We start from the raw sequence: 57,671 nt of genomic DNA on the forward strand, positions 1-57,671 counted from the left end.
GCAATCGGAGGATTATCATGAAGTTGCCGATTATTTGGAGTTAAATACAAATTACATTGAGTCAATGGATCTTTTTGATCAGCTTTGGGATTATTATATCGAAAATAATCAATAAATTTCTAGGAAAAGTCTGAGAGGGCTTTTCCTTTTTTTTTAGTCATGATATGATGAAAATATGTGAAAGGGTGATGGGTTTTGCAGAAAAAAACAGTTTCATTGTCCTTCTATTTGGTCTCTTTGTTTTGCACCATTGTGCTTACAGCTGTAGTGGTGTTTTTTTTAGAAAAGACGCAGTTTACTCATCAAGAATCAGTGATCAAAGTTACTCGCAGCGAACTGGACGAGGTACAGGATCTATATGACTTGATTAGTACCAACTATGTAGGAGAAGTAGATAAAGATGAGCTTATTAAAGGTGCTCTTTCAGGTATGACGAATGCTCTAGGTGACCCCTATTCAGAGTTTTTGTCTGCTAAGGAAACCAAAGAGCTGGACGATGAGGTAGCAGGAACTTTTGAAGGAATTGGGGCGAATTTGCAATTAAAAGATCGAATGCCGACCATTGATCAAGTACCGATTAAAGATTCGCCGGCAGAAAAGGCTGGACTAAAATCAGGAGATGTTATTTTAGAGATTAACGGGGAAGCGACTCAAGGTCAATCCTTAGATGTAATTGCCAGCTCGATCAGAGGAGAAAAGGGGACCGAGGTCCATCTGATGATTCAGCGAGGAACGGAACAATTCAGTGTCAGTATTAAAAGAGATGTCGTTCCTAATGAAACCGTTAAAGGTCAGATTGATAAGGATCATCCGACAATCGGTGTGATTCAGCTAGCTAATTTCCGTGAAACGACAGCACTAGAATTCCGCAACAAAGTCGAAGAATTGAGAGAAAACGGGGCGGAGTCCTTTATCGTGGATATCAGACAAAATTCTGGAAGCCTTTTAAATGAAGCTGAACGAGTTGCCAGTTATTTTATGGAAGATGGCGACACCATTGTACAGTTTGCGGATGAAAACGATGTAGTAGCAGTTGAAAAAGCGAATAAGGAAATCGATGACGGTTTTAAGGTCAAAGAACCGGTTGTATTTTTGGTAGATCAAGAAACTGCAGCGGGTGCTGAGTTGGTGGCAGCGGCAGTCAAAAGTAAGGACATTCCTGTGATCGGTACAAGGACTTTTGGTAAAGGCACCGTTCAAAATGTTCAACCAATTGGAGAAGAAAGCTATGTACAGCTGACTATTTTGAAATGGCTGACACCAGATGGCGAATGGCTTAACGAAAAAGGCGTGACACCAACGATTGAAGTTGGCGAACCTGGCTATGCGAATTTACCGCCTTTATCTCGCCAATCAAACTGGCGGATTGGCGATCACGGAGAAGCAATCACTAATTTGAATGCCATGTTGAACGCCTTAGACTACGATACTGAGGGTGATCAATTCGACATTAGAACACGTCATGCAGTGACTCAGATTCAAACTGAAAACAATCTGCCTGCTACAGGTGCAGTTGATGTTAAAACCTCTCAGGCTATTCAAGAAAAATTGTTTCAATTAGTTAAATCAAATGATGCGACTTATAAACGAGCAATCGAAGCTTTGTCTTAACAGCAGAGACTTTCTCTGTTGTTTTTTATTGGTAATGTTAGGGTCTGTTCGCCTATAATAGATAATGAAGGGGGGAAGAGCAAAGTGAAAAAATGGCAAGACCGTTTGTGGTTAGCAATAAAATATTTTTTGATTGCGCTCTTTCTTGGCGTAATTATTCGTGGGTTTCTGCTTATTCCGATCCCCGTTACTGGTAATTCAATGAATCAGACTTTAAAGCAGGGTGACATGGTTGTGATGGAAAAATTTACGAAAGTTCAACGCTTTGACGTAATCGTTTTTCGAAAAGAAGATGGGACAACCTACATTAAGCGGGTAATTGGCCTTCCAGGGGATTCACTTCGTTATGATCAGGACAAGCTTTATGTCAATGAGGAAGAAGTACCTGAAAACTTCTTAACAAATAATCAGGATCATGATCACGAAACTACCCCTTACACAACAAACTTCATTCTGCGAGATTTAATCGGTTTGGATCAGCTCCCGCAAAATGAATACTTTGTACTGGGGGACAACCGCCGGATATCAAAAGACAGCCGCTCCTTTGGTACAGTCAACAGCCGAGAAATTATTGGAAAGGCACGTTTTGTTTATTATCCTATTACAGATATGAAAATCATTCGTTAGCTGATTTTTCAGAAAATCTGAAGCAATGTGAATAAAGATTTTTTTCTTAATTAATTTATAGTTGAAAAAAGATTAAGGTTTTCTAATCTAATTTAACCTTCAAAAAAACCAAGATACAAAGTTTTCGATTTTTTTAATGATTTTTTCCCACGCTCTCTGGACTATGGTTGAGCGATATTTTCAATACTATGTTGTTATTTCAAAAGCCTTTTGAAAAAAGGCTTTTTTTTATTTATTAAAATGATGCTGCTTTGGAAAAATTTAATGTTTGAATTAATGGACAAAAAAACATTTTTTTAGTAAAAATATTGATATAGATATATTTATTTGCAAGTTTTGTCAGCAACTAAATTCCATTGTAAGTTTCACACACAATGTCCAAATAATTTCAGTTGGGGAAGGTTCATTGTGTGAGTGCAAAAGTTTTGATACCACAGCTCAGATTAATAATATAGAAAGTAGTGAATTGAATGCAGCAAGTCTTATTGTTAACCAAAAATATTTTATCAGAGGAAAAACTTCAAAAAAGTTTGCAAACATTAAACTATGAAGTTTTTAGTACCGCCAGCTTTTTAGAATTAAGCAAATATACCCAGGTGAATGAACATTTTCTAGAATATTTCCAATTTGTCATTTTAAGTAAAACCATTTGCAATGAAGAAATCTTAGAGGTATTGCCGTTGCTTAAAAGACATAAACTGACAATCCTAAGAAGTTTCGAAGTGGATCCAAGTGAACAAGAACGTACTTTTCTTGAAAATGGGGGAATCAAGCATTGGCTAGTAGACAGCAGTCCATCCGAATTGCTAAGAGAAAAATTACAGCAAGCTTTCTTAGCTGATACTTATCCAACTTCAGAAGGAAGTACGGTTGAAGCTGACACATCTTCTCCATTTCAGCGTCAAAAAGTTGAATATAAATTATCGAATACGATTAAACATTTGTCCAAACAAGAGACAGAATTCTTCAAAATCATTTTCACTTCTCCATCCCAACCGGTAACGAGAGAAGAATTGTGTGAACGGCTATGGGGAGATAAAACAACTAATTCCCATTTAAGTACGCTATCCAGTTTGTCGAAACGGATTGAACAAAAATTCAACAAAAATGGTTTTACAGGTTCGATCATCAAAACCCAATGGGGAGACGGCTATACACTTTCCAATGAATTTGCTGATCAAGTGGCCGGAATTCGCCGCTCACCTGAAGTTGTTGGTCACCTGTTTAATATCGCCTAAGAACTAAAGATGTATCTGATTAGAGAAGGTCCTCCACCAACAGGGCCTTCTTTTTTGTGCAGTTTATCTCTTGGCAATCAGCGACTGTATTTTTACTGAAAATTCGAAAAAAGGTTTTTTTACGAAATATTATCGCTTAAATGTTTTACTGATATGGTAGAATGTCTGAGGAAGAGTCTACTGATTAGCGAATCATTATTCAAAGGAGGAAGAACATCAAATGACCATTCAATGGTTTCCAGGTCATATGGCCAAAGCAAGAAGAGAAGTATCTGAAAAGCTGAAATTCGTTGATATTGTTTTCGAATTAGTGGATGCTCGTTTGCCGCGATCCTCTCGTAATCCGATGTTGGATCAAATCGTTCAGCAGAAACCGCGTCTGATCTTGCTAAACAAGGCGGATCTAGCTGATCCCAACCAAACAGCACTATGGACAAGCTGGTTTAAAGAACAGGGCTACGAAGTACTAGCAATGAATGCAAAAAACGATAAAAGTGTGAAACAAATCGTACCGGCAGCCAAAAAGGTCTTGGCTGAAAAACTAGCGCGTGACAAAGAACGCGGGATCAAACCACGGGCGATTCGGGCCATGGTGCTAGGTATTCCCAATGTCGGAAAGTCAACCTTGTTGAACCACTTAGCAGGAAAAAAAATTGCCAGTACCGGTAACAAGCCTGGGGTAACAAAAGGCCAGCAGTGGCTGCGTTTTGGTTCCCAATTAGAACTATTGGATACACCCGGAATTTTATGGCCGAAATTTGAGGATCCCGAAGTAGGAAAAAGATTAGCACTAACTGGAGCGATCAAAGATGATCTACTGCATTTAGATGATTTAGCCATTGATGAGCTAGGCTTTTTGCGCCGTTTCTACCCTGAACAGCTAAAAGAACGCTACAAGCTTACGGATGAAGAAATATTCCAAGAACTGCCGGAATTATTGATGCTGATTGCCAAAAAACGCGGCTTCAAAGATGATTATGAGCGAGCTAGCGAAATGATGATTATCGAATTACGTCAAGGAAGATTAGGTCGTTACACCTTGGATCGTTTTGAGGAGTATACAGAATAATGGAGAAACTTTCAATTCAAGCAGTCAAGGAATTGCTGTTGGAGATCAATGACGAACAAGATCCGCGACTGGCACCGTTAAAAGCGGACGAACGCAAAGGGGTACAAACTGCTTTGCAGCAGTGGCAAAAGCGTCAGGCGAAAGCAGCAGCTTTAGTCACTAAGTATCGTGAGATGTCTAGTTTCGAAGAAGAAAAGAAAGCATTAGGTTTTCAAGCTATTGCCGGAATTGATGAAGTTGGGCGGGGGCCATTAGCCGGTCCGGTTGTCGCCGCGGCAGTCATTTTAAATGACAATCATCAAATACTTGGCTTAAACGACTCGAAACAGCTGTCAGCAGCTAAACGTGAAGAGCTGGTAGCAGAAATTAAAAAGCATGCCCGAGCAATCGGAATTGGCGAAGCAAGTGCCGCAGAAATTGATGAATTGAATATTTATCAAGCCACTAAAGTTGCGATGCAGCGAGCTCTTGATCAGTTAGACGTTCAGCCTGATTGCTTACTGATTGATGCGATGGTATTGGACAACGGCCTCCCGCAAGAAAAAATTATTAAAGGTGATGCCCGATCCGTATCGATTGCCGCCGCCAGCATTATCGCAAAGGTCTATCGGGATAAAATGATGGCAGATTATGGCCAGAAATATCCAGCCTATGGTTTTGAACAAAATGCCGGCTACGGCACGAAACAGCACCTAACGGCGATTGAAGAATTCGGCGTGTTACCTCTGCATCGAAAAACTTTTGCACCAATTCGAAAAAAATAAAATCAAATCTCTCTTTTTGGACTATCTTATATTAGACAGTCAGAAAAGAGGGATTTTTTTGGAAAAAACACTATTTTTATTACGCATGAGTGTAACACGTGGTATAGGTCCGGTCACAAAGCAAAAGATCTATCAGTATGCTAAGAAATTGGATTGTTGGCAGTTTTCTGCGGCTGAATTATTTCCTTTAACTCGTGGAAAAGGGCTTGGTGACTGGGACAATTGGACAAACGACAGATTGCAAGAAATTTTGGCGAACCAGCAGCTGATTACGATTGAAGATGAGGCCTATCCTGAGCAGCTACGTTTAATTCCCGTTCCACCATTAGTATTGTTTTACAAAGGAAATTTGGAGTTGCTGAAAAGAGAGGGGTTGTCAGTTGTCGGAGCTCGTTTGGCTTCGGATTATGGTTATGGGGTGCTTAAGCGATTTATGCCAGAAATGATCAAGCGGCAATTTGTGATCGTCAGCGGATTAGCCAAGGGCATCGATTCCTATGCCCATCAATTTGCAATATCAAATCAAGGAAAAACTATCGGAGTGATTGGCACCGGATTAGATATCTGCTATCCTAAAGAAAGTGGTAATTTACAAATAGAGATGACTAGAAATCATTTAGTGTTAAGCGAATATCCTGAAGGTACGCCGCCTGCCAAGTTTCATTTTCCGATGCGTAATCGGATTATTGCCGGTTTGGGCCAAGGTGTACTAGTAATCGAAGCCAAGCAGAAGAGCGGTTCTCTGATCACTGCTCAGCAGGCTTTGGACTACGGGAAAGAGGTTTTTGCGGTACCGGGAAATATTTTAGACGGCCGTTCAGCCGGCTGCCATCAGCTGATTCAAGATGGTGCTGTTTGTGCTGAAAAGGTACAAGATATTCTCGATTCTTTGCAATTATTGAAAAAAATTTATTAGTCGTTACTTGACAAATAAAAATCGAATCGCTATGATAGGCTACGATTTGTCAGTAAATTTCCTGTATATAATAGAAGAAAAAAATTAGGGAGGCAAAAGTGATTGGCCTATAAATATTTAGTGATTGTAGAATCACCTGCAAAAGCAAAAACAATTGAAAAGTATCTTGGAAGAAATTACAAAGTAGTAGCGAGTGTTGGACACGTGAGAGACTTGCCAAAAAGTAAAATGGGGATCGACATTGAGAACAACTACGAACCTCATTACATTTCCATTCGTGGTAAAGGCGATGTCATTAAGAGCTTGAAGCAAGCTGCGAAAAAAGCCCAAAAAGTATATCTCGCAAGTGACCCGGATAGAGAAGGGGAAGCTATTGCTTGGCATTTGGCATTCTTACTGGGATTGGATCTTGAGGACAAAAACCGCGTAGTCTTTAACGAAATCACCAAAGATGCGGTCAAGGCAGCGTTCAAAGAACCTCGTTCAATTGATGTTTCATTAGTAGATGCTCAACAAGCGCGTCGTGCCTTAGACCGATTAGTTGGCTACTCTATTTCACCAATTTTATGGCGTAAAGTGAAAAAAGGCTTGAGTGCTGGCCGGGTACAATCGATTGCTTTAAAAATCATTATTGACCGTGAACAAGAAATTCGGGAATTTATTCCAGAAGAGTATTGGAGTATCGACGGCAACTTTAAAAAGCAAACAAAAAAATTCAAAGCCAATTTTTGGGGTGTGGACGGCAAGAAGAAAAAATTGTCGAATGCTGAAGCAGTCAAAGAAATTACCCAACGAATTGACGGCAAAGATTATCAAGTAACCAAAGTTGAGAAAAAGGAACGCAAACGCAATCCGGCTCAACCATTTACTACCAGTAACATGCAACAGGAAGCGGCCCGCAAGCTGAACTTCCGTACCCGCAAAACGATGATGGTGGCACAACAGCTTTATGAAGGGATTTCATTAGGTAAGCAAGGGACTGTCGGTTTAATTACTTACATGCGTACCGATTCCACGCGAATTTCGGATACGGCCAAAGCTGAAGCTGCTGAATTCATCGAAAACAAATACGGCAAAGAATATTCTCAGCATAATGCCCGGAAGACTAAAAATCCTCAAGGGTCACAAGATGCCCATGAAGCGATTCGTCCAACCAGTGTGATGCGGACACCGGATGAAATGAAACAATATTTAGACAAAGATCAATTGAAATTATATACGTTAATCTGGTCTCGGTTTGTGGCTAGTCAAATGACGGCTGCGGTAATGGACACAATGAAAGTGACACTGGAACAAAACGGCGTGATCTTTATCGCCAACGGTTCTAAGATCAAGTTCAAAGGGTTTATGCAAGTGTATGTTGAAGGCCGCGACGATGGCAAAGAAGACAAAGAAAATATCTTGCCGGAGCTTATTGAAGGGGACGTTGTTCAATCAGTGAGCATCGAACCGAAACAACACTTTACTCAGCCGCCAGCTCGCTACAGTGAAGCGACATTGATTAAGACCTTAGAAGAAAACGGCGTAGGCCGTCCTTCTACGTATGCACCAACTTTAGACACGATCCAACGACGGTACTATGTGAAGTTGACCCAGCGGAGATTTGAACCGACAGAACTTGGTGAAATTGTCAATTCACTGATCGTGGAATTCTTCCCGCAAATTGTCGATGTTAACTTTACCGCTGAGATGGAAAATGACTTAGATAAAGTCGAAGAAGGCAAAGAAGAATGGGTTAAAGTAGTTGACCGCTTCTATCGACCTTTTGAAAAAGAATTGGAAAAAGCTGAAGATGGCATTGAAAAGATCCAAATTAAAGATGAACCTGCCGGCTTTGACTGTGACGTCTGCGGACATCCAATGGTGATCAAGCTGGGGCGTTATGGTAAATTTTATGCCTGCAGCAATTTCCCAGAATGCCGCAACACTAAACCAATTATTAAAGAAATCGGTGTAGAATGTCCTGTTTGTCACAAGGGACAAGTTGTTGAAAGAAAATCGAAGAAAAATCGGTTGTTCTACGGCTGTTCTCGCTATCCAGATTGTGATTTCACTTCTTGGGATAAACCAGTTGGTCGTAATTGTCCGAAATGTGACAACTATTTAGTCGAGAAAAAAGTAAAAGGCGGCAAACAAGTAGTCTGCATCAATGGCGATTACGAAGAAGCCGTTCAAAAATAGCGTAAGCGAGGAATAAAATGGTAAAAACGGTGAATGTTATCGGTGCAGGACTTGCTGGGAGCGAAGCTGCTTGGCAGCTGGCTCAGGCAGGTGTACCGGTTGATTTATATGAAATGCGCCCGGTGCTGTCAACGCCGGCTCATAAAACGGAAAAATTTGCTGAATTAGTTTGCAGCAATTCTTTGCGAGGCAACAGTCTAACTAACGCTGTGGGTGTTTTGAAGGAAGAAATGCGTCGACTAAACTCAGTGGTTATCCACTCGGCAGATGAAACTGCTGTACCAGCTGGTGGTGCGCTAGCAGTGGATCGTGAAGGCTTCTCAGCCTTGATTACGGAAAAAGTAAAAGGTCATCCTTTAGTTACAGTGCACAATGAAGAAGTGACGACTTTACCAGAAGGTATCACGATCATCGCGACTGGACCTTTAACTTCTGAAACGTTAGCCGAAGAAATTGCTGAATTTAACGGCTCTCATGGTTTTTACTTTTACGATGCAGCTGCACCAATCATCGATGGTACGACCATCGATCGTGAAAAGGTTTATTTGAAATCTCGCTACGATAAAGGCGAAGCCGCATATTTAAACTGTCCAATGGACAAAGATGAGTTTATGGCGTTTTACGAAGCATTGATTGCGGCAGAAGTTGCCGAATTAAAAACCTTCGAAAAAGAAAAATTCTTTGAAGGGTGCATGCCGATTGAAGTCATGGCTAAACGTGGAGTGAAAACGATGCTCTTTGGTCCGATGAAACCCGTTGGATTGGAAGATCCTAAAACAGATAAACGACCTTATGCGGTGATTCAGCTGCGCCAGGATAATGCAGCAGCTTCCATGTACAACATGGTTGGCTTCCAAACCCATTTGAAATGGGGCGAACAAAAACGCGTATTCCGCATGATTCCAGGCTTGAAAAATGCTGAATTCCTGCGTTATGGTGTGATGCACCGCAACAGCTTTATGAATTCACCGGAACTTTTGCGTCCAACCTATCAAAGTCGCAATCGGGATGATTTATTCTTTGCTGGTCAAATGACGGGTGTTGAAGGCTATGTTGAGAGTGCAGGAAGTGGTTTGGTTGCTGGAATGAATGCAGCTAGATTAGCAAAGGGCGAACCGTTACTGGAATTTCCGCAAGAAACAGCTTTAGGGGCAATGGCTTATTACATTACCCATGCTGAAGGGAAACATTTCCAGCCAATGAATGCTAATTTTGGTTTGTTCCCTAGTTTACCAGAGCGAATTAGAGATAAAAAACTGCGTTACGAGACATTAGCGCAGCGAGCTTTAGATGCTTTAGCTCAAATGGATATTTAAAATAAACGAGACCTGTTGCAGAAAATGCAGCAGGTTTTTCTTGCGGTTTCTAAGGAATTGTAAACAAATTCGTGAAAACTCAATAAATTCTGACAATTTAATTGTATTTAAAATCTGGTTGTGCTAAATTTGGAATATGTTTGTGAGGTGAGGTTTTGACAAACGAAGAACGAATTCAAGAATTTATGCGTTATTTGATCACAGAGCGAGGTTATTCGGTTAAAACAAAAGAAGCGTATTTGCGAGATTTGCAGGATTTTTGTGATTTCCTAAAGGACTCCGGAAATGAAGAACTGCTGACAATTGATCATTTAGATGTACGCGTTTACTTAGCTTATTTGAATGATCAGGAATATAGCCGGAATACGATTAGCCGCAAAATTGCCAGTCTGCGTTCCTTTTATCAGTACTTGCTGAGACGGGAGCAAATCGCGGAAAATCCTTTTTCCTACGTTCACTTGAAGAAAAAGAAAAATCGCCTGCCGCGCTTTTTTTACGAAAAGGAATTGGACGTCCTATTTCAAAGTGCGGAAGGGGACAAGCCGCTGGATCAGCGAAATCGGGCATTACTAGAGGTGTTATACGGTGCAGGGCTGCGGGTCAGCGAATGTGCCAATTTGACGTTCTCTGTTATTGACTTTGATAACAGTGTTATGCTGATTCACGGAAAAGGCAACAAAGACCGCTATGTACCGCTAGGCTCCTATGCAGCGGATGCGTTGCAGGAATATCGGCTAGACGGTCGTAAAAAGATCATGGAGCATTTTGGTAAAGATCACGATTCGGTCTTTATCAACCATCGTGGAGAACAGATTACACCAACTGGAATTGAATACGTATTGAATCAGCTGATTAAAAAAAGCAGCCTGAATTCAACCATTCATCCCCATATGCTGCGGCATACCTTTGCGACTCATTTATTGAATAATGGGGCGGATTTAAGGACAGTCCAGGAATTGCTGGGGCATGCGAATTTATCCACGACTCAAATTTATACCCATGTGACAAAAGAAAGCTTACAAAAAAGTTATCGCTCGTTTCATCCACGAGCTTGAAATTAGGAGGAATACCAATGTCAGAATCACAATTTCATTCAACCACTATCTGTGCTGTAGAAAAAGATGGTAAATTAGCAATGGCTGGCGACGGTCAAGTTACTATGGGCCAACAGGTAGTTATGAAAGGCACTGCGCGCAAAGTACGCCGTATTTACAACGATCAAGTAGTTGTTGGCTTTGCTGGAAGCGTAGCAGATGCATTTACCCTGGAAGAAAAATTTGAAGGAAAACTAAACGAATACAATGGCAACCTGCAGCGAGCGGCAGTTGAACTGGCGCAAGAATGGCGCACACAGCAAGCTATGAAAAATTTAGAAGCACTGCTGATTGTTATGAACAAAGATGAAATGCTGCTGGTTTCAGGCAACGGGGAAGTCATCGCTCCTGATGACGGCATTTTAGCGATCGGATCAGGTGGCAATTACGCACTGGCTGCTGCTCGTGCTTTAAAACGACACAATCCCGAAATGTCAGCTAAAGAAATTGCCGAAAGTGCTTTGAACATTGCGGCAGATATTTGTGTCTTTACAAACCATAATATTATTGTTGAAGAGATGTAAAGGAGAATGTTGAATGTCAGAAATAAATAAAACGCCAAGAGAGATTGTCAGCGAGTTGGACCAATATATCATCGGTCAGAACGATGCAAAGCGTTCGGTTGCAGTCGCACTACGCAATCGTTATCGCCGGATGCAGCTGGAAGAAAGTATGCAGCAGGAAGTTACACCCAAAAATATTTTGATGATTGGGGCTACTGGTGTCGGCAAGACTGAGATTGCTCGTCGTTTGGCTCGCATCGTTAAGGCACCTTTTGTAAAAGTAGAAGCGACTAAATTCACCGAAGTAGGTTATGTAGGCCGAGACGTTGAATCAATGGTCAGAGACCTAGTGGAAAATGCGATTACGATTGTGGAAAAACAACAGTACTCACAGGTTTACAGCAAAGCGCTAAAACGGGCTAACAAACGGCTGGTTAAAGCGTTAGTTCCGGGTATAAAACGGGAACAAAAGAAATCCAACAACCCGTACGAGCAAATGATGAACATCTTTAATCAAAGCCAACAGGCTGAACCGCAAGAAGAATTGACGGAAGAAATCAAAGTTAATCGCAAGACGATTTTAGAACAGTTGGAAAAAGGGCAGCTGGATAGTCGTGAAGTGACCATTGAGGTCGATGAACCGAAAAAAACTATGCCGATGAACAATGGCTTAGAGCAGATGGGGATCGATTTGAATGATACCCTGGGGGCCTTAACACCCACTAAGAAGATCCAACGCACAGTGACGGTTAAAGATGCACAAGAATTACTAGTTAAGGAAGAGCAAGCTAAATTAGTCAATGAAGCGGATATCCACACTGCGGCTATTAAACTAGCTGAAAGCTCAGGCATCATCTTTATCGACGAAATCGATAAAATTACGTCAAAATCTCAGCAAAATTCCGGCGAAGTTTCTCGTGAAGGGGTTCAACGAGATATCTTGCCAATCGTAGAGGGATCACAAGTAAACACAAAATATGGCGCTATTCAAACGGATCATGTGCTGTTTATTGCTAGTGGAGCCTTCAGCTTCTCGAAACCGAGCGATTTGATTCCAGAATTGCAGGGGCGCTTCCCAATTCGTGTTGAGTTGGATGATTTAACAGCTGAAGATTTTGTTCGCATTTTAACCGAACCGAACAATGCATTGATTCAACAATACATTGATTTGATTGGAACAGAAAATGTTAAAGTAATCTTTACGCAAGAAGCGATTGAAAAATTAGCTAAAATTGCCTTTGATGTGAACCGCGAAACAGACAACATTGGTGCTAGACGTCTGCATACGATTCTAGAAAAACTTCTGGAAGATTTGCTGTTTGAAGCACCGGATATGCAAATGGGTGAAATTACAATTACTGAAGCTTATGTCGATGAGAAGTTGGCTTCAATTGCTCAAAACAAAGACTTAAGTCGTTATATTCTATAATTTGGAGGGGAAATGATGGTAACCTTATTAGAAAAGACACGCCAGATTAACAAGCTGATGCAGCAAAAAAATGCTTTTGAACCAGCAGCTGAACTGCCGTATAACAATATGGCTCGTATCCTGGGGGATGTGCTGGATTCATTGTCGTATATTATTGATTCGAAAGGGAAACTCTTAGGCTACAATGAAAAAATTGATATCAATAATGATCGAGTAAAATCGTTTCTTGTTGATCGGCAGTTTCCCGATAGTTATGTGGGTGAGTTGACGCAGGTTGTTAAAACTGAATCGAATATCCCAAGTGGCAGTTCTGGAACAGCCTTTCCAACCGAGCGTGCTCAGTATTATCCTAATGGGGTAACCACCATTGTCCCAATCTTTGGTTCTGGCGAACGCTTAGGAACAATTATAATTGCTCGAACAGATGAATCGTTTACTGAAGATGATTTGGTGTTAGCAGAGTATGGTGCTACAGTTATTGGTATGGAAATTTTGTATCAGCAATTCTTGCACGTAGAAGAGAATGTGCGTAGCCAAACCGCAGTTCAGATGGCAATAAGCACGCTTTCTTACAGTGAATTGAAAGCTGTCAAAGCAATTTTTGAAGCCTTGGAGGGTGATGAAGGACGCTTAACTGCCTCTAACATCGCAGATAAAATCGGTATTACCCGGTCAGTCATCGTGAATGCTTTGCGCAAATTAGAGTCAGCAGGTATTATTGAGTCACGCTCGCTAGGTATGAAGGGAACTTATTTGAAAGTATTGAATCCTTTGTTTAAAAAGGAATTGGTTCGACATCACTAAGAGAGGCGGAAGAGCTTATGACAGTAATAATTAAAAATGACTATTTACAGGCAGCAATCAATGAAAAAGGGGCCGAGTTAACTAGCTTGAAGGCAAATGAGATCGAGTATATGTGGCAGGCAGACCCAGCATTTTGGGGCCGCCACGCACCGATTCTATTCCCCTTTGTCGGCCGTTTGAAAGATGATCAGTATAGTTATAAAGGAAAAACTTATCCGATGTCGCAACATGGCTTTGCTCGTGACGAGATGTTCCAAGTAAAAGAACAAACGGAAGAAAAAGTCGTTTTAGTCTTGGAAAGCAGCGAGAAGACTAAGGAAGTCTATCCTTTTGATTTTCTATTAACTGTCAGTTATGAAGTTTGGGGTGAAGGCCTGCGTGTACGTTTTGAAGTAGACAATACGGGAGACGACGAAATGCTGTTTGCTTTAGGCGGACATCCGGCTTTTAATGTTCCGATGGATAAAGGGCTGGACTTTGAAGATTACTTCTTTTCTTTTTCACCGCAAAAATCACGGGTGAAAATTCCTTTAGAAGGACCTTATGCCAATTTGGATCAAAAAACGCTTGGTCAAACCAATACGAATATTCGAATTAGCCATGATCTGTTCCAAAATGATGCGCTGATTTACGAAACAAAAGGTCTGAATACCTTTACTATTAGTGCAGAGGACTCGCCGCATAGTGTTACACTGGCGTATAACCATATTCCTTATGTAGGTTTGTGGTCGCCTTATCCCAAAGAAGCACCCTTTATTTGTATCGAACCATGGTGGGGCTTCGCGGATACCGTGGACAGTACCGGCAAACTAGAAGAAAAACCAGGAATGAATCGCTTGGCAGCTGCTGAGAAATTCAAAACCCAGTTTTCAATTACCGTAAGATAAAAAATAGGATCACAAAAAAACGCCGAGAAATCGGCGTTTTTTATATAAACTATAGTTTTAATCAAAAAGCACTTGCCAATTGGGATCATTTTTAGCAGCAAAGCAAAGAGCGATTTGCTCAGTCGTTGTTTTTTCCTCTGCTAATTCTGGTAGATCGCCTAAATCAAACCAGCCAATCTGCAACGTTTCAATATTTTTTTCAAACTGACCGCCGGTTCTTTCGCACAGGACAAAAATTTTGCAAATACCATAGGCATAACGAGGCAGGTTGTGACGATTGCGATCTTGCAAAGCAATGATTTTTAAAGCTTGCGCATCAAAGCCAGTCTCTTCTTTGACTTCTTTTAGCGTATTGTCCTTAATCGACTGATTGATATCTACCCAACCACCTGGCAAAGACCACTTGTAGTTGCTTTCTTGGACCAGCAATATTTTGTCTTCTTCAAAGATCGCCGCCCGAGTATCTAGCTTAGGGGTCGGATAGCCACTCTCTTCAGCAAATAATTTTTTGATTTCTAACTCTGGTAATGGCGATTGAACCGCCAGCATTTCGACTGCCATTGTCCGAATACGTTCGAAGCGCTCTTTATCGAAGGAATCTTTGGTGTAAGTGAGTCCAGCTTGGGCCAAGGCTTGAAGTTCAACTGCCCAATCAGTTAATTGCTCATTAATATTCATCTTACGACTCCTTTTTATTTAATCCAAAGGGCACACGACTTTCTGTGCCGTTCTTAATTCGTTGAAGGTTTTCCCGATGACGATAGATAATGTAGGTTGTCAGCACAAGACAGATGAGGGTTAACAACCAATTGTGTTCTGGCAGGATGGCAGGCCAGATAATCGGTAAAACGACGGTGGAAGCCGTCACGAAAATAGCAGAAAGCATGCTGGTTGCACTTACCATACTGGTAATATATAAAACAATTAAAAAGAATACCAAAGAGTAAAGGAAAAATAATGGACTGTAGCCTAACAGCATTCCGGCGCTGGTTGCGACAGCTTTCCCGCCTTTGAAGCCGGCAAAAATCGGGAGTGTATGTCCGACAACGGCGACTAAACCAAACCATAAAGGATTAACATTTAAATGGAAAAGTATTGGCAGGCTGGTGGCAAGAGTACCCTTCAAAAGATCAATCGCAAATACCACAAATCCGGCTGGTTTGCCTAATATCCGGAAGGTATTAGTGGTTCCCGTTCCTCCACTGCCGTAGTCGCGAATATCTTTTTTAAAGAAAATTTTTCCGATCCAAACACCCGAAGGAATCGAACCTAAAAAATAAGCTAGCAATAAAAGCATAGCTGTTTTCATTGGACTTCCCCATTTCATAGTTGTTACAGTTATTTTAACAGATTTGAAATAGGTGAACAATCACTAAAGCAATGATATACTAAGTATTAAGAAAGGTGGTCATTTTATGCATTTTGAAAATCCAAGTCAAGAAACCATTTTTGAATATTTAGATACCGCTAAAGTAATCGCGGTAGTCGGTTATAGCGAGAATCCTGACAAAACCAGTCATCAAATCGCACAATTGTTGAAAACGAAGGGATATACTGTGTATGGTGTAAATCCTAAATTAGGCGGTCAGACAGTCGCCGGAATTCAAGTATTTGCTGCTTTAGCAGATGTTCCCGAAAAGATAGACATTGTGGATATTTTCCGCCGTAGTGAATTTTTGCCGCAGGTTGCTAAAGAATTCTTAGCAACTGATGCAAAAGTTTTTTGGGCACAATTAGGATTAAGCAATGAGGAAGCTGCACAAATGCTGCAGGATCAAGGCCGAAACGACATTGTGATGGACCGCTGTATTAAGATTGAATTAGCGAAAAGAGCTTAAGAGCTAGTTGCTTTTCTGCCGAAAAATTGATAAAATGCCTTCTCGGGTCATCGGAAGGCTTTTTTTTTAGGCTTTTTTAGCGTATCATAGCAATGATGTATTTTTAGATAAGGAGCTGTTAGCTTGGCTACAAAAAACAACAATGAATACAATGACGCTTCGATTCAGGTCTTAGAAGGCTTAGAAGCAGTAAGAAAAAGACCTGGTATGTATATTGGATCCACAGATGGGCGCGGTCTACACCATTTGGTTTATGAAATCGTTGACAACGCAGTGGACGAAGCACTGTCTGGATTCGGTAGTGAAATCAACGTAACTTTACATCCTGACAACAGCATTACAGTAAGTGATAAAGGACGGGGAATGCCTGTAGGGATGCACGCATCCGGGATTCCGACAGTCGAAGTAATTTTCACTATTTTGCATGCCGGGGGCAAGTTTGGCCAAGGTGGCTACAAAACTTCTGGCGGTCTCCATGGAGTAGGTGCCAGTGTTGTTAACGCTTTGTCAAAATGGTTAACTGTTACCATCGTTCGTGATGGTGTCGAATATGTACAGAAATTTAAAGATGGTGGAAAACCGGAAGGCAGCCTGAAGAAGATTGGCAAAACCCGTCAGCCAAATGGAACAAGTGTCCATTTTTTACCTGATGACAGCATCTTCTCAACTGTGCGCTTTTCTTATGAAACCCTGTCTGAACGTTTGAGAGAATCAGCCTTCCTTTTACGAGGCGTAAAAATTGGGATTACTGATTTGCGGGGAGAAGAAGTTAAAGAAGAAATCTTCCTTTTTGAAGAAGGTATTAAAGAATTTGTTGAATACTTGAATGAAGATAAGGACACCTTGACACCAGTCACCTATTTTTCTGGTGAAAAGGATGGCATTGAAGTGGAGTTCTCTTACCAATACAACGACGGTTATTCGGAAAATGTTCTGTCCTTTGTTAACAATGTACGTACAAAAGACGGCGGAACTCACGAAGCGGGTATGAAAACGTCAATGACTAAGGCCTTTAATGAGTATGCTCGGAAAACCGGTTTGTTGAAAGAAAAAGACAAAAACTTAGAAGGCACTGACTTTCGAGAAGGTTTATCAGCTGTCTTATCCATTCGCGTTCCAGAGAACTTGCTGCAATTTGAAGGGCAAACAAAAGAAAAACTGGGAACACCAGCAGCACGTGGTGTCGTAGATAACGTGATCGGCGAACAGATGGGCTTCTATTTGCAGGAAAACAGCGAAACCAGCCAGATGTTGGTTCGTAAGGCTATTAAGGCCAGAGAAGCACGTGAAGCTGCTCGTAAAGCACGTGAAGAAAGCCGTAATGGCAAAAAGCGTAAAAAGGGTGAATCACTGCTTTCGGGTAAGTTAACCCCTGCGCAGTCTCGCAATGCTAAACGTAACGAATTATTCCTAGTCGAAGGAGATTCTGCCGGCGGTTCAGCCAAACAAGGGCGAGACCGGAAGTTCCAGGCGATTCTACCGTTGCGGGGAAAAGTTATCAATACAGAAAAAGCAAAACTGCAGGACATCTTGAAAAACGAAGAAATTAACACCATGATCTATACGATTGGTGCGGGTGTTGGTGCGGAATTTTCAATTGATGATTGCAACTACGACAAAGTCATCATCATGACCGATGCGGATACCGATGGTGCTCATATTCAAGTTCTGCTGCTGACTTTCTTCTATCGTTACATGAAACCGCTGATTGAGGCTGGTAAGATTTACATCGCTTTGCCGCCTTTGTATAAAGTATCGAAGGGCAGCGGAAAAAAACAAGTGATGGAATATGCCTGGACAGATGATGAGCTTGAAGGTGTCATTAAAAGAATCGGCAAAGGTTACATGCTGCAACGCTACAAAGGTTTAGGTGAAATGAACGCAGAACAGCTTTGGGAAACAACAATGGACCCTGAGCAGCGGACACTGGTTCGTGTACGAATTGACGACGCAGCGAAGGCTGAACGTCGAGTAACCACATTGATGGGGGACAAGGTTGAGCCTCGTCGTAAGTGGATTGAAAGTCATGTACAGTTCACCCTGGAAGAAGATGGCAGCTTATTAGACAACAAGGATGAAATTCAACCATCGGTATCTAATGAATTGCTGGATGAAGAAAATTACGAAGCTGTACAATTGTTTGAAGAGTAGGTGGTGGTCAACAGATGGAAAATAAACATTCAATTCAGGAGTTAACGTTAGAAGAAGTCATGGGTGACCGCTTCGGTCGTTACTCGAAATATATTATTCAAGAACGGGCGTTGCCGGATGTACGGGATGGTTTGAAGCCGGTACAGCGTCGTATTTTGTATGCGATGAACAAAGACGGCAACACCTATGATAAAGGTTTCCGCAAATCTGCTAAATCTGTCGGAAATATCATGGGGAATTACCATCCTCATGGTGACAGCTCGATTTATGAAGCAATGGTACGGATGAGTCAGGACTGGAAACTAAGAGAAGTTCTGATTGAAATGCACGGAAATAATGGATCGATGGATGGCGATCCGCCAGCAGCGATGCGTTATACCGAGGCACGTTTGTCTCAGCTGAGCGGCGAAATGTTAAAAGATATAGAAAAAGACACTGTCGATTTAGTTTGGAACTTTGACGATACAGAAAAAGAACCAACCGTGTTGCCTGCGGCTTATCCTAACCTGCTAATCAACGGTTCAACCGGGATTTCAGCTGGATATGCTACAGAGATTCCGACTCATAACTTGTCTGAGGTGATTGATGGTACGATTTATTTACTGGATCATCCGAATGCCAGCCTAGACAAAATTATGGAATTTATTCCCGGACCTGATTTCCCTACAGGCGGCATTTTACAAGGAAAAGATGAAATCAAGAAAGCTTATGAAACTGGTAAAGGCAAAGTTAATTTGCGTTCGAAGACGTCTATCGAACCATTAAAGGGCGGTAAGCAGCAAATTGTCATTAACGAAGTTCCTTACGAAGTGAACAAAGCGGTCTTGGTTAAGAAAATGGATGAAATTCGTCTGAACAAAAAAATTGACGGAATTGCTGAAGTCCGTGACGAAACCGACCGTACTGGTTTGCAGATCGTAGTTGAATTGAAAAAGGATGCCAATGCAGAAGGTATTTTAAACTATCTGTTTAAAAATACGGACCTGCAAATCAATTACAATTTCAATATGGTGGCTATCGACAATATGACACCAAAACAAGTCGGTTTGAAGCACATTCTGACCAGCTATATTGCCCATCGTCAATCGGTCATTACTAAACGTAGTCAGTACGAACTAATAAAGGCACAAAAGCGTCAGCATATTGTTGAAGGCTTAATGAAGGCCTTGTCTATTCTAGATGAAGTGATTGCGGCAATTCGTGAAAGTAAAGACAAAAAAGATGCTAAAGGTAATTTGGTGAAGAAATTCGACTTCACCGAGGAACAAGCCGAAGCGATTGTAAATCTGCAATTGTATCGCTTGACCAACACTGATATCACACAGTTGAAAAAAGAAGCAGCTGAGCTAGCGGCTGAAATCAAGGAATTACAATTGATTTTATCCAGCGAACGCGAATTAAACAAAGTGATGAAGCAAGAGCTGCGTCAAATCAAAAAGCAATACGGCAACGGAAGGTTAACTAAGATTGAAGATCAAATCTCTGAAATCAAGATCGAAACGGAAGTGCTGATTGCTCAAGAAGATGTGATTGTATCAGTTACCCAAGAAGGGTATCTAAAGCGCAGCAGTTTGCGTTCTTACAACGCGTCACGTCCAGAAGAGTTAGGAATGAAGGACGGCGACCGGGTACTATTTGCTCAGAAAATGAATACCCTAGAGCATGTCCTGATTTTAACCAATCGCGGGAATATGATCTATCGTCCAGTGCATGAAATCACTGATCTGAAATGGAAAGATGTCGGCGAGCATATTTCTCAAACAGTTACGACTCTTAAAGTGGACGAGGAGATCATGGCAGTCTTCCCTTACAAAGAAATTGATGCTAATCAATTGTTTGTTTTCATGACTAAAGAGGGTATGATTAAGCAAACTCGGATGACTGAGTTTTCGCCATGGCGTACGTATAAGAGCCGTCCGACGCTTGCCATGAAACTGAAAAGCGACACCGATCGAGTGGTTTCGGTTCAGGTCATTAAAAACGCAAAGAACTTAGATGTCTTTGTGGGAACCAATCGCGGCTTTGGCTTGCGTTATCCATTAGAAGAAGTTCCGGTAGTTGGTGCTAAGGCTGCTGGTGTGAAAGCAGTCAATCTGAAAGACGGCGATTTTGTAGTAGGTGGAGCCCTAATTATTTCTGAAGGTGATTCACCAATTGTTTTAGTCAGCCAACGAGGAGCAGTTAAACGGATGCTGGCTCAAGAGCTGCCGCAATTAGGTCGGGCAAAACGCGGTCTGATGATCTTTAGAGAACTGAAGAAAAATGCCCATCGTCTGGTTTACTTGACTGATACACCAGAAGGCGAGATTGAATTACTTACTCAAAAGGGTACAACAAAAGTGATGGACATCAAGAAAATTCCGATTAGCGACCGGTTAGCCAATGGTTCTTTTGCGACTGAAGAGAAGAAAGATGGCGAAGTATTAGCTGTTTATGAACCCAAGCAATGGGATGAACAACCAGAGTAACTGTACTATATAAAAACGATGAAAACGGCATCCTGTGTTAGTACAGGTGCCGTTTTTTTGATCACATAAGCCTGTTAGATGTATGATATGTAAGAATTTTTAATAATTTGAATACTCGTATGATTGTTGTTACGACGGCATTGTTACCGATGTCAGGGTCCTGAATATTAACTTGTTAAAGTTTTTACATGAAACTATTGCAATAGCTTGAGGATGTGTTATACTGTGTTTGTAAAGCTGTAGCAATCACAAATGGTCATAATTTCTAAGGAGGTCTCTCTTAAATGGGAACTGCAACAAAAGAACTTGAAAAATTAAATGTAACTGAAAAGGCAGCATGGAATGGATTCAAAGGTACAATTTGGAAGACAGAAGTAAACACACGTGACTTTATCCAAGCAAACTACACACCGTATGAAGGCAACGCGGATTTCTTAGCAGAAGCAAGCGACGCTACCAACAAATTGTGGGGCAGACTGCAAGAGCTGCAAAAACAAGAACGTGAAAACGGCGGCGTTTTGGATATGGAAACAGATGTTGTTTCTTCAGCCAATGCATATGGCGCTGGTTACATTGATGAAGAGTTGAAAGAGGCAGAAAAAGTTGTCGGACTTCAAACAGATAAACCATTAAAACGTGCGTTTATGCCTTATGGCGGTATTCGTATGGCAGAAGAAGCTTTAGAAAGCTATGGATACACTCCAAACCCTAAATATACTGAAATTTTCAATCAATACCATAAAACACATAACCAAGGTGTTTTCGAGGTCTACACACCAGAAATTCGTGCAGCACGTCGTAATAAAATCATCACAGGTCTTCCAGATACTTACGGCCGCGGCCGTATCGTAGGTGACTACCGTCGTGTAGCATTGTACGGAATTGACTACTTGATGCAAGAAAAATTAAAAGATCATGCTAACGTTGGCAACGGACAGTTCACTGACGAAGATATCCGCTTGCGTGAAGAAATTAATGACCAACACAAAGCATTAAAACGCATGAAAGAAATGGCTGCAGCTTATGGCTACGATATTTCTCGCCCAGCTGAAAATGCGAAAGAAGCAGTTCAATGGGTATACTTTGGTTACCTAGCGGCTATCAAAGAACAAAATGGTGCAGCAATGTCAATCGGACGTGTATCTACATTCTTAGATATCTACATCCAACGCGACATGAAAAACGGCTTGCTTAACGAAGAAGAAGCTCAAGAATTAATTGACCATTTAGTAATGAAGTTACGTATGGTGAAATTTGCTCGTATCCCTTCATACAACGAATTGTTCTCAGGAGACCCAGTTTGGGCAACTCTTTCAATCGCTGGTATGGGTATGGACGGACGTACATTAGTCACTAAAAATGACTTCCGCTTCTTGCGTACGTTGCAAAACATGGGACCTTCTCCAGAACCAAACTTGACAGTATTGTATTCTTCTCGTTTACCTGAAGGCTTCAAAGATTATGCAGCAAAAATTTCGATTGAAACTTCATCAATCCAATACGAAAACGATGATGTAATGCGTCCAGTATGGTTAGATGACTATGCAATCTGCTGCTGTGTATCGGCTACAGAAACTGGTAAAGAAATGCAATTCTTCGGCGCTCGTGCCAACCTTGCAAAAGCATTGACTTATGCAATCAACGGCGGGATTGACGAAAAATCTAAAACACAAGTAGGTCCTAAATTCCGTCCGATTTCTTCAGATGATGCTTTAGACTTTGAAGAAGTTATGGAAAAATACGACGATATGCTTGAATGGTTAGCAGGCTTGTATGTAAATACTTTGAACTGCATCCACTATATGCATGACAAATATTACTATGAAGCAGCTGAATTAGCATTGATGGATACAAACTTGAAACGTACCTTTGCAACTGGTATTGCCGGCTTCTCACACGTAGTTGACTCATTATCAGCAATCAAATACGCAAAAGTTTATCCAGTCCGCGACGAAGACGGCTTAGTAATTGATTACAAAACAGAAGGCGAATTTCCTAAATACGGAAATGACGATAACCGTGCCGATGACATCGCTGTATGGTTGTTGAAAACTTTCTTAGAAAAATTAGAACACTACAAAACTTACCGTGATTCTGAACCAACAACTTCTATTCTTACAATCACTTCAAACGTGGTTTACGGAAAAGCAACTGGAAGCTTGCCAGATGGACGTCCTGCTGGCGCGCCATTATCACCAGGTGCAAACCCATCTTACGGTGCAGAACAAAACGGCTTGTTAGCTTCATTAAACTCATTGACTAAATTGCCTTACGAATACGCATTAGATGGTATTTCAAATACACAAAGTATCAATCCTGATGCTTTAGGTCATGATGAAGAAGAACAAATTGAAAACTTAACAAATGTATTGAACGGTTACTTTGACCAAGGCGCTCACCATTTGAACGTGAACGTATTCGGCAAAGAAAAATTAGTTGATGCAATGGAACATCCAGAAAAAGAAGAATATGCTAACTTTACTATTCGGGTATCTGGATACGCAGTTAAATTTATCGACTTAAGTCGTGAACAACAGCTAGATGTAATCAGCCGTACATTCCACGACAAAATGTAATAACTTAAAAACAATGTAACGCGAGTAAGGGCGGATGGACGGAGGTCTATTCGCCTTTACCCATGTTTATAAGGAGGAAATGTTTATGTCGACAACGACTGAACAACCCATTATCGGAAATGTCCACTCAATTGAAAGCTTTGGCTCCGTTGATGGACCTGGTGTACGCTTTATCGTCTTCATGCAAGGCTGCCGCATGCGCTGCCAATTTTGTCACAACCCTGATACTTGGCAAATCAAAGATCCTAAGGCTAAAAAACGGACGGCGGATGATCTTTTAGAAGAAGCGATTCACTATAAGAGCTATTGGGGCAAAAAAGGCGGAATTACCGTCAGCGGTGGAGAACCATTGCTGCAAATTGATTTTCTAATTGATTTATTTAAAAAAGCGAAAGCTCAAGGAATACATACAACGCTGGATTCTTGCGGAAAACCATTTACTTTTGAAGAACCCTTCTTCTCTAAGTTTGAAGAATTAATGCAATATACTGACTTGATTTTATTTGATATCAAACAAATTGACGACCAAAAACACAAAGAACTAACTGGACAAGGCAATGGCAACATTTTAGAAATGGCGAAGTATCTATCGGACATTAACAAACCGGTTTGGATTCGCCACGTATTAGTACCATTTAGAAGCGACTATGACGAATTTTTAATTCGATTAGATACATTTATCAAAACCTTGAAGAATGTGCAAAAGGTGGAAATTTTACCTTATCATACAATGGGTAAATACAAGTGGGAAGAAATGGGCTTGAAATATCCCCTGGAAGGCATTGAACCGCCGACGGATGATCGGGTAGAAAATGCCAAGAAGCTTCTCCACACGGAAGATTACAAAGGCTATCTGAAACGATAAACTTTCCAGAAAAGAGCGACTGTTGGTTGCTCTTTTCGTTTTTTTTGATATCATTAAGAAGAACTTATTTAAAGGAGCGAATCGATTATGACAAAAGTTTTAGTTTTTGGTCACCAAAATCCGGATACCGATGCGATTGGCGCGGCGATTGCCTTTGCTAATTTGCAAAAAGAATTAGGGGTAGATGCTGAAGCAGTAGCTTTAGGCGACCCTAGCGAAGAAACGCAATATGCATTAGATCAATTTGGTCTGACTGCTCCTCGCGTGGTTGAGAGCGTAGTGGCAGAAGAAGCAGACGTAATGCTGGTGGATCACAATGAATTCCAGCAATCGATTACTGACATTGAAAAAGCCAATATTTTGGCTGTCGTTGACCATCATCGGGTAGCAAATTTCCAAACAGCTGATCCATTGTATTACCGCGCAGAACCAGTGGGTTGTACTTCAACTATCGTATTGAAGCTGTACAAAGAAAACAACGTGGCTGTACCGAAAGAAATTGCAGGCATGATGTTATCAGCGATTGTTTCTGACACGTTATTATTCAAATCACCTACTTGTACTGAACAAGATGTTGCTGCAGCAAAAGAATTAGCTGAAACTGCAGATGTTGATTTAGACAGTTATGGTTTGGCGATGTTGAAAGCTGGGACTAACTTATCTACTAAGTCTGAAGCTGAGTTATTAGACTTAGATGCGAAAAGCTTCCCAATGGCTGACAAAACAGTGCGAGTTGCTCAAGTGAATACTGTTGACTTAGATGAAGTGTTTGCTCGTCAGGATGCATTAAAAGCTGCAATGATCGCAGAAAATGCTGAAAAAGGCTATGACTTATTCTTGTTGCTAGTAACGAATATCTTGAATTCCGATTCAGAATTATTGGTTGCTGGTGAGCCACGGGAGAAAGTTATCGAAGCTTTTAACGTTCAATTAGAAAACGATCGTGCTTTCTTACCTGGTGTGGTTTCTCGTAAGAAACAGGTTGTTCCTCAATTGACAGCAGCATTCGAAGGCTAGAAGAAAAAAGAGGATTTGTGAAAATCCTCTTTTTTGTGCAATTTTTTATTTAGGATTATACTTGGAAATGGAGCGGTTATGAAGCTATTAACAACCAATAAACAATTAAAGAAGAGTCTATCAGATGCTCAAACAGTTAAATTGCTGGAGTATCTCTATCAATTGGAGCAACCAGTCATTTTACGCGAGATTCGGGCAGCTTTTACGGAAGATCAGCAACTGGATAAACGTTTAGACTTGTTAATTCAAACCGGCGTGGTAGAACGCATGGATCGTCGGTATCGGCTGATTTTGCCGATTTATCAGGAATTCCCAGACGATTTATTAACAGATCAGCTCGAAAAGCTGATTGGTTCAGCGGATTTGCTCAACTTTGTGGAACAGTTCTACCCCGAGGAATTGGCCGGACCAGTCGCCGTTACCTTTGATTTGGCTAGTCGGACAGTCATAGAAAATGAGACTTATGCAATCGTTACTTTAAATAAGAAGAGTTTTTTGCAGCCAAGCTTGCCGAATTACTTTTATTATCAGCAGCAAAAGCGTCCGGAACAGTTTGAGGATTTGGAAAAACTTCTGGGTGATGTAAATCCAGCTTTCTTTTTCAATCAGGTAGAACTGTTGTTGGATTCTTTATTGAAAGGGAAGAAGCCTAAAAGGACATCCATCTTCCTTGAAAGCCTGGTGATGACAAAGTTGGCGATATTGGAGCCGACAGTACAAGTTGATGCACCAATTGTTAGAATTGAAGACTTATCCCCGGATGTTGTGGAACTTTGGCAGCAGGCTGACGAGATGACTCGCTATTTTACTTTTCATCAGTTGGTCCAGCGTTTGATGGGCTCAGAAGATACGCTCTCCTACATTATTTCAAAGAAGGATTAACATGAAGAAATTTGCTAAGATCATGACTTTATTGCTTTCGTTTTTATCTGTGGCCGGACTGATTTATTATACTCAGATTCGGTATTTGAGTCAGGGTACATTGGTTAAACAAAAAGGTGTCCGGTATTCTAATACGCCGACTGTGTTTATTCATGGCTATCAAGGCAGTTCTTTGTCTTTTGGGCCTTTACTGAACAAGCTGGAGGCAGATAATATTGCGAAGCGAGAAATGACGATCATAGTAAAATCAGATGGGAAATTATCCGTTGAGGGAAAGTTGACCAACAATCATGAAAATCCAACAATTATGGTTTTATTTAGTGAAGATGTGACGGATGAGGTAAAGCAGAGCCAGTGGATTGCTGAGGTCATGAAGTATTTATACACACAGCATGTGACGGGAGTAAATTTGGTTGCCCATTCAATGGGTGGTGTTTCTGCCTTGCGTTACTTGTTGGAATATGCAGATAGTCAAGTGCCGGAAGTAGAAAAGCTGGTGACCATTGCATCACCTTTTAACGACTTGGAGATTGCGGAAGATACTGAAGAAATATTTGCCTATGAATTAACGGAGAAGGGTCCTAGTGATACGACACCGATTTATGACTACTTTGATCAAGCAATGAATCGATTACCAAGCAACTTAGCAATTTTGAATATTGCAGGGGATCTTGAAGATGGCTCAGCTAGTGATGGATCTGTTTCCACCCACAACATCTTTTCATTACGTTTCTTATTGCAGCAGCACACCAAAAATTATCAAGAGCTGCTGATAAAAGGACAAAAGGGCGGACATTCAGCGATTACACGCAGCCAGCAGCTGCAGAACAACTTGATGGCCTTCTTATGGCGTTAACTAGATAGCAACAGCCCGCGTGTGATAATGCTCGCGGGCTGTTTGCGTACCATTAGCTTTGGGATGAGTTTTGACGTTTGCGTATTTTTTTGGTCCAAAAACCGCCAGAAATATATTTTGGTTCGTAGGAAATGATAAACGCCCGCTCTTCAATTTCTTTGATCAAGCGGTAAAGGGTCCGCTCAGTCTTTCTCGGAGATAGGATTTCTAAAACCATCCGTTCGCCTTCCAGTCCTTCAGCATAGGATTGGGTTACACCATAGCCATTGTCGCGCAGCACTCGAGGTAAACTTTTTTCTTGATCTGTGTTGGCAGGTAGGATGACTGTGACCATCATATATCCCAATGCCAGCTTGTCCTCAATCTTTATGCCGACGCTAATTCCGATTGCATAACCTAAAGCATAGGCAAACAAATTGATTGGATTGTCTAAACGGTCCAAAACCATCGAAAGTCCCAGAATATAAATAGTTATTTCAATCATACTAAGTAAAGGAGCTAAAATACGGTAACCTTTCATAGTCAGCATAAAGCGAATGGTATTCAGTGCAACATAAGCAAAATTGATACCGAAAGTCATCAAAAGCAGCTTTGGATCAAACATATGAACTCCTCCTTTTCATTATAAGAGTATCGGTTCTATTATAAAAAGGCAAACAGAACTGTTTATTGAAAAGTATCAACAACAGTAAAATAACGGTTGTAATTAATACAAGTGTTATTTATTTAACATGAGTATCAAATGTACAAAAAATGAAATTTTTGTCATAAAATAACCCTTCTGGCCTAGCATTTCAATTCTAAGTATAATATAATGAAATTAGAGTGATGTTAATGCTTGTTTTATTGCGGTTGATCAAGGTTTTTGGCTGTATTAGTCGTAAAAGTATGTTATTATAAAATAGAAGAATCGAATGCAAAATTAGGAAACGTTCATTCTTTAAAGGCAAAATTTCATTCTTTTTGACAAAAAATAGTTAAGGTGATGAGTATGGGAGAAAAGACTAATAAGCTATCAGCAGAGGTAAGTCAAGCGAAAAATAACTTTTTGACTGGTGAAAATTTTTATGTGCAGCATTTACTAGGAGCACACAGGCTTTCTGAGGGGAGTTATTGCTTCCGTGTTTGGGCACCTAATGCAAAAGGTGTTTTTTTAGTTGGCGATTTCAATGAGTGGCAGGACACCTTGCCAATGAATTTCGATGGGGAAACAGGTATTTGGGAAATTATTACCGATCAGCCGAATGAAGGGGACCTTTACAAGTTTAAAGTCCGCCAAGCAGACGGACGTGAAGTAATGAAAATTGATCCTTTTGCTATCCGATTCGAAAAAAGACCTGGGGATGCGGCAGTGCTATATACAATTCCAGCTAAAAAATGGAAAGATGGTTTATGGCGCGGACGCAGCAAACGAGTGAATGCCTTAAAGAGACCAATGAATGTTTACGAAGTACATGCGAGTTCTTGGAAACACCATGAGGACGGAACCCCATACAGCTTTGGAGAGCTGGCTGAAGAGCTAGTTCCTTATTTAGCGAAGATGGGCTATACCCACGTTGAATTTATGCCTTTAATGGAGCATCCATTAGGACGTTCATGGGGCTATCAACTGATTGGCTATTTTGCATTGAGTTCTTACTATGGAACACCAGAGGAATTCCAGCAGTTTGTTGAAGCCTGTCACTTAAACAATATTGGTGTTTTTGTTGATTGGGTACCTGGTCATTTTTGTATTAATGATGACACACTACCTTATTATGACGGAACAGCCCAATTTGAATACAGCGATCCTGACCGGGCCAAAAATATTCGTTGGGGTTCAATCAACTTTGATTTAGGCAAGCCGCAGGTTCAAAGCTTCTTGATTTCCAGTGCGATGTTTTGGATTGAGATGTACCACATCGATGGCATACGAGTGGATGCTGTTTCCAGCATGCTGTATCGCGATTACGATGATGGCCCATGGACACCAAACCATGAGGGTGGTAATCGAAACTTCGAAGGTTATTACTTCCTGCAAAAGCTCAACTCAGTAATTAAACTGGCTCATCCGAATATTTTGATGATTGCCGAAGAAAGCTCATCGGAAACTCAAGTGACCGGACTGACTGAAACAGGTGCTTTAGGCTTCGATTACAAATGGAATATGGGCTGGATGAACGATGTTTTGCGTTTTTACGAGATGGACCCGATTTTGCGTAAGGATCATTTTAACTTGGTAACTTTTTCTTTTATGTACATGATGCAGGAAAATTATATTTTGCCATTGTCTCATGATGAAGTTGTTCACGGTAAGAAAAGCTTAATGCATAAAATGTGGGGTGATCGCTACAAACAATTTGCCCAGCTTCGCAATTTGTACACCTACTTTATGACTCATCCTGGAAAAAAATTACTGTTTATGGGAAGTGAATGGGGCCAGTTCCTAGAATGGAAATTTGATGAAGGATTAGAGTGGGCAGATCTAAACGATTCGTTAAATAGCAAAATGCAGCACTTTACGGCTACACTGAATGAGTTTTACAAAGAGGAAACAGCCTTATGGGAGCTGGAAAACACCTATGACACCATTCAGATTATTGACGCCGACAATGCTTCGGAGTCGGTTCTCTCTTACATTCGTCAAGGTAAACGCAAGAAGGACTTTCTGATTGTTGTCTTGAACATGACGCCAGTTGAACGCAGAGATTTCCACGTAGGTGTTCCGTATCCTGGTACGTATAAGGAAATTTGGAATACTGAAATGGAAGAATTTGGCGGCACCTGGACGAAGCACAATGAGGATTGTGAAAGTGTACCGGTTGCATTTAAAGATTATGAGCAGTTAATCAAAACCACGATTCCTGCTTTTGGCGCAGTGATTTTCAAACCTGAGTCAATTGTTTTAAAGCGAAAAAACAAATAATAATTTGAGAGGAGGTTGATGAAGGACTGCCTTCATCATCCAATAATGAAAACAGAAATTTTAGCTATGATCTTAGCTGGAGGAAAAGGGTCACGTTTAGGTAAACTGACACAAAATATCGCAAAACCAGCGGTGCCTTTCGGCGGAAGATATCGAATCATTGATTTCACATTAAGTAATTGTATCAATTCGGGTATTAACAATGTGGGTGTCGTAACCCAGTACCAACCCTTGGCTCTAAACAGCCATATCGGAAATGGCTCCAGCTGGGGCTTTGACAGTCTTAATGCCGGAGTAACTATTTTGCAGCCTTTCTCAAGCAACGACGGCAGCAAGTGGTTTGAAGGGACGGCTCATGCCATCTACCAAAATATGGACTATATTGACCAAATGGATCCGCAATATGTCTTAATCTTGTCAGGGGATCACATCTACAAGATGGACTATGAAGCAATGCTGGAAAATCATAAAGAAAACAATGCAGCGCTGACTGTTGCGGTTATTGGTGTTCCAATTGAAGAAGCCTCTCGCTTCGGTATTATGAACACAGACGAAAACGATCGCATTATTGAATTTGAAGAAAAACCGGAAGAACCTAAGAGTAATCTGGCTTCAATGGGGATTTACATTTTCAACTGGAGCCGTCTGCGCAGCATGCTGTTAAACAGCTACCAAAAAGATGACCATATGTTGGATTTCGGTAAACATGTGATTCCTGCTTATCTAGAGGCGGGTGACAATGTTTTTGCTTACCACTTTGAAGGCTACTGGAAAGATGTGGGTACGATCGATTCCTTGTGGGAAACAAGTATGGAATTTATTGACCCTAACCACAGTTTGGACATTCGGGATAAAACGTGGCGCATTCTGGCTAAAAATACCGTTTCACCACCGCATTTCTTTACCGATACAGCCAATGTGAAAGACTCACTGGTTGTTGATGGCTGCTATGTGGCTGGAGAGATCACTCATAGTATTTTGTCCAGCGATGTACAGGTTAAAGAAGGTGCCCAGGTTATTGACAGTGTGATTATGCCAGGAGCAACCATTGGGAAAAATGCCCATATTAATAGAGCTATTGTAGGTGAAAATGCGATCATAGGTGATAATGCTGTTGTAAACGGCGAAGAGGAGATCGCTGTTGTAGGTTATTCAGAAGTGATTGGAGTGTCGATTGATGAGAGCTAATAAAATGTGTGCTATTTTGGGTAATGCCCATGAATGTCAAGAATTAATGCCTTTAACGGAGAAACGTCCATTAGCGACGCTGCCGTTTGATTGTAAATATCGTTTGCTTGATTTTTCTTTATCCAACATTGTCAATGCCAATGTAAAATCGGTTTACATGGTGTTTAATCAAGGCTTGACCCGCTCTGTTTTTGACCATATCGGCGGCGGCCGTGAATGGCATTTAGACAGTGTTGACAGTAAGTATTTTATTCACTTTTACCAAGACTATTTGCAAAGACGAGCAGAGGGTCGTCCTTATTACGAGGCAGCAATTGACTACTTGAAGAAATCGAAAAGCAAATACACTGTATTTATGGGAAATAAAATGCTGTGCAATATTGATCTGAGAGCTGTTTTGAAAATTCATCAACAGCATGACAGTGATATAACCGTTGTTTACAAAAAAATGCCGATTAACCAAATCGCTTACCAAGATATCATATTGGATATCGATGAACATGGTATTGTCGAAGGGCATCATTCTTACTTTGATGATCCAGTTGAATCCGAAATTAAAAATCTAAGCATGAATATATTTATTGTTGGAACAGACTGGTTGATTAATGCTATGACAGATGGTCAAAAGAAGGGGACACCTGTTGCTATTCAGGATTTCTTAACTCTTTGCATGGACAAACACAAAACTTCAGCTTATGAATATACTGGCTTTTTAAGTAATATTTTTGATGTGAAGGCTTATTATGATGCGAATATGGCAATGCTGGATTCCAAGAAATTCTCTTCGCTGCTTTATTCAAATCAAAAAATCTATACTAAATTAAAAAATGAAGTAGCTACCTATTATGCACCAACTTCCGATGTTCACAACAGTCAGTTTGCTACAGGCTGTATCGTCAAAGGGAAAGTAAGAAATTCGTTGTTCTCTCGCAGTTCAGTTGTGGAAGAAGGGGCTGAAGTGAGAGATTCAATCATTATGGCCAGTGCGGTAATTAACGAAAATGCTTCTATTTCTTATGCTATTTTGGATAAACATGTCTATGTTGATGCAGGAGTAAAAATTGTTGGAACGCCTGAGAAACCAGTCGTGATTAAAAAGAATGTACATGTTACTTGCGACATCATCGGAGGCGAAGAGTAATGAAGATTCTTTTCGCTGCAGCGGAATGTGCACCTTTCTTTAAAACAGGCGGTTTAGGGGATGTTGCCGGCGCTTTACCTAAAGCCTTGAAGGAAAAAGGGGCGGATATTCGGGTAGTACTGCCTTATTTCTCTAAAATGGCCCAGCAATACAAAGAAAAAGTAGAAGATTTATTTGATTTTGAGGTGCATGTTGGTTGGCGCAAGCAATATTGCGGCGTTAAGCATTTAAGACTTCAGGGAATCGACTATTATTTCATTGATAATATGTATTATTTCAATCGTCCAAATTTGTATGGCGACTATGATGATGGCGAGCGTTTTGCCTTCTTCCAAATGGCGCTGATTGAAATGATGGAAAAGATTGATTTTATCCCGGATGTTATTCATGTGAATGATTATCATACGGCGATGGTTCCCTTTTTATTGAAGGAAAAATATCACTGGATTCAAGACTTCCAAAAAATTCGGACAGTTTTAACTATTCACAACATTGAATTCCAAGGGCAATACGGTGGCGAGGTTCTTTATGATTTGTTTGGCATGGGAACCGAACGTTATGATGACGGCACGATTCGCTTCGAGGATTGTGTGAACTTCATGAAAGCTGGTATATTGTATGCGGATCGCGTGACAACTGTTAGTCCATCCTACGCCGAAGAAATCAAAACACCTGATTTTGGTTCCGGCTTAGACATAATCTTGCGGATGGAAAGCGGGAAACTTAGCGGTATCGTGAATGGGATTGATTACGAGACATTTGATCCTATGACTGATCCAGCTATTTTTACCAATTATAATAGTAAGAAACTAGACAAAAAACTGGAAAACAAAACCAAGCTGCAAAAGCTGCTAGGCCTTCCAGTGCGCAAAGAGGTTCCGGTAATTGGCATTGTCAGCCGGCTGACCTATCAAAAAGGCTTCCATTTGCTGCTGCAGGAGATGGAAAATCTAATGCAGTTTGATGTACAATTAATTCTAATTGGTACCGGAGATCCGGATTTCGAAAGCGGCTTCCGTTACTTTGGTGAAAAATATCCAGAAAAAACCAGCATTCAAATTGCATTTGATGTACAATTGGCTCAAAAGGTTTATGCAGGAGTCGACATGTTCTTAATGCCGTCTGCTTTTGAACCTTGCGGCTTGTCGCAAATGATTTCGATGCGTTACGGCACCTTGCCAGTAGTTCATGAGATTGGCGGCCTGAAGGATACGGTTGAGCCTTACAACCCGTTAACCCATGAGGGAACCGGTTTTGGTTTTGTTGATTATGGATCCTACTTCTTAATGCAGGCCTTGAAACAAGCCATTGAGCTTTATCAAGAAGAGCCGAAAGTTTGGAAAAAATTGATGAGTAACGCCATGGCCAAGGATTTCAGCTGGGATGTATCAAGTCAACGCTACTTGGAGCTGTATCAGCAAATTAGTTAAAAGATCAAAAAACAGCGACTTGCTAGTCTGCGTTTTTTGGTAGAATAAACAAAAGGCAGTACCAAAATGTTGGCCTTGTGAACTTACTTTTCGACAATAAGGAAATTCTTTTCGGAACTAGCTTTTCGAAAACAGTTAAAACTTATTGCTCAATCGTTGAGCGAGTTCACAGGGCCTTTCTTAGTCAAAAAGGAGAAAATTAAGTGGAGAAAACAGAATTTAAAGCAAAGTTTAAGAAAAGGTTGGCTGAAAAGTTTGCAATGGAAGTTAGTGATGCTTCAGCTAATGAGTTGTACCAAACGCTAGGCTCGATTATGACAGCCGCTTATTCACAAGATTGGCAACAAACCTGGCAGGATTATCGGGATCAGGAACAGAAACAAGCCTATTATTTTTCAATTGAATTCTTGCCTGGCAAGATGCTGAAAAGTAATTTGTTAAATATGGGTTGGTTGGAAACTGTTGAAGAAGCCTTGCAGGAAATGGGGATTTCCTTAGAGGATTTGGCAGAAGTGGAACCGGATATGGCGCTAGGTAATGGTGGTTTAGGACGTTTGGCTTCTTGCTTTATGGACTCAATTGCTTCTTGCGGTTTGCCGGGGAACGGAAATGGGATTCGTTACGAATATGGTTTGTTTAAACAACGTTTTGTGGACGGTTATCAAGTTGAGTTGCCTGATGAGTGGCTGCAAAAGGGAAACAGCTGGGAAATTCGTAAAGAAAGCAAAGCAGTAGACGTCCACTTTGGCGGTAATGTTTATTTGCAAAAGGATGGCAAGGATCAATTAAAGCCTGTCTATGAAGGCGGCTATACGGTTCGGGCAGTTCCTTATGATACGGGAATGGTTGGCTACAAAAACAATATCGTTAACACGATGCGTTTATGGAGTGTTGAAATTCCAGCAGAAGAAGAGGATCGTTACCGGAGTATTGAAGATCGACGGGTGATTGAAGATCTGACTTCGGTTTTATATCCAGATGATTCAAATCAAGAAGGTCGAAAGCTGCGTTTATCCCAAGAGTATTTCTTTGTTTCAGCTGGGGTACAGAGTATTTTGCGCTATTATAAACGTTTAGGTTATTCATTTGATCAAATCAATCAATATATTGCGATCCATATTAACGATACCCATCCGGCTATGTGTGTGGCCGAATTTATGCGCATCTTGATTGATGAAGAAGATGTATCTTGGGAAAAGGCTTGGAACTTGACGATCAAAGTAATGAGCTACACCAACCATACGATCATGGCTGAAGCGTTGGAAAAATGGTCAATTCCGATGATGCAGGAGGTATGTCCACGGATTTACCAAATTATTGAGGAAATTGATCGCCGCTTTGTTAAGGATATGACTGGAGTTCAGCCGGCAGATCTGATCGAGCGGACGCGAATTATTCAGAATGGTCAAATTCATATGGCGAACTTGGCAATTATTGGCTCTCATTCAACTAATGGTGTGGCGAAACTGCATTCTGATTTATTGAAGAGTGTGGTACTGAATGATTTTTACGTGATGTATCCAACTCGTTTCAACAACAAGACCAATGGGATTGCTCAACGTCGCTGGTCGCAGCTGGCAAATCGCAGCATGACCAAGGTTCTAAATGAGACCATTGGGACTTCATGGAACAGCCATCCGGAAGATATTCGCTTTTTGATGAATTTTGCCGAGGATGACAAGGTTCTAGATGCGCTTGCTGAAGCAAAGCATGAGAACAAAGTGAAGTTGGCTGCTTACATCAAAAAAGTGAAAGGCATCGATGTTTCACCGGACGCTATTTTTGATGTGCAGATCAAACGGCTGCATGCCTACAAACGTCAGCTTTTGAATTTGCTGCATATTATGAAGCTTTATTTTGACTTGAAGGAAAATCCAAAGCTGGCAATTCATCCAAGAGTCTTTATTTTTGGCGCTAAGGCAGCACCTAGTTATCATTATGCGAAATCAGTGATTAAAGTGATTAATGAAGTAGCTAATTTGATCAATAATGATGCTTCAATTGATAATAAATTGAAGGTTGTATTCTTAGCAAATTACAATGTGACTTTAGCAGAACGGATTATTCCGGCAGCGGATGTTAGTGAACAAATTTCACTGGCTTCAAAAGAGGCCTCTGGGACTTCCAACATGAAACTGATGCTGAATGGCGCGGTGACGATTGCCACTTTAGATGGCGCGAACATTGAAATTCGTGATGCTGTAGGTGACGAAAATATTGCTATTTTTGGTTTGACTGAAACGGAAGTCTATCGTTATTATCAAGAGCATAACTACAATTCTTCTGAGCTTTATCATAACGATCCAGTGTTGCATAAAGTACTGAATGCCTTTGTCGACGGAACCATTCCGAATATTGCCTTTGAAGGACAAGAGATTATGGATTCATTGCTTAAGTACAATGATGAATTCTTTGTATTACGGGATTTTGCGGCGTATTGTGATGCACAAGAAACGATTAATCAAAATTATCAAGATCGTCGTCGCTGGAAACAAATTAGTCTGAAAAACATTGCCAATGCTGGACGCTTCTCTTCTGATAATACGGTTAAGCGGTACGCCGAGGATATTTGGCAAATCGAACCCGTTTTTGCTCATAACAGCGAAAAAGGAGCGAATCAACATGGCACATATCTACTATAATTCATGGCTGGAACGCTATAAGTTTCCTTTTGGTGCAGTGCAGGAAGGAAAGCGAGTTGATTTTTGGATCTCGGTTCCTTCTGAACTGGAAACGAATGTTTATTTTGTTGTTCGTAAAGAAGGCAGCAGCATTGGAAAAATTAGTTTTCCTATGACGGCAGCGGAGGAAGATCGCTACCATTATCAATACAAGTTAGATCAAGGCAGTGGTTTGTATTTCTATTACTTCAAGGTTGTTCAATTTTGTTCTGACGGCAGTAAACGCACCTTGTTTTATGGGTTTGACGGCCAAGGCGGCGAAGGAAAAATTGAGCATCAGGAGTCGGAAGTTGCGTCCTACCAATTAACCTGCTTTGAGAAGGCTGAGATTGCCCCTAGTTGGTACCGTGAAGCAGTCTTTTATCAGATTTTTCCGGATCGCTTTGCTAACGGCAATCCTCATAAAGAAGTGAATCAGCCGAAAAAGAATTCTTTTATCTATGCAACTGAAGAAGACGAACCGATGTATATCCGCAACAAACAGGATGAAGTCGTTCGTTGGGACTTTTACGGCGGGAATTTAAAGGGCATTACCAAGAACATTCCGTATTTGTTGGAGTTGGGAATCACTGCCCTTTACTTGAATCCGATTTTTGAAGCTACCAGCAACCATCGGTACGATACCAACGACTATTTCAAAATTGATCCGGTATTGGGAACCGAAGAGGATTTTGTCGAGATGTTGGCGGCTTTGCATGAAGCTGGGATCTCGGTCGTTCTGGACGGTGTCTTTTCACACGTTGGAAAAAACAGTCGTTATTTCAATCAGGCTGGTTTTTATGGCCAGGATTCGGGAGCTGCTCGTACTATTGACAGTCCGTATTATCCGTGGTTTAAATTTGACAAGTATCCTACTAATTATCAAGCCTGGTGGGGAGTAGCGGATCTTCCAGAAGTGGACAAAGATAATAAAGACTTCCAAGAGTTTATTTATGGCGATTACGATAGTGTACTGGCTAAATGGACCAGCTTAGGCGTGGACGGTTGGCGGTTGGATGTGGCCGATGAGCTGACTGATGAATTTATCGGCGGTATTCGCAAGCATCTGTTAGGTTACCAAGATAAAATTTTAATTGGTGAAGTCTGGGAGGATGCCTCCAATAAGATTGCTTATGATCAACGAAGACGTTATGTCTTTGGGGATCATCTGCAGGGAGTAATGAATTATCCGCTGCGCCAACAGATTCTGGATATTTTGAATCAGACCCGCTCCTTTGATAAAATTTCAAAAGAAATGGTCAGCTACCAGGAAAACTATCCAGAAGACTTTTATTATAATCAGTTGAATAATATTGGCACTCACGATACAGAGCGGATTTTGTCTATGCTGGGAGATTCAGTTGAGAAATTGGCTCACTCCTGGGGATTATTGTTCATGATGCCGGGGATTCCATGTGTGTATTATGGGGATGAAGCGGGCTTGACGGGTGGTAAAGATCCTGAAAACCGTAAGTTCTTCCCTTGGAAAAACCAGAATGAGGCGATTTATACGCCATGTCACACCTGGATTCAGCGGCGGAAAAAACACAGCTCTATGAAATTTGGTGAATTCTTTCCTTTTTACTCTTCCGAAAATGAAATTTTTGGGATTGTTCGTTATGATGAGGAGGAGTACACGGTTTATTTGCTGAATGTCTCGAATAAGCCTCACAAGATTCGCATTGAAGAGCTGGTTAGCCCGCGGCAATACCGGGGAGATTATCAAATCCTGGAGTCTTTAATTGAAGAAATTGAGGTAGGACCGCAGCAGGATTATTTTGCTTTTGAATCACTAATTGATTAAAAAAATGCTCAAGTTCCAGACCGCTTTGGTCAATTGCTAAGCTTTTTTTGACCATTTATGCTAAACTAATAAGAAATCAGAAAACGAGGATGGTTTTAATGGAGAATCGGCCATTTGGTGGAAGACGTGCGCGTTTTCCCGCTTACGATGATGAGACTGGGGTAAAATTGAATAAGAGCAGTCAACGGGTGTTGTTTGATGGTAATGATGATTTTCTCACTGATTACAAATTAGACGCCAAAGATGTTCTGGAACGAGCAACTCGTCACAATAAACGCTCTCGCAGAGTACACCTGGATGAAAAGCCTCGTGAAGAGCTGGTGCGGCATCGCGGGAATCTGCCTACTTATGAAACGATGGCCAGTGAGCAAAAGCGGGCACCCCGTAGATTATTTGCTGAATCGAAGACGGTTGCTGAGGATAAACGGGTGAGCTTCCATGAAAAACATAGGAATGGTACGCCATTTAAACCTAAGCATGTTCCGGAGTCTCTGATCCCGGATGAACCTAAGGATGCGATTCCGTTGCAGGAGCTGTATACCACGTTGCGGGAATCAAAGAAATCGTACCTTTTATTTGATACTGGCAATAAAGGCTACCAGCCGTCAATTCAGACCAATAAGGCTAAACAAGCGCAGTCTTCCCGTTTGGATCGATCGTTGCAAGGCATTATGACCGACAATAATCAAGAATTAGAAACAAGTAAATATTTTAACGAATAAGGAGGATACTGAGTATCTTCCTATTCTTTTGAGGTGAATAGAGTGAATAATCCGTTTGAAGAAAAAATGGCTCAATTGCGCAACGGCGAGATTGAGAAAATTGAGGTAACAAGAGAGGACTTCTTTTTATTTCGTGAGGTGTGGTTAAAGCAGGAAGATCGTAAATATTTCCGCGGCATCGCAGGACTAAATGGCAGTGTGATTTATGTCTACGATACCACTACCGTTTAGCAATTGACTTTTCCTACAAATATCGCTATGATGAAAAAGTTCTCGCGGAAGTGATGGAACGGCAGACATGCAAGATTGAGGGTCTTGTGAGCGTAAGGCTCGTGTGGGTTCAAATCCCATCTTCCGCATGAAAATAAGAGGTTATGGACGTTGATTTTCCAGCGTTTATAGCCTCTTTTTGTGCTTTTATAAATTAGGTAAGTGACAAAACTGTTAGTCGAAAATACAACCTGAGACTGAATTGAAGCTTTCTTTCTTCCGCTATGCTAGTTTAGGAAAGGGAGATGACAAATGAGTATTGTAAAAAAATTGATTTCTACTATTATACTAGTGGTCTTGGTATTATTTGGCAGCACATTTTACACCAAAAATTCTAATAGTGAGTTGGCGGGAATTATGGACCAATTAAATCCGCTAGTAAGTGAAGGCGCGGTTTATGTTAAAACGACTACACCTGAAAGTGTGAACGAGTATGGCACAGCTGCCTACAACCAGGTGGCAGCGGATGAAAATGGAAAAACTCGTCCAGTGGCTTTTAACGGGTTGAGTGAATTAAAGGTGGATCATTATTTGAAATTGACTAATAAAGGTGCCCATATCGAGAATTATGAAGAGGTAGCAAAGGATCAGGTACCCGCAAAAGCTTTACAGATAATCGATAAGTAACTGGAGGTCATTTAATTGTCTAGGATTTGGTTGCCCTGCACCCTTGCATAGGCTACAATAGGGTAGAAAATGTGAATATGCATATTTTGGGGGAAAATGTAGATGGAATCCATAGGCCAGGCCTTAAAAGACTTCCGCAAAGAGCATGGAATGACGCAAAAAGATTTATCGCGGGATATTTGTTCTCAAAGCGTTCTTAGCCGGATTGAAAATAATGAGGAAATTCCCAACATCTTGGTGATGCAGCAGCTTTGTCAGCGGTTAGGAATTACAATTGATCAATTAATGGTGGATTTTCTGCCAAAAGAGTTGTTGCTGCGGAAATATTTTCAAAAGATGTACAATTTGCTGCGGCATCAGCGGTTTGCAGAGATCCAAACCATTTTAAACTATTTAGAAGATAAAAAGCGGATTGTTTTAGATAAGGATCGCCAGCAGTATTATTACTTTCAGGCAATTTGCGATTTTAACTTGGATGATAATCCCAAGCACGCGTTAGAAAATGCTAGAAAAGGGCTGGAAATGCTGGTCTCTAAAAAGTATCAGGGCTACTTTGACAGCAAAATTTTGCTGATGGCTTTCACGGCTAAAATGAACGACCAGCTGGGCAAAAAAGATGAGGCACAGCGCTTGTACAGCCAAAGTATTGAGCTGTTTGAAACTATGATGTGCGACTATACGGAAAAGATTGAGTTGAGTGGATTGTTTTTGGATTACGGATTATTTTTACTAAACCAAGGGCAGTACCATGAGGCAGATCGGGTTCTTAATTTAGGGCTGCATTGGAACCAGCAGCAGGCCAGCTGTTATAAGCTGAATGAGTTGTTGACGCTGAAGGTGAAGCTGTTGAAAATGACCGGTGATGAGGAAGAGCTGCAGCGTTATCGGGAATGGCTGAATGCGACGACTAAATTACGGGATTTTTTCTAAAAATGGTCTACACCATTCTTGACAGAACGCTCGTTTCGGAGTACCTTTAAGGTATCAAGCAAGAAGGAGCGCTCAAAATGAAAACATTTATTTATGCGGATAAATTCTTTTTGAAATCCGGCGTAAAAGAAGCAGGCTATTTAGAAATTACTGATGGAATTTTTGGCGACTATACAAAAGAATTAACGGACAACGAAGCAAAAGTGATCGATCAAAGTGGCAAATGGATCGCACCAGGACTTGTGGATACCCATATACATGGTTTTAAAAATCATGACGTGATGGACAACGATGCAGAAGGCTTAAAGGTTATGTCAGAAGGCTTGTTATCCTGTGGAGTTACCAGCTTTTTACCAACAACCTTAACTTCTTCAAAAGAACGATTGAAGGATGTAGCCGAAACAATTGGAAAAACTTACCAAGAAGTTCCTGGCGCGAAAATTCAAGGCATCTATTTTGAAGGTCCGTTCTTCACTGAAGAGCATAAAGGCGCGCAAAATCCTAGTTATTTTGGCGATCCGGATATGGCAACATTTAACGAATGGCAGGAAGCTTCTGGCGGCTTAATTAAAAAAATCGCTTTAGCACCTGAACGCCAAGGCGTGGCCGAATTCGTCAAAGAAGTGACAGAAGAAGGCGTCGTAGTGGCTTTAGGTCATTCCAATGCAACTTTAGATGAAGCACAAGCAGCAGTGGAAGCTGGCGCAAGTGTCTTTGTTCATGCTTACAACGGTATGCGGGGATTAAACCACCGCGAACCTGGTATGGTAGGTGCTTTGTTATCCTTGCAGCATGTCTTTTCTGAATTGATTTGCGATGGGCACCATGTGCATCCCCAAGCAGCTGAAATCCTTATGGAAAAAGCGGGACACGATCATGTAGCGTTAATTACTGACTGCATGATGGCTGGTGGTATGCCGGACGGCAATTACAACTTAGGAGAATTTCCAGTTGTAGTGAAAGACGGAACCGCTCGTTTGGAATCTGGCAACTTGGCTGGAAGTATCTTGAAGCTGAAGGAAGCTATTAAAAACGTAGTAGACTGGAACATTGCGACTCCAGAAGAAGCTATCATGATGGCGACTTATGTACCAGCTGTCAGCTGTAAAATTGATGACCGCTGCGGGATGATAGCTAAGGGTCGCGATGCTGACTTTATCGTGTTGAATCCAGACATGGAATTAGAAGCAACTTACCTGGATGGTGTGGAACGTTATCGTAAATAAATAACTATTGAAAACTCGATCGTAAATGGTCGAGTTTTTTTGCGTGGAGAAGAGTTAAGGTGGTATTTGCCAAGCGTCTTTTCATTTTATTGTTGGAAAAGTAGAATAGAAGTAGGAAAGCGGTTTGATCGGAACTGGATCACAATAAAGAATTACATTAGCAGGTAATTTATTGAAGGAAGGTGGAACCAATGAGAAAGTACAAATTTTTTAGTGCAAATATAGAATTGCAGCAAAAGTGGTTGAATGCTATGGCACAAGATGGCTGGCGATTAACGGAAGTGAAGCGGGCCTTCTATTATTTTGAGAAAGCTGCGCCAGGTGAATTTCAATACGAGGTTGTGTTTGTCGCGGATAAGTCAAATCGAGGATACACAGATTATGTTACTTTTCTCGAAGATAAGGGATATCGGGTTTTTCCTAAAAATATCAATCTGAATTATTCTGTGGGTAAAGTGCGAATCAGACCGTGGGCTAAGGGGAGTGGGATGCTTTCCACTTTTCCGGGCAGGTACAACAAGGAACTCCTTATTGTGGAAAAGACGAATGATGGAAATCCTTTTGAAATTTAGAAAAAATACTAAAAGAAATCCATCATATGTTTATAGGGATGTTTGTTATTCAGCCATTTTTTATCTAGGTCTTTACGGTTTGCTAAGCCATTTTTGCGGCCTTATGGTAGACTAGAATAGAATGGAGGCGGAGACATGGGTTATATTGAAGTAATTAATGAAACGAAACGGTATAAAATGGGTGAGACGGTGATTCATGCCAATGATCAAATCACTTTTACCATTAAAAAAGGCGAAATCGCGGTTATTCTGGGGCCAAGTGGTGCTGGGAAATCTACCGTGTTAAATATTCTAGGCGGAATGGACAGCTGTGATGAAGGACAGGTAATTGTCGATGGAACTGACATTGCTACCTTCAACAATAAAGAACTGACGACTTATCGCCGCAATGATGTAGGTTTTGTTTTTCAGTTTTACAATTTGGTGCCGAACTTAACGGCCAAGGAAAATGTCGAGCTGGCTTCACAAATTGTTTCTGATGCCTTAGATCCAGCAGAAGTCTTGCGCTCGGTAGGCTTGGAAGAACGAATGGACAACTTTCCGGCGCAATTATCCGGCGGCGAGCAGCAGCGGGTAACTATCGCCAGAGCTTTAGCAAAACGACCGAAGCTGTTATTGTGTGATGAGCCGACAGGTGCGCTGGATTTTGAAACTGGGAAGCAGATTTTGAAAATTTTACAGGATAGTGCTCGTAATCATGGAACAACGGTGGTAATCATTACCCATAATTCCGCGATTGCGCCGATGGCCGATCGGATTATTCGGATTAATGACGCCAAGGTTCGCAGTCAGAAGCTGAATGATACGCCACTTTCAATTGAAGAGATTCAGTGGTAAGGGGGCCATGGTGTGAATAAAGTATTATGGTTGACGAGTATACGGGAAATCTGGCGGTCTAAAGCCCGCTTTTTATCGATTTTAGGCATCGTTTTTCTAGGGGTGGCTTTTTTTGTTGGTCTGAGTGCAACGGGACCGGACATGATCAATACTGCCGACGAATATTATCAGGACCAACAGCTAGCGGATACGCAAATTTTTACTCCCTTGGGTGTAACGGAGGATGATCTTGATTCTGTGAAGGCGGATGACAAGGTGGCGACTGCCGAAGGGCGTTATTTTCAGGATGTTTTCCTGGATGATAAGGATCAAACGATTCGGTTGTACAGCTACGATCAGGATCAAAAGTTAAATCGGGTCAATGTGACTGAGGGCCGTGTGCCGAAAAATAACGATGAAGTGGCTTTGGATTCGATCGCTGAATCGGGACATGATTATCAAATTGGCGATACTTTTACGATTGACGATCCAAATCAGAAGTCATTTAAAGAACATGAACTAACCGTGGTCGGCTTTGTGGAGAGTCCTCAGTACATTGAGAATTTTTCCCGGGGCAATACGACGGTCGGCAAAGGAACCATCGACTTCTTTGCTTTAATGACCTCGGACAATTTCAAGCAGCCGGTCTTTTCTGAGCTGCTGGTACGCTACAAAAATTTGGAAAATATTACGGCTTATTCAGATACGTATGACGATCGTTTGGCTGACAATCAAAAGCAGCTTGAAAAAGTACTGGAAAAAGACGGCGAAAAACGCATGGCTGATTTGAAAAAGTCCAGCCAAGAACAAATTGACGAGGCCAAAGCACAGCTGGCAGCGGGCGAACAAGAAGCCAGCGAACAAACCCAAGAGCTGATGGAGGCTAAACAACAACTGGAAACGGGTCAACAAGAGTACGCGGCTAGTCAACAAGATTTTGAAGAAAAAAGCCAGGCGGCTCAGGCTCAAATCGATGAGCGGGAAAACCTGCTGGCACCGCAAAGAGAACAGCTGGAGCAGCAAAAACAAGAGTTGGCTGATCTTCAGACTGTAGCGGAACGCAAGAAAGAAGCCGAAGAACAGAAGGATACATTAAGTGCGCAACGAAGCCAAGCAGCGGTGAAGTTGGATCAAACTACAGCGCAAAAGAACCAGCTGGAACAAATCCAAACCTTGGCAGCCCAAGGCAATACCCTGCAACTGCAAACAGCAGCAGCTGAGTTGGACGCCCAAGCCTTTAGTGATTTAATTCAGGCGATCCAACAGCAAAACAATGACCAAGTCCAAACAATTGCGGCTCAGCATTTAGAGGAAATTAACGGAACCTTGCAGCAACAACAGCAGCAGGTCACTGAACTGGAAACTAAATGGAATGAAATGCAGCAGTTGCTAGCTCAGCCATTGCCCACCGATGAAGAAATTGCTGAAATGCAAGGACAAGTGGAAGAGTTTGACGAATGGCTGACAGGTGGTCAACAACAGTTGGATACTGCTAAAGAAGAGCTGGCCGCTAGTCAGGCTCAAGGGCAGGCCCAGCTGGAGCAAGCCAAGCAAGAATTGGATCAGGCGCAACAAACGTATGAGGATGGGCAGGCGGCGCTGGAAGAAGCCAGCACCGAAGCGTTAGCCAAGGCGCAAAAAGAAATTGCTAATCAAGAAGCGGCTTTAGCCAATCTTGATGAATTGGAATACACAGTCCAAGGACGAACAGAAAATCCGGGATACAAGGAATACCAGGACAATGCGGATCGGATTTCTTCTTTGGCGACGGTCTTCCCGTTGATTTTCTTCTTGATTGCCGCGTTAGTTACTTTAACTACAATGACTAGAATGGTAGAAGAAAAACGGACAGAGCTGGGAACCTTCAAGGCATTAGGCTATTGGAACCGAGAAATTTCGTTGAAGTTTGTTATGTATGCGGCTTTAGCTGGCGGCATCGGCGGAGTTCTTGGTTTAGCGGTAGGATTTTATCTGCTGCCAACCATTATCTTCAATGCTTATGGGCAACTGTATAATTTGGATCAAGTGGTGACGCCATGGTATCTCAGCTATGCGTTGCTTGCGATGCTGGTAGCATTCCTTTGTTCTGTGGGAACGGCACTGTTCGTATTAAGGTACGACTTGAAAGCAACACCGGCTACTTTGATGCAGGCGCGGGCACCGAAAAAAGGCAAGCGGATTTGGTTGGAGCGGGTAACACCAATTTGGTCACGTTTAACCTTTATCCAAAAGGTAACGATGCGCAATCTGTTTCGTTACAAGCAGCGGATGCTTATGACGATTCTAGGGATTGCCGGTTGTATGTCAATGCTGATTACCGGTTTTGGTTTGCGGGATTCGATTGGGGATATCGTACCGATTCAGTTTGATCATATTTTGCAGTACCAGGGAACGGTGGTTTTCAGTGAGCCGTTATCGCAAGCAGAAAATGCCGATTATCAGCAGATGCTGGCTGACCTGCCTGACTTCAAAGATCATTTAGCCATGTCAACAGAAATGTACACGGCGGAAAGCGACGAAGTCAACCAGCAGGAAATTTCGATACATGTACCACAAGACAGTCAGAAAATAGATTCCTTTGTTTCCTTTAATGATCGGACCAGTGATGCTACTTATCAATTAAACGATAAAGGCGTGATTATTAATGAAAAATTGGCTGAGCTGTTTGAGTTGGAACCAGGGGATATTTTTGAAATCATGGGAACTGATGATGAAACTTATCAGGTGAAAATTGCGGCGGTGGCCGAAAACTATGTTGGGCATTTTATGTATATGACGCCGGATTATTATGATGAGTTGTTTGATCAGACGCCGACTTATAACACCGATTTGCTACTGTTTAACAAACAGCCAAGCAGCAGTACAGAAACGGCGATTGCCCAGGATCTGATGGACAAGGATAAAATTATCAGCGTGGCCTTTTTATCAGAATCACGAAATGCGCTTCGGGATACGGTGGATAGTTTGAATATTATTATGTGGGTCTTGATTGTGTCGGCTGGTTTGCTAGCCTTTATCGTCTTGTATAATTTGACCAACATCAATATTTCAGAGCGGATCCGGGAATTGTCTACTATTAAGGTATTGGGCTTTTACAATAACGAAGTGGTGGCTTATGTTTATCGGGAGAATGTGCTGTTGACCTTGATCGGGATCGTTGCCGGGATGTTCTTAGGGAAGATTGAACACGGCTATATTTTGAAAACAGTGGAGCTGGATGTCACGATGTTCTCACCCGATATCCAACCGATGAGTTATATTTACTCAGCTTTGATTACCTTATTCTTTGCTTTAATTGTGGGCATTCTGATGTATTTCAAGCTGAAAAAAATCAACATGATTGAGGCTTTGAAAGCCAACGAATAAAAAAATCGGAATCAGGGCGCTTGTCCTGGTTCCGATTTTTTGCAATTAATAAGCCTGTTGGAATAGTCGTTGTCTGGCTTAACAAAGCTGGACGAGTTCGTGAAGCCTTTCTATTAATCCTTTAATCCTTCGACTGATCCTCAATTTGTTTCCGGACATCTTCCAGCATTTCGGAGAGTCCGGCTTCTTTTTTCTTCAGTTCCACTAAATCTTCTTTGATCTGTTTTTCTTTTTCGACCTTCGGCGGGGTGACGATGCCGTTTAAGGAGATCGCAATGACGGTTCCAATAAAGGTGTCCAGTACCCGGTTTAAGGCGTAGATGGTGGATTCGCCTTGGGGAATACTCAGGGAAATCAACAGCATCGTGGCAATCGCTGAAACAATTCCCGGATTATTACCAATCCCGTCTGAGACGACAATCACTAAAATGACAAAGATCGGCAAAACAATCAATTCAACATAAAAGTCATTTTCAAAAAAAGCCTGAATATAGAAGTAAATTAAGGCTAACAAACCACCGATAGAATTGCCTAAAATTCGTGAACGACCAAAGGAAAAGCTGGTGTTCAAATCCTGCCGCAGAGAAAATACCGCAGCCAGCGCAGCAATTAAGGGACTGCCGCGATCCAGCAAATGAAAAAGAAGGATACAGATCATTACAGCTAAGGCTGTTTTAAATGTCCGCATTCCTAATCGGAAACGGCCAAAATGCATGAGAGAGTCCTCCTTTTTTCTTCTTACTATTAGTTTACCGGATATATTACAAAAAAACTACAAAAAAAGACGCTATATAGCAGCGTCTTAAGCATTCCAGGCTTGGGTCATTTGATCCAACAGGTCAATTACGTCCTTGGTGAAGAACAAGGAGTGGTTAGGCATTTCTTTATGAATCATTTTCACCATGTTCTCAATTTCGTAATTCATAGCCTCCATTGAAGCACCGGCTTCGATAAATTCTTTGGTGCCGTCGTTAAAGAAAACTTCGGCTTTGTCAGCACGGGGATAGTCATCCACTGTGATATAGCCGTTTTCAAAAGCGACGATACCCTTTTTCGGCATTTTGGCTTGGAAGGTCAGGCTAATCGAAGCTAGTTCGTTCTTGGCATTTTGCAGAATCGTCACGGATTGTTCGTCCACGCCAGTAGAAAATGGCACCATCGTAGAAGCCACCACCTTAGGCTGTTCAGTCATAAACCAGCGGGCAAAGGAAACAGCATAAGTTCCGATATCTAACAAGGCACCGCCAGCTAATTCTGGATTGAAGAAGCGGTTCTTTGGATCGGGTTCTTTGTAACTGCCAAAGGGTGCTTGAATCATCTTCAATTTGCCCAATTTACCATTGTCCATCAAAGCATGCAGCTCATGATACAAAGGCATGTTGAAAATAGTCATCGCTTCGGCCAGGATTAGGCCCTTTTCTTCAGCTAGTTTCATGGCTTTTTCCAGTTCTTGGCTGCTCATAGTAATGGCTTTCTCGCATAATACGTGTTTTCCGGCATTTAAGGCCTGCAAAATGTGCTGAATATGTTGACGATTTGGTACAGCAACATAGATAATAGAAATAGCCGGATCAGCCAGCATGTCCTCATAGCTGCCATAGGCTTTCGGTAAATCATGAGCTTTGGCAAATTCCTCCGCTTTTTCTTGCGTGCGTGATGCGCAAGCGGTTAATTTACTGGTGGTTTGGTTGAAGCTTTTGGCAAATTCGTGAGCAATATGTCCTAATCCGACAATACCCCATTCAAGTTGTTCCATAATCATTCTCCTTTTTAGCGTGCAGGTGTAGGTACAATGTTATAATAGCTTTGATAGACTCTTAAGACAAGCCGATCGCACCTTTTGATCTGTCTCAAGTATAGCAATAATTCTTAAATTATTTCAATCATTAGGGGAAAGCACTGTCTTTTTCAGCAACTATCAGTAAAATAATAGAGGAGGGATTTACTTTGAATCCAATTTATCTTGATTTAGTGTTAAATACGATTTTAGAGCAATTTCAATCAGAAGAAGATTTTTACCACAACTATTTAGGGATTGAAGAATTTCAATGGCAGCAATGGAAGTCAGGCAGCAGCAATCTTACGCCAGAAATCAACCAAAAAATTAAAAACCTGTTCAGCGACTATGAATGGATGCTGAGCCAAAAGGTGATTCGTCAGACCTTTTTATTCCCAGAAAAACGCCCGACAGCGGTGGCGGAATATCGGGAAATGAAGACGATTGTGGCGCAAAAATGGATTGCCAGCGGATTGGGTACCGTGGAATTGATCCCTTACAAAAATACCAACGACGAAGAAAGACAAGATTATATTGATTTGCGAGTGACGATTGATTATGATAGCTGGGGCTACGATGATATCCTAAGCTTCCGTTTGCCGGCGCAAATTCAAAACCAGATTGAAAGTTCACAAACGCAAACCGCCTTATTGAACTGGGTAAACGAGAACTTAACCGAAACCTACACCACCTTAGAGGATTAACGAGAGGAATTTTTACTTGAAAAAAACAGTTGGACTGCTTTCCATGATTGCGATGTTTGGAATGACTGGCTATTCATTATTTTATAGCAATAAGGACACCGATACGAATGCGGATAAGTTAACCGTGGCTTCTACTTATTCCTTTGAGCAATCTTCGGAGCAAGCGAAAAAGCCGAAAGATTTGCCGGATGCTGATCCAGACTTATGGGATTTAGTACTAGTTGGTCCTAAAAATGAAATCAGTCAAGAAATTGACGAAACCGAGCTGGCTACCTTATCGGACAACAGTCATCAGGTGGACAGTCGGATTGCGGCTGATTACGAAGCCTTCTCAACTGCTGCGACTGAAGCCGGTTATCCGTTAGTGATTATTTCTGCTTATCGCTCCGTGGCTGCCCAGCAGGAAGTGTTCAGCACCAATGTGAACAGCTTAATGAGTAGTGAAGGCTTGTCAGAAGCCGACGCGATTGCGAAAACCAAAGAAACTATTACTGAATCAGGCTACAGCGAACACCATACCGGTTTAGCGGTGGATATCGTTGACCAAGAGTGGTACAACAATTATCCAAGTCAATTATTGGATGCTTCTTACGGCAGTCAGCCGGGGGCACAGTGGATTGCGGAAAATGCACCAGAATACGGATTTATCATTCGCTATCCTGAGAACGAAGAGGATATTACTGGGATTACTTACGAGCCTTGGCACATTCGTTATGTCGGCAGAGAAAACGCTGAGTACATCACGAAAAACAATCTAACTTTAGAGGAATACTTGAAGTTGTTGTCGTCAAATTAAGGAGGCACTATGCCAGTAAGAAAATACAAAAAACGAAAGCGCAAGCTGTCTCTGCCCTATGTCTTTGCGGGGCTGCTGTTAGTCGGCCTTGCTTTCGTTTTTTCTATACATACGTTATCAGAAAATTCAATTGAACAAGCCGCTACCAATGAACAATATACTCATGAAGAGTTTGTCGCTCATCTAGCACCTCATGCCAAAGAACTGCAGCAGGGCTACGGCATTTTGCCTAGTATTATTTTAGGCCAGGCCATTTTAGAATCCAATTGGGGCCAGTCGTCTTTAGCCAGCCAGTACAATAATTTGTTTGGTATCAAGGCTTATGGCAACCAGCCGAAGATCACCTTGGAAACGCAAGAATATGTCAATGAAGCCTGGGTTACGATTCAGGGAGACTTCCGAGTGTACGATTCATGGGAAGCTTCAATGGATGACCACACGTTGCTGTTCGTCAATGGCACCAGCTGGAACCCGGGACTTTATGAGAAAGTTCTAACAGCGGGCAATTATCAAGAAGCCGCCCAAGCCTTGCAGGATGCGGGTTACGCCACCGATCCCACCTATGCGCAAAAGATCATTAACGTGATTGAGACTTATAATTTGTCGCAGTACGATCAACCATAGTAAACTAATCGTACAAGGTGTTGAGAGAGGAGGTCAGTCCTTTGGAGAAAACCAGCGTAAATGAAATTATGACGGAACTGCGCAGCGACATCGTTCGGGTTCCTAAGGTGATTCATCAGGCAACCGGATTAATGATTTTTGGCAAACGAATTCGTTCGATTATCTTTACCACCGATATTGCGATCATTCGCAATACCGATGCCGATGCTGTAATTGCTGTTTATCCATTTACCCCGCATCCAGCCATTACCAAAAGTATTATTGAAGCAGCCGATATTCCGGTATTTTCAGGAGTTGGCGGCGGATTAACCCACGGTCAGCGTTCGGCCTTTATGAGTATTTTTGCGGAAGCGCAAGGCAGTTTAGGTGTGGTAGTCAATGCACCTACGCCAGTTGATACGATTAAAGCCGTCACTGATGTGATTGATATTCCAGTGATTAGTACCGTAACTTCGATCCATTCACAAATTGACGAGAAGCTGGAAGCTGGCGTACAGATTATCAATATCAGCGCGGCAAAAGACACGGTAGATACCGTGAAGTATTTCCGAGAGCGCTATCCTGAATTACCAATTATGGCCACCGGCGGTCCGGATGAAGCGACAATTAAGAAGACGATTGAAGCTGGAGCCAATGCTATCACTTACACACCGCCATCCAATGGCGCGCTGTTTAGTAAGAAGATGGAGAAGTATCGTAAAGAAGAACTTGGCGATGAAAAATAACGCTGAACAACTAAAATAACCTTAGAGAAATGATGACAAACATCGTTTTCTCTAAGGTGTTTTTTGTTATATTAAGCCTTAACCAATAATTCTTCCGTTTGAAGCATTTGCTGGATAGCTGGTAATAATTCCTCAAACGAGGTGATTTCAAGATCATGAAGCGGCAACGTATTTTCAGCTAATTGACGTTGACGGTGGTTAAACCATAAGGCTTGCCAGCCGGCACTTTTTGAACCAACTACATCATTGTCAAAGTTGTCTCCTACGTAAAGGGTCCGTTCATAGTCTAGGTTAAATTGCTGCTCGGCTAGTTGAAAAATCTCTTTGTCGGGTTTCTCGTAACCCGAGGCTTGGGAGATAATAATATGTTCAGGATTGACCCAGTTTAACAAATCTAATTGCATAATTTTTTTGTGCTGATGATCGGTGGGACCATTGGTAATAATCCCTAAAGCAATTCCTTGTTCCTGCAGATAGTCTAACGTTTTGCGAACTTCCTCATGCATCACGATGGCATCCAGTTCTTCCTCGTAGACTTGTTGAAAGGTTAAGGCCTCTTCATCGGTAATTTCCGGGTAATTTAGTTCCTTTAAAGATTGGCAGACCCGGTAATTGCGCATGTAGGTTAAGGTCCAATCGCCAGAAATGACTTTGTTAAAATTCTCGTCGCTATGTACACGGAAGCGAATGTACAGAAAGTGCATATCCTTCATACGCACGTAAGGGAACACCTTTTGAACGGCATTGCGAAACGGCTGCTGCTGATCATAAATTGTATCATCCACATCAAAAATAATTGCATCAAGCAAAATAAAAACACGCCTTTCAGTTTGTTGGAATTTTCACGAATATTTCCATGGCTATTCTAGCTCAAAAAAAGCCGCTTGAAAAGGGGTAAAACCTTGATAAATAAAGGTTTTCTGTACTATATTTGAGGAAGGCTGATTTAACAGTTTTCAGTTTTTTTCACTCTAAAAAAGATTTCTTTTCAATTTCTAATCTTATATAATAAAGAGACAAAGGAGTGAGTTCATGCGCAGAAAGAAAAGACAGGTTACTGATCTGGATCGAATCAAAGCAGTAGTGGAAGAATGTCAGGTGGTTCGCATCGCTTTTAATGGGGCAGAGTATCCGTATATCGTGCCGGTAAACTACGGCTATCAATGGAATGGGGAGCAGCTGGTTCTTTATGTTCACGGGGCAACTGAAGGGGAAAAGATCAGCCGAGTGCAGGCCGACAACAAAGTGGCTATTGAAATGGATCATAAGCATGCCTTAGTGGAAGGCGGCCGAAAAGCAGAGAAGTATTCTTATGCTTATGAAAGTGTGATTGGCTTTGGCGAGGCTGAACTGCTGGAAGACGTAGATGAAAAACGTATGGCCCTGCATGTATTGATGGATCATGCGGCAAAGGGTGTCGAATTTGACGAAATTCCTGAAGGCATGATCAAACGGACCGGGATTATCAAAATTACAGTAGACAAGTATACCATGAAAGAACATGCACCAAAGCATATGGAAAAAGCTGGTGAGGAGTAACTTCATCGGGTTTTTCGGATAATAAAAAGTTCTCATCTGCCCTGGTGATCAGGAAGATGAGAACTTTTTGCTTGTTTATTTTATTTTTCTCAAACGATATTCTTCAAAATGACTTGCCTTGCCTCTGGCTTGAATCGCTGCGTATACGCCCATAATGAGGGCACCGACTGTGTTGGTTAACAGGTCACCCATCGTATCCATCAAGGCTTCTCGGCCAACTAACGGCACACCGCCGGAAGTTGCGTAGCGCTGCAGATTCATATCCGCCACGGTGTCGCAGAGAAATTCCCAGAATTCCCAAAAGACGCCGCATAGTCCGGCGAAAGCAAAACCAAACAGCAGGAACAACCATGGGGAAGTTTTACTGATAGGCGCATCCTTCATAAAGAATCCGATTAGGCCGTAGCCAACAGCGGTTAAGACCATCGGACTCACGGCATGCAGAATTTTATCCCAATAAGAAATGCGGGAAATCATGTGCAGCGAAGTTCCTAGAAAGACCGAAATTACTAGAAAGAACCAGTAAAAATAAACGATTTTCTCAGGAAGCGCCAACTTGAAAAATTTCTGAACCAATTCTGGCAGAAAAATCAAGGCGATACCGGCAATACATTCCACCACAAAGATAATCCCCTGTTGGGTGGAGTATTTACTGATGAGTAGTTCATAGATGTTATAGGCTAAGCAGATCAGGCCGAAAATAACCAGCCCGATTTGCAGCTTACGATAGGTCATTTAATCCCTTCTTTCTAGAAGAGCCTGTTTAATAGCTTCCAGCAAGGCTTCTTCGGTAGCAACCACTTGACCGTTCAGTTTCACCAAGCCAACTGTATACAGGTTCAAATAATGGAACTGGTTTTCTGCTGGTGTGGACAGTGCTTCCAGCTTTTGTGGATTGTCGGCACCTTGCTGACGAGTATCGGAATACAGGGCAATCACCGGAATTCCTTTGGCATAGGCTACACCGATTTCTGAAGCGACGCCGGCATCGATGGTTATTCCATCTAAGACAGCCACCATTAAATCACTTTTCAAAACTTCTTCTGTGTCCGCCAAGGCGACCATTTTACTGTCGGCATAGGCGGATTTATCGTTAATCGCTTCATTTTCCTGGGGTAAATAAACCGTCAGCTCGGTTGAAAGTGCGCGAATTTGCTTGACCAAATGATCGTTGTAGCGCAGATCACTTTGGGCAAACATCGGTCCGGCAAAATAAATATGCTTAGAAATAGTCACTAAAATACGCCTCCATGTCGGGTAATGTTTCTTCTAAAAGTTGAATCGTTTCCTGGTCGGCTTCCAAACGCTCGATTCGCGCCAAGTAAGAAGCACGGCGATAATTCATCAGCATACAAGTCAAGGTTTGAATCGTCAACTTCACTGGGTGACCAATCGGCTCGTTGGAAACCTGCAGCTGACCGTCATCATCCCAGCTTACGCCAAAGATGCCATTGTTCCAGTCGGCTACCGGATCAGTAACTTCAAAATAGAATGGTTCGACCCGTTTGAAGAAAGGATACTCTTTCAAAAATTCTTTTACGTCCACGATCCGGGCCATGAAATATGGCGCAATCGTTTCGGTAATTTCGCTGTCATCCAGCAGGAAGGATAGAGGTTCGTTTTTGTAAATATCCCCCTTCACCCAGTAAATCATGGAAAAGTGAGCGGTGATGAAATTCCACAAGCCATTGCGGGCTTCTTGATTCAAATAGAACATTTCCTTAACATGGAAAATTTCGTCGTAAATCCAGTAGAAGAGCACGCCCTTTGGTTTGCCTTCTTCGTCATAATAGATTGCCGCGATGCGTTCTTCTTCATTTTCAAAGCGCCAATATTCTTCCCAGTTCAGTTCTTTACGAATCATCGCTCCATGATTTTTCAAGGCAAACTCGTCGTAAACCTTGTACACATCGGGATCATCCACGTCTCGGCGTTCAACAATTCCTGGAACGTCCACCTGTTTAGGCAGCTGGGTATCTTTTACTTTGAAGCTTAGTTTATCGGACATAATTTCCCAACCCTTGCGGCGGTAGTAAGGAATGTTGTAAGGATAAAGGTAGGAAATCCATTGCTTATCCTTGCGCATTTCCACCAAAGCCAGCTGGATCAAGTCCTTCATTAAGCCATGGTTGGCATACTCAGGGTAGGTCCCGACACCGGTGACACCGCCCATTTGAAAAATCTTCCCATGAATATTCACCTCACAAGGATAGATGGCGATCTGGGAAATCAAATTGTCGTTATGAAACCAGCCGAAGACCTTCGACAGCTCCAGCACCGGTTTTTTGGCACGAACCATTTCACGTTTATTCTCATAGCCGCTGCTTTCGATGTCCTCTTCCGTCACCTGAAATACATAACTAAGCAGCTCATCATATTGCGCCAGATATTTTTCACTGACCCGTCGCAGCTCCATTTCATTTTTCAACTCATGGTCCATTCTTTCATCTCCAAATTCAGTTTATAGAACAAGTATAGCAAAACCGACTTGATTTTTCTCTTCCCAACGTTGAGAAATGGTAAAAAGCCTTTTTTTATCGTACAATCGTTGGTATAATGAGTGGTGCTGACCAAAAGAAATGAGGAACATTGATGAATATAGAACAAATGCAAGAACGACAAAAGCAAATTCGGAACTTTTCGATTATTGCCCATATCGACCACGGCAAGTCGACCTTGGCTGACCGTATTTTAGAAAAAACCAACACCGTAAGTCTCCGGGAAATGCAGGACCAGTTACTGGATTCAATGGATCTGGAACGGGAACGGGGCATTACGATTAAACTAAATGCTATCGAGCTGCATTATGATGCCAAAGATGGTGAGACTTATACCTTCCATTTGATCGACACCCCAGGGCACGTCGATTTCACCTATGAAGTATCCCGCAGTTTGGCGGCCTGTGAAGGAGCTGTCCTAGTAGTGGATGCGGCTCAAGGGATCGAAGCGCAAACCTTGGCTAACGTATACTTGGCACTAGATAATGATCTGGAAATTTTGCCGGTTATCAACAAAATCGATTTGCCAGCGGCTGATCCAGAACGGGTGCGTAAAGAGATTGAAGACGTGATCGGGATTGATGCAGAGGAAGCAGTGCTAGCCAGTGCCAAAACCGGTATCGGTATCGAAGACATTTTAGAACAAATTGTCGAAAAAGTGCCGGCACCAAGCGGTGATTTAGAAGCCCCTTTGAAGGCCTTGATCTTTGACTCGGTTTACGACAGCTACCGTGGCGTAGTGTTGAACATCCGTGTTATTGACGGCGTGGTTCGTCCTGGCGATAAGATTCAATTAATGAACAACGGCAAAACCTTTGATGTGACGGAAGTGGGCGTGTTCTCACCGAAGGCTATTCAACGGGATTACTTGATGGTAGGCGACGTTGGTTACATCACTGCCAGCATCAAATCGGTTCAGGATACCCAAGTGGGGGATACCGTGACCTTGGCCAACAATCCGACACCGGAAGCTTTGCCAGGCTACCGCAAAATGAATCCGATGGTTTATTGTGGACTGTACCCAATCGATACTTCTCGCTACAATGACCTGCGGGAAGCTTTGGAAAAATTACAGCTGAACGATGCGGCCTTGCAATTTGAACCAGAAACTTCCCAAGCATTAGGCTTTGGTTTCCGCTGTGGCTTCTTAGGTTTGCTGCATATGGATGTGGTACAGGAACGTTTGGAACGGGAATTTAACTTAGAGTTGATCACCACCGCTCCTTCAGTAATTTATCACGTAAACCAAACTGATGGCACGAAGATTGTCGTGGATAATCCGGCTGACTTCCCAGATCCATCAAAAATTCAAACCGTTGAAGAACCGTTTGTTAAAGCCAATATCATGGTTCCAAACGATTACGTTGGAGCAGTGATGGAGCTTTCTCAGCGCAAACGGGGCGAATTTGTCACGATGGATTACTTGGATGACTACCGGGTGAATGTAGTCTACTTTATCCCGCTGTCAGAAATCGTTTTTGATTTCTTTGATAAGCTGAAATCCAGCACCAAAGGCTATGCTTCGTTGGATTATGAACTAGCTGATTATCGCGAAAGCAAGTTGGTTAAGATGGATATCCTGCTGAACGCGGAAAAAGTCGATGCCTTAAGCTTTATTGTGCATAAACAATTCGCCCAAGAACGTGGACGTGCCATCGTAGAAAAACTGAAAACCTTGATCCCTCGTCAACAATTCGAGGTTCCAATCCAAGCAACAGTCGGAACTAAAATCCAAGCTCGGACCGATATTAAAGCCCTGCGTAAAAATGTATTGGCGAAATGTTACGGCGGGGATGTTTCCCGGAAGCGTAAATTGCTGGAGAAACAAAAAGTTGGTAAGAAACGGATGAAACAGATAGGTTCCGTGGAAGTACCACAGGAGGCCTTCATGGCGGTTCTGAAAATGGATGAGGATGAACCGAAGAAATAGCAAGGTTTGTTTGGAAGTTGTGAAAGTTTTCAAGCTTTTCATAGTGAAGTGAATATAGTTTGAGGCGGCGGACTAAAATGTCCACCGCCTCATTTTTTATGCTCCATTATTTTTTGGAGTCAATTCAGTAAGATCAATGACGTATGCATCAAAATCGTCATTGTTGAAATTGTTAATTGTAGGAAATACCTGTACCTCATCGGTGGGATTATCCAACGAATAGGCATTGTAGATTTTCATAGTTTTTCCAGGTTCCAGGTCATCACTTAAAGCGTTTTGTCTTTCGGTCATTATGTTCACAGATTTGGCATCCTGTCCAAAAGCATCAA

General features: G+C 41.8%; 52 protein-coding genes and 1 tRNA gene (2 of these 53 cut by a window edge). 43 read left to right on the forward strand and 10 right to left on the reverse strand.

The window, feature by feature from the left end; genetic code table 11:
• From JZO70_RS11435 to JZO70_RS11500, 14 genes are all read left to right on the forward strand, one after another.
• On the forward strand, nt 1–115 hold the 3' portion of the coding sequence (locus JZO70_RS11435; protein ID WP_207673707.1) for a YozE family protein. The gene continues 107 nt to the left of window position 1, outside the view; the window shows 115 of its 222 coding nt (coding positions 108–222); the start codon falls outside the window, past its left edge; it ends in the stop codon at nt 113–115.
• Nucleotides 116–195: 80 nt separating this feature from the next.
• Nucleotides 196–1,611 (forward strand): S41 family peptidase, encoded by a 1,416-nt coding sequence (locus JZO70_RS11440; protein ID WP_207673708.1) that lies wholly within the window; start codon nt 196–198, stop codon nt 1,609–1,611.
• An 84-nt stretch (nt 1,612–1,695) separates the two neighbouring features.
• Entirely contained in the window at nt 1,696–2,238 is a 543-nt protein-coding gene (gene lepB / locus JZO70_RS11445; protein ID WP_207673709.1) for a signal peptidase I, read from the forward strand.
• 470 nt (nt 2,239–2,708) lie between these two features.
• Nucleotides 2,709–3,476, forward strand: a complete 768-nt coding sequence (locus JZO70_RS11450; RefSeq protein ID WP_207673710.1) for a helix-turn-helix domain-containing protein — start codon at nt 2,709–2,711, stop codon at nt 3,474–3,476.
• Between the two features lie 220 nt (nt 3,477–3,696).
• Nucleotides 3,697–4,545, forward strand: a complete 849-nt coding sequence (gene ylqF / locus JZO70_RS11455) for a ribosome biogenesis GTPase YlqF (protein ID WP_207673711.1) — start codon at nt 3,697–3,699, stop codon at nt 4,543–4,545.
• Nucleotides 4,545–5,309 carry a ribonuclease HII gene (gene rnhB / locus JZO70_RS11460; RefSeq protein ID WP_207673712.1) on the forward strand — a complete coding sequence of 255 codons (765 nt, stop codon included), beginning with the start codon at nt 4,545–4,547 and terminating at the stop codon, nt 5,307–5,309. The genes ylqF and rnhB overlap by 1 nt, the downstream gene beginning before the upstream one ends.
• A 58-nt stretch (nt 5,310–5,367) precedes the next feature.
• Nucleotides 5,368–6,225 (forward strand): DNA-processing protein DprA, encoded by an 858-nt coding sequence (gene dprA, locus JZO70_RS11465; protein WP_242703905.1) that lies wholly within the window; start codon nt 5,368–5,370, stop codon nt 6,223–6,225.
• A 102-nt stretch (nt 6,226–6,327) separates the two neighbouring features.
• Nucleotides 6,328–8,406 (forward strand): type I DNA topoisomerase, encoded by a 2,079-nt coding sequence (gene topA / locus JZO70_RS11470; protein ID WP_207673713.1) that lies wholly within the window; start codon nt 6,328–6,330, stop codon nt 8,404–8,406.
• Between the two features lie 17 nt (nt 8,407–8,423).
• Nucleotides 8,424–9,722, forward strand: a complete 1,299-nt coding sequence (gene trmFO / locus JZO70_RS11475) for an FADH(2)-oxidizing methylenetetrahydrofolate--tRNA-(uracil(54)-C(5))-methyltransferase TrmFO (protein WP_207673714.1) — start codon at nt 8,424–8,426, stop codon at nt 9,720–9,722.
• Nucleotides 9,723–9,907: 185 nt separating this feature from the next.
• A complete protein-coding gene (gene xerC, locus JZO70_RS11480; protein ID WP_242703923.1) occupies nt 9,908–10,777 on the forward strand; it encodes a tyrosine recombinase XerC in 870 nt (289 codons plus the stop codon).
• A gap of 17 nt (nt 10,778–10,794) precedes the next feature.
• Nucleotides 10,795–11,340 carry an ATP-dependent protease subunit HslV gene (hslV, locus tag JZO70_RS11485; protein WP_207673716.1) on the forward strand — a complete coding sequence of 182 codons (546 nt, stop codon included), beginning with the start codon at nt 10,795–10,797 and terminating at the stop codon, nt 11,338–11,340.
• A 13-nt stretch (nt 11,341–11,353) separates the two neighbouring features.
• On the forward strand, nt 11,354–12,748 hold the full coding sequence (hslU, locus tag JZO70_RS11490) for an ATP-dependent protease ATPase subunit HslU (RefSeq protein ID WP_207673717.1): 1,395 nt from the start codon (nt 11,354–11,356) through the stop codon (nt 12,746–12,748).
• Nucleotides 12,749–12,763: 15 nt separating this feature from the next.
• Nucleotides 12,764–13,552 carry a GTP-sensing pleiotropic transcriptional regulator CodY gene (gene codY, locus JZO70_RS11495; protein WP_207673992.1) on the forward strand — a complete coding sequence of 263 codons (789 nt, stop codon included), beginning with the start codon at nt 12,764–12,766 and terminating at the stop codon, nt 13,550–13,552.
• Nucleotides 13,553–13,569: 17 nt separating this feature from the next.
• Complete coding sequence (locus JZO70_RS11500; protein ID WP_207673718.1) at nt 13,570–14,439, forward strand: aldose 1-epimerase family protein; 870 nt, start codon at nt 13,570–13,572, stop codon at nt 14,437–14,439.
• A gap of 57 nt (nt 14,440–14,496) precedes the next feature.
• Here the strand turns inward: JZO70_RS11500 and JZO70_RS11505 are convergent, their stop codons facing one another.
• Nucleotides 14,497–15,117 (reverse strand): NUDIX hydrolase N-terminal domain-containing protein, encoded by a 621-nt coding sequence (locus JZO70_RS11505; protein ID WP_207673719.1) that lies wholly within the window; start codon nt 15,115–15,117, stop codon nt 14,497–14,499.
• Nucleotide 15,118: 1 nt separating this feature from the next.
• Nucleotides 15,119–15,748: a glycerol-3-phosphate 1-O-acyltransferase PlsY gene (plsY, locus tag JZO70_RS11510; protein ID WP_207673720.1), complete on the reverse strand. Its 630-nt coding sequence runs from the start codon at nt 15,746–15,748 to the stop codon at nt 15,119–15,121.
• A 106-nt stretch (nt 15,749–15,854) separates the two neighbouring features.
• On the opposite strand from plsY, the gene JZO70_RS11515 reads away from it, so the two are divergent.
• The 8 genes from JZO70_RS11515 to JZO70_RS11550 all read left to right on the forward strand — a co-directional run bounded on the left by JZO70_RS11515 (nt 15,855) and on the right by JZO70_RS11550 (nt 27,092).
• Nucleotides 15,855–16,277 (forward strand): CoA-binding protein, encoded by a 423-nt coding sequence (locus tag JZO70_RS11515; RefSeq protein ID WP_207673721.1) that lies wholly within the window; start codon nt 15,855–15,857, stop codon nt 16,275–16,277.
• Between the two features lie 123 nt (nt 16,278–16,400).
• Entirely contained in the window at nt 16,401–18,428 is a 2,028-nt protein-coding gene (gene parE, locus JZO70_RS11520) for a DNA topoisomerase IV subunit B (RefSeq protein WP_207673722.1), read from the forward strand.
• Between the two features lie 14 nt (nt 18,429–18,442).
• Nucleotides 18,443–20,896, forward strand: a complete 2,454-nt coding sequence (parC, locus tag JZO70_RS11525) for a DNA topoisomerase IV subunit A (RefSeq protein ID WP_207673723.1) — start codon at nt 18,443–18,445, stop codon at nt 20,894–20,896.
• Between the two features lie 284 nt (nt 20,897–21,180).
• On the forward strand, nt 21,181–23,472 hold the full coding sequence (gene pflB, locus JZO70_RS11530) for a formate C-acetyltransferase (protein ID WP_207673724.1): 2,292 nt from the start codon (nt 21,181–21,183) through the stop codon (nt 23,470–23,472).
• Nucleotides 23,473–23,557: 85 nt separating this feature from the next.
• Nucleotides 23,558–24,337: a pyruvate formate-lyase-activating protein gene (gene pflA, locus JZO70_RS11535; protein ID WP_207673725.1), complete on the forward strand. Its 780-nt coding sequence runs from the start codon at nt 23,558–23,560 to the stop codon at nt 24,335–24,337.
• An 87-nt stretch (nt 24,338–24,424) separates the two neighbouring features.
• Nucleotides 24,425–25,354, forward strand: a complete 930-nt coding sequence (locus JZO70_RS11540; RefSeq protein WP_207673726.1) for a manganese-dependent inorganic pyrophosphatase — start codon at nt 24,425–24,427, stop codon at nt 25,352–25,354.
• Nucleotides 25,355–25,432: 78 nt separating this feature from the next.
• Nucleotides 25,433–26,236 carry a DUF1803 domain-containing protein gene (locus tag JZO70_RS11545; protein ID WP_207673727.1) on the forward strand — a complete coding sequence of 268 codons (804 nt, stop codon included), beginning with the start codon at nt 25,433–25,435 and terminating at the stop codon, nt 26,234–26,236.
• A gap of 1 nt (nt 26,237) precedes the next feature.
• A complete protein-coding gene (locus JZO70_RS11550) occupies nt 26,238–27,092 on the forward strand; it encodes an alpha/beta hydrolase (protein ID WP_207673728.1) in 855 nt (284 codons plus the stop codon).
• A gap of 52 nt (nt 27,093–27,144) precedes the next feature.
• Here JZO70_RS11550 and JZO70_RS11555 read toward each other — a convergent pair whose 3' ends face one another.
• Nucleotides 27,145–27,696, reverse strand: a complete 552-nt coding sequence (locus tag JZO70_RS11555) for a DUF2179 domain-containing protein (protein WP_207673729.1) — start codon at nt 27,694–27,696, stop codon at nt 27,145–27,147.
• 387 nt (nt 27,697–28,083) lie between these two features.
• On the opposite strand from JZO70_RS11555, the gene glgB reads away from it, so the two are divergent.
• The 15 genes from glgB (at nt 28,084) to JZO70_RS11630 (ending at nt 46,749) form a co-directional block, all read left to right on the forward strand.
• Nucleotides 28,084–29,997, forward strand: coding sequence for a 1,4-alpha-glucan branching protein GlgB (gene glgB / locus JZO70_RS11560; protein ID WP_207673730.1), 1,914 nt, complete (start codon nt 28,084–28,086; stop codon nt 29,995–29,997).
• Between the two features lie 45 nt (nt 29,998–30,042).
• The gene (locus JZO70_RS11565) at nt 30,043–31,185 is read left to right on the forward strand and encodes a glucose-1-phosphate adenylyltransferase (RefSeq protein ID WP_207673993.1); all 1,143 of its coding nucleotides are present in this window, start codon (nt 30,043–30,045) and stop codon (nt 31,183–31,185) included.
• Entirely contained in the window at nt 31,175–32,326 is a 1,152-nt protein-coding gene (gene glgD, locus JZO70_RS11570; RefSeq protein WP_207673731.1) for a glucose-1-phosphate adenylyltransferase subunit GlgD, read from the forward strand. Before JZO70_RS11565 ends, glgD begins: the two co-directional genes overlap by 11 nt.
• The gene (gene glgA, locus JZO70_RS11575) at nt 32,326–33,756 is read left to right on the forward strand and encodes a glycogen synthase GlgA (protein WP_207673732.1); all 1,431 of its coding nucleotides are present in this window, start codon (nt 32,326–32,328) and stop codon (nt 33,754–33,756) included. The genes glgD and glgA overlap by 1 nt, the downstream gene beginning before the upstream one ends.
• Nucleotides 33,757–33,959: 203 nt before the next feature.
• A complete protein-coding gene (locus tag JZO70_RS11580; RefSeq protein ID WP_207673733.1) occupies nt 33,960–36,398 on the forward strand; it encodes a glycogen/starch/alpha-glucan family phosphorylase in 2,439 nt (812 codons plus the stop codon).
• Nucleotides 36,379–38,220, forward strand: a complete 1,842-nt coding sequence (locus tag JZO70_RS11585) for a glycoside hydrolase family 13 protein (protein WP_207673734.1) — start codon at nt 36,379–36,381, stop codon at nt 38,218–38,220. Before JZO70_RS11580 ends, JZO70_RS11585 begins: the two co-directional genes overlap by 20 nt.
• Before the next feature lie 98 nt (nt 38,221–38,318).
• Nucleotides 38,319–38,942 (forward strand): hypothetical protein, encoded by a 624-nt coding sequence (locus JZO70_RS11590; protein ID WP_207673735.1) that lies wholly within the window; start codon nt 38,319–38,321, stop codon nt 38,940–38,942.
• A 42-nt stretch (nt 38,943–38,984) separates the two neighbouring features.
• Complete coding sequence (locus JZO70_RS11595) at nt 38,985–39,173, forward strand: hypothetical protein (protein ID WP_207674007.1); 189 nt, start codon at nt 38,985–38,987, stop codon at nt 39,171–39,173.
• A gap of 44 nt (nt 39,174–39,217) precedes the next feature.
• A tRNA-Leu gene (locus JZO70_RS11600) sits at nt 39,218–39,301 on the forward strand.
• 163 nt (nt 39,302–39,464) lie between these two features.
• Nucleotides 39,465–39,839, forward strand: coding sequence for a YxeA family protein (locus JZO70_RS11605; protein ID WP_207673736.1), 375 nt, complete (start codon nt 39,465–39,467; stop codon nt 39,837–39,839).
• Between the two features lie 102 nt (nt 39,840–39,941).
• Nucleotides 39,942–40,769: a helix-turn-helix domain-containing protein gene (locus JZO70_RS11610; RefSeq protein ID WP_207673737.1), complete on the forward strand. Its 828-nt coding sequence runs from the start codon at nt 39,942–39,944 to the stop codon at nt 40,767–40,769.
• A gap of 77 nt (nt 40,770–40,846) precedes the next feature.
• Complete coding sequence (gene nagA, locus JZO70_RS11615) at nt 40,847–41,995, forward strand: N-acetylglucosamine-6-phosphate deacetylase (RefSeq protein WP_207673738.1); 1,149 nt, start codon at nt 40,847–40,849, stop codon at nt 41,993–41,995.
• A 191-nt stretch (nt 41,996–42,186) separates the two neighbouring features.
• Nucleotides 42,187–42,567: a DUF2812 domain-containing protein gene (locus JZO70_RS11620; RefSeq protein WP_207673739.1), complete on the forward strand. Its 381-nt coding sequence runs from the start codon at nt 42,187–42,189 to the stop codon at nt 42,565–42,567.
• Nucleotides 42,568–42,702: 135 nt separating this feature from the next.
• Nucleotides 42,703–43,404 carry an ABC transporter ATP-binding protein gene (locus tag JZO70_RS11625; RefSeq protein WP_207673740.1) on the forward strand — a complete coding sequence of 234 codons (702 nt, stop codon included), beginning with the start codon at nt 42,703–42,705 and terminating at the stop codon, nt 43,402–43,404.
• Between the two features lie 12 nt (nt 43,405–43,416).
• Complete coding sequence (locus JZO70_RS11630; RefSeq protein WP_207673741.1) at nt 43,417–46,749, forward strand: FtsX-like permease family protein; 3,333 nt, start codon at nt 43,417–43,419, stop codon at nt 46,747–46,749.
• 121 nt (nt 46,750–46,870) lie between these two features.
• On the opposite strand, the gene JZO70_RS11635 is transcribed toward JZO70_RS11630, so the two are convergent.
• Entirely contained in the window at nt 46,871–47,464 is a 594-nt protein-coding gene (locus JZO70_RS11635; RefSeq protein WP_207673742.1) for an FUSC family protein, read from the reverse strand.
• A gap of 87 nt (nt 47,465–47,551) precedes the next feature.
• Nucleotides 47,552–48,505 (reverse strand): Gfo/Idh/MocA family protein, encoded by a 954-nt coding sequence (locus tag JZO70_RS11640; protein WP_207673743.1) that lies wholly within the window; start codon nt 48,503–48,505, stop codon nt 47,552–47,554.
• Nucleotides 48,506–48,696: 191 nt separating this feature from the next.
• Here JZO70_RS11640 and JZO70_RS11645 point away from each other — a divergent pair, with 191 nt between their 5' ends.
• From JZO70_RS11645 to JZO70_RS11660, 4 genes are all read left to right on the forward strand, one after another.
• Nucleotides 48,697–49,230, forward strand: a complete 534-nt coding sequence (locus tag JZO70_RS11645) for a hypothetical protein (RefSeq protein ID WP_207673744.1) — start codon at nt 48,697–48,699, stop codon at nt 49,228–49,230.
• A gap of 16 nt (nt 49,231–49,246) precedes the next feature.
• A complete protein-coding gene (locus tag JZO70_RS11650; protein ID WP_242703906.1) occupies nt 49,247–50,026 on the forward strand; it encodes a M15 family metallopeptidase in 780 nt (259 codons plus the stop codon).
• Between the two features lie 9 nt (nt 50,027–50,035).
• Complete coding sequence (locus JZO70_RS11655; RefSeq protein WP_207673745.1) at nt 50,036–50,650, forward strand: glycoside hydrolase family 73 protein; 615 nt, start codon at nt 50,036–50,038, stop codon at nt 50,648–50,650.
• A gap of 68 nt (nt 50,651–50,718) precedes the next feature.
• Nucleotides 50,719–51,375 (forward strand): beta/alpha barrel domain-containing protein, encoded by a 657-nt coding sequence (locus JZO70_RS11660; protein WP_207673995.1) that lies wholly within the window; start codon nt 50,719–50,721, stop codon nt 51,373–51,375.
• Nucleotides 51,376–51,446: 71 nt separating this feature from the next.
• Here the strand turns inward: JZO70_RS11660 and JZO70_RS11665 are convergent, their stop codons facing one another.
• The gene (locus JZO70_RS11665; protein ID WP_207673746.1) at nt 51,447–52,184 is read right to left on the reverse strand and encodes an HAD family hydrolase; all 738 of its coding nucleotides are present in this window, start codon (nt 52,182–52,184) and stop codon (nt 51,447–51,449) included.
• Between the two features lie 223 nt (nt 52,185–52,407).
• Between JZO70_RS11665 and JZO70_RS11670 the strand changes: the two genes are divergently transcribed.
• Entirely contained in the window at nt 52,408–52,914 is a 507-nt protein-coding gene (locus JZO70_RS11670; RefSeq protein ID WP_207673747.1) for a pyridoxamine 5'-phosphate oxidase family protein, read from the forward strand.
• Between the two features lie 75 nt (nt 52,915–52,989).
• Here the strand turns inward: JZO70_RS11670 and JZO70_RS11675 are convergent, their stop codons facing one another.
• The 3 genes from JZO70_RS11675 to JZO70_RS11685 are packed head-to-tail and all read right to left on the reverse strand — an operon-like array spanning nt 52,990 to nt 55,354.
• Nucleotides 52,990–53,649: a DUF2238 domain-containing protein gene (locus JZO70_RS11675; RefSeq protein WP_207673748.1), complete on the reverse strand. Its 660-nt coding sequence runs from the start codon at nt 53,647–53,649 to the stop codon at nt 52,990–52,992.
• Nucleotides 53,650–54,150: a nucleoside 2-deoxyribosyltransferase gene (locus JZO70_RS11680; protein WP_207673749.1), complete on the reverse strand. Its 501-nt coding sequence runs from the start codon at nt 54,148–54,150 to the stop codon at nt 53,650–53,652.
• Entirely contained in the window at nt 54,137–55,354 is a 1,218-nt protein-coding gene (locus JZO70_RS11685) for a GNAT family N-acetyltransferase (protein ID WP_207673750.1), read from the reverse strand. The genes JZO70_RS11680 and JZO70_RS11685 overlap by 14 nt, the downstream gene beginning before the upstream one ends.
• A gap of 152 nt (nt 55,355–55,506) precedes the next feature.
• Here JZO70_RS11685 and lepA point away from each other — a divergent pair, with 152 nt between their 5' ends.
• Nucleotides 55,507–57,342 (forward strand): translation elongation factor 4, encoded by a 1,836-nt coding sequence (gene lepA, locus JZO70_RS11690; protein WP_207673751.1) that lies wholly within the window; start codon nt 55,507–55,509, stop codon nt 57,340–57,342.
• Nucleotides 57,343–57,438: 96 nt separating this feature from the next.
• Here the strand turns inward: lepA and JZO70_RS11695 are convergent, their stop codons facing one another.
• A protein-coding gene (locus JZO70_RS11695) for a DUF5067 domain-containing protein (RefSeq protein ID WP_207673752.1) crosses the window boundary here: on the reverse strand, nt 57,439–57,671 show its final stretch. 364 nt of this gene lie beyond the right edge of the window; only the last 233 of its 597 coding nucleotides appear in the window; its start codon lies beyond the right edge, outside the window; the stop codon is at nt 57,439–57,441.

It is taken from the genome of Candidatus Enterococcus moelleringii (assembly GCF_017377575.1).
In the GTDB taxonomy this organism is placed as follows: Bacteria; Bacillota; Bacilli; order Lactobacillales; family Enterococcaceae; genus Enterococcus_A; species Enterococcus_A moelleringii.

Coding starts and splice junctions, on each gene's coding strand:
- JZO70_RS11450 (WP_207673710.1), top strand. CDS start 2,709: ATGCAGCAAGTCTTATTGTTAACCAAAAATATTTTATCAGAGGAAAAA.
- ylqF (WP_207673711.1), top strand. CDS start 3,697: ATGACCATTCAATGGTTTCCAGGTCATATGGCCAAAGCAAGAAGAGAA.
- rnhB (WP_207673712.1), top strand. CDS start 4,545: ATGGAGAAACTTTCAATTCAAGCAGTCAAGGAATTGCTGTTGGAGATC.
- trmFO (WP_207673714.1), top strand. CDS start 8,424: ATGGTAAAAACGGTGAATGTTATCGGTGCAGGACTTGCTGGGAGCGAA.
- xerC (WP_242703923.1), top strand. CDS start 9,908: ATGCGTTATTTGATCACAGAGCGAGGTTATTCGGTTAAAACAAAAGAA.
- hslV (WP_207673716.1), top strand. CDS start 10,795: ATGTCAGAATCACAATTTCATTCAACCACTATCTGTGCTGTAGAAAAA.
- hslU (WP_207673717.1), top strand. CDS start 11,354: ATGTCAGAAATAAATAAAACGCCAAGAGAGATTGTCAGCGAGTTGGAC.
- codY (WP_207673992.1), top strand. CDS start 12,764: ATGGTAACCTTATTAGAAAAGACACGCCAGATTAACAAGCTGATGCAG.
- JZO70_RS11500 (WP_207673718.1), top strand. CDS start 13,570: ATGACAGTAATAATTAAAAATGACTATTTACAGGCAGCAATCAATGAA.
- JZO70_RS11505 (WP_207673719.1), bottom strand. CDS start 15,117: ATGAATATTAATGAGCAATTAACTGATTGGGCAGTTGAACTTCAAGCC.
- plsY (WP_207673720.1), bottom strand. CDS start 15,748: ATGAAAACAGCTATGCTTTTATTGCTAGCTTATTTTTTAGGTTCGATT.
- JZO70_RS11515 (WP_207673721.1), top strand. CDS start 15,855: ATGCATTTTGAAAATCCAAGTCAAGAAACCATTTTTGAATATTTAGAT.
- parC (WP_207673723.1), top strand. CDS start 18,443: ATGGAAAATAAACATTCAATTCAGGAGTTAACGTTAGAAGAAGTCATG.
- pflB (WP_207673724.1), top strand. CDS start 21,181: ATGGGAACTGCAACAAAAGAACTTGAAAAATTAAATGTAACTGAAAAG.
- pflA (WP_207673725.1), top strand. CDS start 23,558: ATGTCGACAACGACTGAACAACCCATTATCGGAAATGTCCACTCAATT.
- JZO70_RS11540 (WP_207673726.1), top strand. CDS start 24,425: ATGACAAAAGTTTTAGTTTTTGGTCACCAAAATCCGGATACCGATGCG.
- JZO70_RS11545 (WP_207673727.1), top strand. CDS start 25,433: ATGAAGCTATTAACAACCAATAAACAATTAAAGAAGAGTCTATCAGAT.
- JZO70_RS11550 (WP_207673728.1), top strand. CDS start 26,238: ATGAAGAAATTTGCTAAGATCATGACTTTATTGCTTTCGTTTTTATCT.
- JZO70_RS11555 (WP_207673729.1), bottom strand. CDS start 27,696: ATGTTTGATCCAAAGCTGCTTTTGATGACTTTCGGTATCAATTTTGCT.
- glgB (WP_207673730.1), top strand. CDS start 28,084: ATGGGAGAAAAGACTAATAAGCTATCAGCAGAGGTAAGTCAAGCGAAA.
- JZO70_RS11565 (WP_207673993.1), top strand. CDS start 30,043: ATGAAAACAGAAATTTTAGCTATGATCTTAGCTGGAGGAAAAGGGTCA.
- glgD (WP_207673731.1), top strand. CDS start 31,175: ATGAGAGCTAATAAAATGTGTGCTATTTTGGGTAATGCCCATGAATGT.
- glgA (WP_207673732.1), top strand. CDS start 32,326: ATGAAGATTCTTTTCGCTGCAGCGGAATGTGCACCTTTCTTTAAAACA.
- JZO70_RS11585 (WP_207673734.1), top strand. CDS start 36,379: ATGGCACATATCTACTATAATTCATGGCTGGAACGCTATAAGTTTCCT.
- JZO70_RS11590 (WP_207673735.1), top strand. CDS start 38,319: ATGGAGAATCGGCCATTTGGTGGAAGACGTGCGCGTTTTCCCGCTTAC.
- JZO70_RS11605 (WP_207673736.1), top strand. CDS start 39,465: ATGAGTATTGTAAAAAAATTGATTTCTACTATTATACTAGTGGTCTTG.
- JZO70_RS11610 (WP_207673737.1), top strand. CDS start 39,942: ATGGAATCCATAGGCCAGGCCTTAAAAGACTTCCGCAAAGAGCATGGA.
- nagA (WP_207673738.1), top strand. CDS start 40,847: ATGAAAACATTTATTTATGCGGATAAATTCTTTTTGAAATCCGGCGTA.
- JZO70_RS11620 (WP_207673739.1), top strand. CDS start 42,187: ATGAGAAAGTACAAATTTTTTAGTGCAAATATAGAATTGCAGCAAAAG.
- JZO70_RS11625 (WP_207673740.1), top strand. CDS start 42,703: ATGGGTTATATTGAAGTAATTAATGAAACGAAACGGTATAAAATGGGT.
- JZO70_RS11635 (WP_207673742.1), bottom strand. CDS start 47,464: ATGCATTTTGGCCGTTTCCGATTAGGAATGCGGACATTTAAAACAGCC.
- JZO70_RS11640 (WP_207673743.1), bottom strand. CDS start 48,505: ATGGAACAACTTGAATGGGGTATTGTCGGATTAGGACATATTGCTCAC.
- JZO70_RS11655 (WP_207673745.1), top strand. CDS start 50,036: ATGCCAGTAAGAAAATACAAAAAACGAAAGCGCAAGCTGTCTCTGCCC.
- JZO70_RS11660 (WP_207673995.1), top strand. CDS start 50,719: ATGACGGAACTGCGCAGCGACATCGTTCGGGTTCCTAAGGTGATTCAT.
- JZO70_RS11670 (WP_207673747.1), top strand. CDS start 52,408: ATGCGCAGAAAGAAAAGACAGGTTACTGATCTGGATCGAATCAAAGCA.
- JZO70_RS11675 (WP_207673748.1), bottom strand. CDS start 53,649: ATGACCTATCGTAAGCTGCAAATCGGGCTGGTTATTTTCGGCCTGATC.
- JZO70_RS11685 (WP_207673750.1), bottom strand. CDS start 55,354: ATGGACCATGAGTTGAAAAATGAAATGGAGCTGCGACGGGTCAGTGAA.
- lepA (WP_207673751.1), top strand. CDS start 55,507: ATGAATATAGAACAAATGCAAGAACGACAAAAGCAAATTCGGAACTTT.